At 65.3% G+C, this 57,671-nt stretch carries 48 protein-coding genes (1 of these 48 running past the window's edge); 18 read left to right on the top strand and 30 right to left on the bottom strand.

The genetic code is table 11. The features are described 5' to 3' along the window. Positions 1-179 precede the first annotated feature (179 nt). The 7 genes from IEG05_RS16335 to bioB all read right to left on the bottom strand — a co-directional run bounded on the left by IEG05_RS16335 (position 180) and on the right by bioB (position 7,267). Positions 180-1,985, bottom strand: a complete 1,806-nt coding sequence (locus tag IEG05_RS16335) for a phenylacyl-CoA dehydrogenase (protein WP_023445082.1) — start codon at positions 1,983-1,985, stop codon at positions 180-182. Between the two features lie 375 nt (positions 1,986-2,360). Then, positions 2,361-2,609 carry a hypothetical protein gene (locus IEG05_RS16340; RefSeq protein ID WP_014818868.1) on the bottom strand — a complete coding sequence of 83 codons (249 nt, stop codon included), beginning with the start codon at positions 2,607-2,609 and terminating at the stop codon, positions 2,361-2,363. An 87-nt stretch (positions 2,610-2,696) separates the two neighbouring features. Beyond that, positions 2,697-3,383: a dethiobiotin synthase gene (gene bioD / locus IEG05_RS16345; protein WP_042921894.1), complete on the bottom strand. Its 687-nt coding sequence runs from the start codon at positions 3,381-3,383 to the stop codon at positions 2,697-2,699. Then, positions 3,383-4,198: a malonyl-ACP O-methyltransferase BioC gene (gene bioC, locus IEG05_RS16350; RefSeq protein WP_014818866.1), complete on the bottom strand. Its 816-nt coding sequence runs from the start codon at positions 4,196-4,198 to the stop codon at positions 3,383-3,385. Before bioC ends, bioD begins: the two co-directional genes overlap by 1 nt. After that, the gene (locus IEG05_RS16355; RefSeq protein ID WP_191122372.1) at positions 4,191-4,916 is read right to left on the bottom strand and encodes an alpha/beta fold hydrolase; all 726 of its coding nucleotides are present in this window, start codon (positions 4,914-4,916) and stop codon (positions 4,191-4,193) included. Before IEG05_RS16355 ends, bioC begins: the two co-directional genes overlap by 8 nt. Next, on the bottom strand, positions 4,909-6,087 hold the full coding sequence (gene bioF, locus IEG05_RS16360; protein WP_191122373.1) for an 8-amino-7-oxononanoate synthase: 1,179 nt from the start codon (positions 6,085-6,087) through the stop codon (positions 4,909-4,911). Before bioF ends, IEG05_RS16355 begins: the two co-directional genes overlap by 8 nt. A gap of 121 nt (positions 6,088-6,208) precedes the next feature. After that, positions 6,209-7,267, bottom strand: coding sequence for a biotin synthase BioB (gene bioB, locus IEG05_RS16365; RefSeq protein ID WP_191122374.1), 1,059 nt, complete (start codon positions 7,265-7,267; stop codon positions 6,209-6,211). A gap of 93 nt (positions 7,268-7,360) precedes the next feature. On the opposite strand from bioB, the gene IEG05_RS16370 reads away from it, so the two are divergent. Then, a complete protein-coding gene (locus tag IEG05_RS16370; protein ID WP_191122375.1) occupies positions 7,361-8,065 on the top strand; it encodes a ComF family protein in 705 nt (234 codons plus the stop codon). Between the two features lie 71 nt (positions 8,066-8,136). After that, positions 8,137-9,111, top strand: coding sequence for a serine/threonine protein kinase (locus IEG05_RS16375; protein WP_102832227.1), 975 nt, complete (start codon positions 8,137-8,139; stop codon positions 9,109-9,111). Positions 9,112-9,247: 136 nt separating this feature from the next. On the opposite strand, the gene IEG05_RS16380 is transcribed toward IEG05_RS16375, so the two are convergent. After that, a complete protein-coding gene (locus tag IEG05_RS16380) occupies positions 9,248-10,087 on the bottom strand; it encodes a 23S rRNA (adenine(2030)-N(6))-methyltransferase RlmJ (RefSeq protein WP_191122376.1) in 840 nt (279 codons plus the stop codon). Positions 10,088-10,222: 135 nt separating this feature from the next. Here IEG05_RS16380 and IEG05_RS16385 point away from each other — a divergent pair, with 135 nt between their 5' ends. After that, positions 10,223-11,266, top strand: coding sequence for an NAD(P)H-dependent flavin oxidoreductase (locus IEG05_RS16385; RefSeq protein WP_191122377.1), 1,044 nt, complete (start codon positions 10,223-10,225; stop codon positions 11,264-11,266). 82 nt (positions 11,267-11,348) lie between these two features. Further along, positions 11,349-11,882 (top strand): sterol desaturase family protein, encoded by a 534-nt coding sequence (locus tag IEG05_RS16390; RefSeq protein ID WP_191122378.1) that lies wholly within the window; start codon positions 11,349-11,351, stop codon positions 11,880-11,882. Here the strand turns inward: IEG05_RS16390 and crtB are convergent. The 5 genes from crtB to fni are packed head-to-tail and all read right to left on the bottom strand — an operon-like array spanning position 11,842 to position 17,772. Continuing rightward, on the bottom strand, positions 11,842-12,768 hold the full coding sequence (crtB, locus tag IEG05_RS16395) for a 15-cis-phytoene synthase CrtB (protein WP_191122379.1): 927 nt from the start codon (positions 12,766-12,768) through the stop codon (positions 11,842-11,844). The two genes, IEG05_RS16390 and crtB, sit on opposite strands and share 41 nt — an antisense overlap. Beyond that, positions 12,765-14,270, bottom strand: a complete 1,506-nt coding sequence (locus IEG05_RS16400) for a phytoene desaturase (protein WP_191122380.1) — start codon at positions 14,268-14,270, stop codon at positions 12,765-12,767. The genes crtB and IEG05_RS16400 overlap by 4 nt, the downstream gene beginning before the upstream one ends. Beyond that, positions 14,267-15,436, bottom strand: a complete 1,170-nt coding sequence (crtY, locus tag IEG05_RS16405; RefSeq protein WP_191122381.1) for a lycopene beta-cyclase CrtY — start codon at positions 15,434-15,436, stop codon at positions 14,267-14,269. The genes IEG05_RS16400 and crtY overlap by 4 nt, the downstream gene beginning before the upstream one ends. Beyond that, positions 15,426-16,712 (bottom strand): glycosyltransferase, encoded by a 1,287-nt coding sequence (locus IEG05_RS16410; RefSeq protein WP_046617597.1) that lies wholly within the window; start codon positions 16,710-16,712, stop codon positions 15,426-15,428. Before IEG05_RS16410 ends, crtY begins: the two co-directional genes overlap by 11 nt. A 19-nt stretch (positions 16,713-16,731) precedes the next feature. Continuing rightward, the gene (gene fni / locus IEG05_RS16415) at positions 16,732-17,772 is read right to left on the bottom strand and encodes a type 2 isopentenyl-diphosphate Delta-isomerase (protein WP_191122382.1); all 1,041 of its coding nucleotides are present in this window, start codon (positions 17,770-17,772) and stop codon (positions 16,732-16,734) included. A gap of 158 nt (positions 17,773-17,930) precedes the next feature. On the opposite strand from fni, the gene IEG05_RS16420 reads away from it, so the two are divergent. The 5 genes from IEG05_RS16420 to selO all read left to right on the top strand — a co-directional run bounded on the left by IEG05_RS16420 (position 17,931) and on the right by selO (position 27,580). Beyond that, a complete protein-coding gene (locus IEG05_RS16420) occupies positions 17,931-18,821 on the top strand; it encodes a polyprenyl synthetase family protein (RefSeq protein ID WP_191122383.1) in 891 nt (296 codons plus the stop codon). Between the two features lie 102 nt (positions 18,822-18,923). Further along, a complete protein-coding gene (locus tag IEG05_RS16425; protein ID WP_191122384.1) occupies positions 18,924-20,726 on the top strand; it encodes an acyl-CoA dehydrogenase in 1,803 nt (600 codons plus the stop codon). A gap of 135 nt (positions 20,727-20,861) precedes the next feature. Then, positions 20,862-22,607 (top strand): potassium/proton antiporter, encoded by a 1,746-nt coding sequence (locus IEG05_RS16430; protein ID WP_191122385.1) that lies wholly within the window; start codon positions 20,862-20,864, stop codon positions 22,605-22,607. A gap of 128 nt (positions 22,608-22,735) precedes the next feature. Further along, entirely contained in the window at positions 22,736-26,029 is a 3,294-nt protein-coding gene (gene mscK, locus IEG05_RS16435; protein WP_191122386.1) for a mechanosensitive channel MscK, read from the top strand. Positions 26,030-26,119: 90 nt separating this feature from the next. Further along, complete coding sequence (gene selO / locus IEG05_RS16440; RefSeq protein WP_023445221.1) at positions 26,120-27,580, top strand: protein adenylyltransferase SelO; 1,461 nt, start codon at positions 26,120-26,122, stop codon at positions 27,578-27,580. A 103-nt stretch (positions 27,581-27,683) separates the two neighbouring features. Here selO and IEG05_RS16445 read toward each other — a convergent pair whose 3' ends face one another. The 5 genes from IEG05_RS16445 to IEG05_RS16465 form a co-directional block, all read right to left on the bottom strand. Further along, entirely contained in the window at positions 27,684-28,874 is a 1,191-nt protein-coding gene (locus IEG05_RS16445) for a hybrid sensor histidine kinase/response regulator (RefSeq protein WP_023445222.1), read from the bottom strand. Positions 28,875-28,876: 2 nt separating this feature from the next. After that, a complete protein-coding gene (locus IEG05_RS16450) occupies positions 28,877-29,479 on the bottom strand; it encodes a chemotaxis protein CheB (RefSeq protein ID WP_101275276.1) in 603 nt (200 codons plus the stop codon). After that, on the bottom strand, positions 29,476-30,294 hold the full coding sequence (locus IEG05_RS16455) for a CheR family methyltransferase (RefSeq protein ID WP_044313881.1): 819 nt from the start codon (positions 30,292-30,294) through the stop codon (positions 29,476-29,478). Before IEG05_RS16455 ends, IEG05_RS16450 begins: the two co-directional genes overlap by 4 nt. Before the next feature lies 1 nt (position 30,295). Next, entirely contained in the window at positions 30,296-33,817 is a 3,522-nt protein-coding gene (locus IEG05_RS16460; protein WP_191122387.1) for a response regulator, read from the bottom strand. Positions 33,818-34,003: 186 nt separating this feature from the next. Further along, complete coding sequence (locus tag IEG05_RS16465) at positions 34,004-34,162, bottom strand: YqaE/Pmp3 family membrane protein (RefSeq protein ID WP_003282625.1); 159 nt, start codon at positions 34,160-34,162, stop codon at positions 34,004-34,006. Positions 34,163-34,588: 426 nt separating this feature from the next. Between IEG05_RS16465 and IEG05_RS16470 the strand changes: the two genes are divergently transcribed. Beyond that, positions 34,589-35,581 carry an SDR family oxidoreductase gene (locus tag IEG05_RS16470; protein ID WP_014818843.1) on the top strand — a complete coding sequence of 331 codons (993 nt, stop codon included), beginning with the start codon at positions 34,589-34,591 and terminating at the stop codon, positions 35,579-35,581. Here the strand turns inward: IEG05_RS16470 and IEG05_RS16475 are convergent. After that, positions 35,578-35,775 (bottom strand): hypothetical protein, encoded by a 198-nt coding sequence (locus tag IEG05_RS16475; protein ID WP_023445226.1) that lies wholly within the window; start codon positions 35,773-35,775, stop codon positions 35,578-35,580. The genes IEG05_RS16470 and IEG05_RS16475 overlap by 4 nt on opposite strands. Before the next feature lie 249 nt (positions 35,776-36,024). On the opposite strand from IEG05_RS16475, the gene IEG05_RS16480 reads away from it, so the two are divergent. The 4 genes from IEG05_RS16480 to IEG05_RS16495 all read left to right on the top strand — a co-directional run bounded on the left by IEG05_RS16480 (position 36,025) and on the right by IEG05_RS16495 (position 40,221). Then, positions 36,025-37,404, top strand: coding sequence for an NfeD family protein (locus IEG05_RS16480; RefSeq protein ID WP_191122388.1), 1,380 nt, complete (start codon positions 36,025-36,027; stop codon positions 37,402-37,404). Beyond that, positions 37,394-38,152, top strand: coding sequence for a slipin family protein (locus IEG05_RS16485; protein WP_023445229.1), 759 nt, complete (start codon positions 37,394-37,396; stop codon positions 38,150-38,152). Before IEG05_RS16480 ends, IEG05_RS16485 begins: the two co-directional genes overlap by 11 nt. Beyond that, positions 38,153-38,656, top strand: coding sequence for an LEA/WHy family protein (locus IEG05_RS16490; protein WP_023445230.1), 504 nt, complete (start codon positions 38,153-38,155; stop codon positions 38,654-38,656). A gap of 302 nt (positions 38,657-38,958) precedes the next feature. Further along, positions 38,959-40,221 carry an OprD family porin gene (locus tag IEG05_RS16495; RefSeq protein WP_191122389.1) on the top strand — a complete coding sequence of 421 codons (1,263 nt, stop codon included), beginning with the start codon at positions 38,959-38,961 and terminating at the stop codon, positions 40,219-40,221. 84 nt (positions 40,222-40,305) lie between these two features. Here IEG05_RS16495 and IEG05_RS16500 read toward each other — a convergent pair whose 3' ends face one another. The 10 genes from IEG05_RS16500 to kdgD all read right to left on the bottom strand — a co-directional run bounded on the left by IEG05_RS16500 (position 40,306) and on the right by kdgD (position 52,281). Continuing rightward, positions 40,306-41,196 (bottom strand): aldose 1-epimerase, encoded by an 891-nt coding sequence (locus IEG05_RS16500; RefSeq protein WP_191122390.1) that lies wholly within the window; start codon positions 41,194-41,196, stop codon positions 40,306-40,308. 108 nt (positions 41,197-41,304) lie between these two features. Beyond that, positions 41,305-42,231, bottom strand: a complete 927-nt coding sequence (locus IEG05_RS16505) for a 2-hydroxyacid dehydrogenase (protein ID WP_191122391.1) — start codon at positions 42,229-42,231, stop codon at positions 41,305-41,307. A gap of 41 nt (positions 42,232-42,272) precedes the next feature. Next, entirely contained in the window at positions 42,273-42,596 is a 324-nt protein-coding gene (locus IEG05_RS16510; protein ID WP_014818835.1) for a DUF3325 family protein, read from the bottom strand. A 2-nt stretch (positions 42,597-42,598) separates the two neighbouring features. After that, positions 42,599-44,125, bottom strand: a complete 1,527-nt coding sequence (locus IEG05_RS16515; protein ID WP_191122392.1) for a PepSY-associated TM helix domain-containing protein — start codon at positions 44,123-44,125, stop codon at positions 42,599-42,601. After that, entirely contained in the window at positions 44,122-44,418 is a 297-nt protein-coding gene (locus tag IEG05_RS16520) for a DUF3649 domain-containing protein (protein ID WP_023445236.1), read from the bottom strand. The genes IEG05_RS16515 and IEG05_RS16520 overlap by 4 nt, the downstream gene beginning before the upstream one ends. Before the next feature lie 49 nt (positions 44,419-44,467). Continuing rightward, positions 44,468-46,591 (bottom strand): TonB-dependent siderophore receptor, encoded by a 2,124-nt coding sequence (locus tag IEG05_RS16525; RefSeq protein WP_191122393.1) that lies wholly within the window; start codon positions 46,589-46,591, stop codon positions 44,468-44,470. A gap of 138 nt (positions 46,592-46,729) precedes the next feature. Further along, positions 46,730-48,283, bottom strand: a complete 1,554-nt coding sequence (garD, locus tag IEG05_RS16530; protein WP_191122410.1) for a galactarate dehydratase — start codon at positions 48,281-48,283, stop codon at positions 46,730-46,732. 137 nt (positions 48,284-48,420) lie between these two features. After that, positions 48,421-49,761 (bottom strand): glucarate dehydratase, encoded by a 1,341-nt coding sequence (gene gudD, locus IEG05_RS16535; RefSeq protein ID WP_191122394.1) that lies wholly within the window; start codon positions 49,759-49,761, stop codon positions 48,421-48,423. Between the two features lie 95 nt (positions 49,762-49,856). Further along, entirely contained in the window at positions 49,857-51,299 is a 1,443-nt protein-coding gene (locus IEG05_RS16540) for an aldehyde dehydrogenase family protein (RefSeq protein ID WP_191122395.1), read from the bottom strand. A 70-nt stretch (positions 51,300-51,369) separates the two neighbouring features. Continuing rightward, on the bottom strand, positions 51,370-52,281 hold the full coding sequence (kdgD, locus tag IEG05_RS16545; protein ID WP_191122396.1) for a 5-dehydro-4-deoxyglucarate dehydratase: 912 nt from the start codon (positions 52,279-52,281) through the stop codon (positions 51,370-51,372). A gap of 452 nt (positions 52,282-52,733) precedes the next feature. On the opposite strand from kdgD, the gene IEG05_RS16550 reads away from it, so the two are divergent. The 4 genes from IEG05_RS16550 to IEG05_RS16565 all read left to right on the top strand — a co-directional run bounded on the left by IEG05_RS16550 (position 52,734) and on the right by IEG05_RS16565 (position 57,209). After that, positions 52,734-54,113, top strand: a complete 1,380-nt coding sequence (locus IEG05_RS16550; RefSeq protein ID WP_191122397.1) for an enolase C-terminal domain-like protein — start codon at positions 52,734-52,736, stop codon at positions 54,111-54,113. 28 nt (positions 54,114-54,141) lie between these two features. Continuing rightward, on the top strand, positions 54,142-55,122 hold the full coding sequence (locus tag IEG05_RS16555; protein ID WP_191122398.1) for a tripartite tricarboxylate transporter substrate binding protein: 981 nt from the start codon (positions 54,142-54,144) through the stop codon (positions 55,120-55,122). A gap of 64 nt (positions 55,123-55,186) precedes the next feature. Then, the gene (locus IEG05_RS16560) at positions 55,187-55,678 is read left to right on the top strand and encodes a tripartite tricarboxylate transporter TctB family protein (protein ID WP_191122399.1); all 492 of its coding nucleotides are present in this window, start codon (positions 55,187-55,189) and stop codon (positions 55,676-55,678) included. A 10-nt stretch (positions 55,679-55,688) separates the two neighbouring features. Further along, positions 55,689-57,209 (top strand): tripartite tricarboxylate transporter permease, encoded by a 1,521-nt coding sequence (locus tag IEG05_RS16565; protein WP_191122400.1) that lies wholly within the window; start codon positions 55,689-55,691, stop codon positions 57,207-57,209. Between the two features lie 37 nt (positions 57,210-57,246). Here IEG05_RS16565 and IEG05_RS16570 read toward each other — a convergent pair whose 3' ends face one another. Then, positions 57,247-57,671: the 3' portion of an L-talarate/galactarate dehydratase gene (locus tag IEG05_RS16570; RefSeq protein ID WP_191122401.1), read on the bottom strand. Its footprint extends 718 nt past the window's final position; the window shows 425 of its 1,143 coding nt (coding positions 719-1,143); its start codon lies beyond the right edge, outside the window; the stop codon is at positions 57,247-57,249.

The raw sequence follows: 57,671 nt of genomic DNA on the forward strand, positions 1-57,671 counted from the left end.
ACCCTTGCCTTCAGCTAACACTTCCCCTTGCCGGGTGTGTAGAGGACTTTCACCTCCAAGTCGCCAGGCTCACCACCACAGTGAACCCGACAGCGCCAGTCACGGCGCTACGCGCCATGCCTGGCGCGCCACAAAAAAGCCGCTGCAAAGCAGCGGCTTTCCTTTACAACCTCAACCCGTCAGTAACCGAGAGCGAAGTCTTCCTCAGCCATCTGCATCAGGTTGTCGGCACCGGACAGCATGGCGTCAACATGCATGCGGGTACGCGGCAGGATGCGCTGGAAGTAGAATCGCGCGGTCTGCAGCTTGGCCTTGTAGAACGCCTCCTCGGAGGTGCCCTCAGCCAGCTTCTCGGCAGCAACCCGAGCCATGTCAGCCCAGAAATAGGCGAGACAGGCGTAGCCGGAATACATGCAGTAGTCGACCGACGCCGCACCGACCATTTCACGATCCTTCATGGCGGCCATGCCGATCTTCATGGTCAGCTCGCCCCACTCCTTGTTCAGCTGATTCAGGGGGGTAACGAACTCCTTGATGGCTTCGTTGCCTTCCTGGTTCTGGCAGAACTTGTGCACGATCTTGGTGAAGGACTTCAGCGCCTCGCCCTGGGTCATCAGCACCTTGCGGCCCAACAGATCCAGCGCCTGGATACCGGTGGTGCCCTCGTACAGCATGGAGATACGCGCGTCACGCACGTTCTGCTCCATGCCCCACTCGGCGATGAAGCCGTGACCACCGTAGATCTGCACGCCGTGGTTGGCAGCTTCGAAGCCTACTTCGGTCATGAACGCCTTGGCGATCGGCGTGAGGAAGGCCAGCAGCGTGTCGGCCTGCTTCTTCTGCTCTTCATCCTGGCTGTTCTTGACGATGTCGACCTGCTTGGCGGTGAAGTAGACCATCGCGCGGTTGCCCTCGGCGAAGGCCTTCATGGTCAACAGCATGCGACGCACGTCCGGATGCACGATGATCGGGTCGGCTGGCTTTTCCGGCGCCTTGGGGCCGCTCAGCGCACGCATCTGCAGGCGCTCACGAGCGTACTTGATGCCGCCCTGGAAACCGATCTCGGCATGTGCCAGCCCCTGCAGCGCGGTACCCAGACGTGCGGTGTTCATAAAGGTGAACATCGCGTTCAGGCCCTTGTTCGGCGGACCGATCAGAAAGCCGGTGGCGCCGTCGAAGTTCATGACGCAGGTCGCGTTGCCGTGGATGCCCATCTTGTGTTCAAGCGATCCGCAGTTCACACCGTTGCGCTCGCCCTTCTCGCCTTCGGCGTTGGGCAGGAACTTGGGCACGATGAACAGGGAGATGCCCTTGGTGCCAGCCGGAGCATCGGGCAGGCGAGCCAGAACGATATGGACGATGTTCTCGGCCATGTCGTGTTCACCGGAGGAGATGAAGATCTTGGTCCCGTTCAGCTTGTAGCTGCCGTCGGCCTGGGGCTCCGCCTTGGTGCGCAACATGCCCAGATCGGTACCGCAGTGCGGTTCGGTCAGGCACATGGTGCCGGTCCACTGGCCGGACACAAGCTTGCTCAGATAGGTGTGCTTCTGATCGTCGGTACCGTGGGTAGCGATGGTGTTCATGCAGCCATGAGACAGGCCGGGGTACATGCCCCAGGACCAGTTGGCCTGACCGATCATTTCGCTGATAGCCAGACCGAGGGACTCGGGCAGACCCTGACCGCCGTGGTCGACGTCATGGGCCAGGCTCGGCCAGCCGCCTGCCACATACTGCTCATAAGCTTCCTTGAAACCGGTCGGCGTCTTCACGCCCGACTCGCTCCAGGTGCAGCCTTCGATGTCACCGACGCGATTCAGCGGAGCAAGTACCTGCTCACAGAACTTCGCGCCCTCATCGAGAATCGCGTTGACCATGTCCGGGGTGGCGTCTTCACATCCCGGAAGGCTCTGATAGTGCGCTTCGTAGCCGAGCAGCTCGTCACGTACGAAACGGATATCGCGCAAGGGGGCCTTGTAGTCGGGCATAGCGTAAACCTCAGCGGTGAGTTCTTGTAACAAGCTGACCGGGCGACCCAGCCATCTGAATTCGATTTCGACCGTCGGACTACCAGCCCGAAGGGTCAAACAGGCGTTTGAAACATACGTTTCGACCTGAGCGATGTCAAGCGCGGAACAGGGCACCACTTATCGGCTGAATCAGCCAAATTCAGGTCGAGCGAAAGCCACGCCTGGCGAAATTCGGGAATAGGAAATCTGATGTTGCAAAGACGCAGCAAGCCCGGCGCCTGCCGAGCTGACTGGCGGGAACGAAGATGCAGGAAGGAGAAAAGCGAAGCTGGCCGAGCGCATGAATGACGACTCGAATCAGCAAGGAGAATCGATGAGCGCCGGAGTACGCGATCAGGCCTGGGTATCGATCAGCGTGCCGAGAACTTCGTCAGCGCTTTGGATCATACGGGCGCCTGCCTTGGCACTGTGTTCACCGACCTTCAACTGGATCAGTTGCTCGGTGATTTCGGTGACCGCCTGGGAGTTGCCCAGCACTGGCGCGTTGGCGGAGGCGATGGACGAAGCGGCCTGCTCGACGCGCTGCTGACCGCCCTGGTAGGCACTGAGACCCGCGCCCAGAAGGTTATTGGTGATTTGCATGGTGACTCCACGCGCTATCAGGTTGCCAGCATTCAAGCAGATGCCGACACGTACCGCAAGGCGCGAGTCGCCGCAATGCGCGTCCGCTCACACCGGCTGCAACGCGGGCAACGTCAGGTAGCGCGCGACCTGACGCGCCGTTGGCGCAGCGAGGCGAGGCACCTGGCCAAGGCAGGGTGCCGGTAGCAGCTCAGCGAGCGTGGCGAGGTTGTCATCCAGCCGCGACGTGGCAGGGTCGATGATATTCGCCACCCAGCCAGCCAGCGCCAGCCCGTCGCGGGCGATCGCTTCGGCACTGAGCAGCGCATGGTTGATACAACCCAAGCGCACCCCTACTACGAGAATGACCGGTAAACCCAGCGCCGCGGGCAATGCCGACAGATGCTCACGCGCATTCAGCGGGACTCGCCAGCCTCCCGCGCCCTCGACCAGAGTGACGCCGGCCTGCCGGGCCATTACCGGTTGCACGGCCTCGATCAGACGAGCGGCGGTCAGTTCGACACCCGCTTCGCGGGCGGCTATGTGCGGGGCAATAGCCGGCTCGAACGCGAACGGGTTGACGGTCGCATAGTCCAGCGCAAGGCTGCACTCGGCCAGCAGGGCCAGCGCATCGCTGTTACGTAAGCCCTGCTCGGTCCTTTCGCAGCCTGAGGCGACCGGCTTCACCGCTGCGGTGGACAACCCCGCCAGGCGCGCTGCATGCAGCAGGCCCGCGGCGATAGTGGTCTTGCCAACATCGGTATCGGTGCCGGCAATGAAGAAAGCGCGATGCATCATGGCTCCTTGTGCAGAATGCCGTAGATCACCTGGTAGGTCGCTGGAAGCCCCTCGGGACGGCGGAACCCTTCGTAGGCCTCGACCAGCGCGCGGATGCGTGCACGCCCGGTCAGTCCATCCGGGCGACCCGGATTCAGGTTGTGCGCACCCAGCGCCTTGAGCTCATGGGTCAGCTGGCGCAGATCGGGGAAATGCAGCACTTCCGGGCGCACTTCGAGACTCGCCAATCCCAGACCGCAGCCCCTACACAGCGTCTGGTAGGCCTCCCGCGAGCGGAAGCGGTTGACGTGAGCGAAGCCGTCCACCGCCTGCCAGCTGTCCCGCAGCTCCTGCAGGGTACCGCTGCACAGACTGGTGAAGGCAAAGATGCCGCCCGGACGCAGCACCCGCCGCACTTCGCTCAGCACGCTGGCGAAATCCTCGCACCACTGCAGTGCCAGGCTCGAATAGATCAGGTCGACAGTGCCATCACGCAGCGGCAGCCGCTCGGCGTCACCGGTGACGAAATGCCGTGCGCCGCCCTGCGGCCGTGCATGGCGCAGCATGCCCTCGGCGATATCCAGTGCCAGGCCATCGGCCTCCGGAAAGGCCGCAGCCAGGACGCGGGAGAAGTAGCCGGTGCCGCTGCCGAGATCGAGCCAGCGGCCGGGTTGCCGAGTGGAGGGCAGTCGGGCCAGCAATTGATTGCCGACCTGTCGCTGCAGCGCGGCGACGCTGTCGTAACTGCCCGCAGCACGGGAAAACGATGCCGCGACCTGACGCTTATCAGGCAGCTGCGCGGGCGGACGCTCGCTGAGCGATGCTTCAGTCATCCTCGCCATCACCCATAAACACCAGCATTGCCGTCGCCACGTCGTCGGCACGCTCCAGCGGCAGGCCGTGGCTGGCATTGGCCAGCACATCGACTTCCACATCCGGCAGACAGGCCAGCAGCGCATCTGCCGCTGAAGACGGCACCAGCGCATCACCATCGGCGAACAGATGCAGCTGTGGCCCCACATAACCTTGCAGCGCCTCGCGGCCGTCCAGCTCGGCGAGCAGGCGCAGACCCGCGGCCGACACTGCCTGCGGCTGCTCGAGCAGGCTAACCTGCAGTTGCCGCGCCAGCGTGCGCGGATCGTAGGCACTGCGACTGCACAGCAGGCTGAAGCGCTTGAGCGTGTCATCCGGCCCGAGGAGGAAGGCCTCCTCGAAGGCATCGAACACTTCGGCAGGCATCGCCGTCGGCCAGTCGTCACGGCTGCGGAAGCAGGGGTTGCTACAGATGGTGATCAGGCCAGGGCAGTTGTCGCCACGGCGTGCTGCCAGCTGCGTGGCCAGCATGCCGCCCAGCGACCAACCGGCGAGCCAGCTGTCGACGGGCAGCCGCGCATCCAGCTCATCGAGCCAGGCCTCGGGGCGATCCAGCGTCGGCAGTGGGGCAATGTCGACCTGCAGCCGTGGCTCGCGGTCGCGCAATAGCTCGGCCAGGGGTTCAAGGGCGGCCGAGCTGAACGCCCAGCCCGGCAGAAGAATCAGTCGATCACGCATCCTCGTTCTCCTTGGGCAACAGGGCCCAGCACTCGGCCAGCGCTTCCAGCAGGCGGTCCAGCTGTGCCTCACTGTGGCTCGCCGTGAAGGTGATCCGCAGCCGTGCGCTGCCGGCCGGAACGGTTGGTGGGCGAATCGCGCCGACCAGGATGCCGCGCTCGCGCAGCAATGCCGACAGCCTCAACGCCCGTTCGCTGCTGCCGACCAGCACCGGCTGGATCGGTGTCGGGCTGGCCATCAGTGTCAGGCCGATCTGCACCGCGCCTTCGCGGAAACGCGCCACCAGCCGGTTCAGGTGCTCGCGGCGCCAGCCCTCGCTACGTAAAAGCTCCAGGCTTTTCAGTGTGGCACAGGCCACCGCAGGCGGCTGGCTGGTGGTGTAGATGTACGGTCGCGCGAACTGGATCAGAGTTTCGATCAGCTCCTCGCTACCGGCGACAAAGGCGCCTGCGGTGCCAAACGCCTTGCCCAGCGTACCGACCAGTACCGGAACGTCATCCATGCCCAGACCGAAATGCTCGACGATGCCGGCGCCCGTCGCGCCCAGCGGACCGAAGCCATGGGCATCGTCGACCATCACCCAGGCGCCACGCTGCTTCGCCGTGGCACAAATCGCCGGCAGTTCTGCGAGATCGCCGTCCATGCTGAATACGCCATCGGTCACCACCAGAGTATTGCCGCTGGCTTTCTCCAGGCGCTTGGCGAGGCTTTCGACATCGTTGTGCAGGTAGCGCGAGAAGCGCGCGCCGGAGAGCAAACCGGCGTCGAGCAGGGAGGCGTGATTGAGGCGATCCTGCAGCACCGTATCGCCCTGCCCGACCAGCGCCGTCACCGCAGCCAGATTCGCCATATAACCGGTGGAAAAAAGCAGCGCCCGTGGTCGGCCGGTGAATTCGGCAAGGGTTTCCTCGAGCTGGTGATGCGGCATGCTGTGGCCGATCACCAGATGCGAGGCGCCGCCGCCCACACCCCACTTTGCGGCGCCCTGCTGCATGGCTGCGATCACCTCGGGATGGCTGGCCAGTCCCAGGTAGTCGTTGGAGCAGAACGCCAGCAGCCGCTGCCCATCGACCATCACTTCCGGCTGCTGCGGCGTTTCCAGCAACGGGCGTTGACGATAGAGATGGGCCGCGCGGCGCTCGGCAAGACGGGCGGAGAGATCGAAAGTCATGGACTCGGATACCGGCGAATGGTGGATAACCGCAAGCGGGTTTATCCACCTTACGAAGAGTCGCGTTAAGTGTCGGGGGAATCGGGGCGCAGTTGGCGTCTCCGTCCACCGAAACGAATCATCAGGCTGAAGCGGCGTTGTAGAACAACTTGCTGTCGCGCTGTTCGATCAGCGCCTGCTCGATGGCCGCCTGGTGTACTTCGTCGGCATGCTCGTGGCGCTCTTCCGGCTTGATGCCCAGACGCGCGAACAGCTGCATGTCCTTGTCCGCCTGCGGATTGGCGGTGGTCAGCAGCTTCTCGCCGTAGAAGATCGAGTTGGCACCAGCGAAGAAGGCCAAGGCCTGCATCTGCTCGTTCATCTGCTCGCGTCCGGCGGACAGCCGCACATGGGATTTCGGCATCATGATCCGCGCCACGGCTAGCATGCGGATGAAGTCGAACGGATCGACGTCCTGTTCCTCGGCCAGCGGCGTGCCCTTGACCTTGACCAGCATGTTGATCGGCACAGATTCCGGGTGCTCAGGCAGGTTGGCCAGCTGGATCAGCAGGCCGGCGCGATCGTCCAGCGACTCGCCCATGCCGAGGATGCCGCCGGAACAGATCTTCATCCCCGCCTCGCGCACGTAGCTCAGCGTTTCCAGACGCTCGCCATAGGTGCGGGTGGTAATGATGTTGCCGTAGTACTCCGGCGAGGTGTCGAGGTTGTGGTTGTAGTAGTCCAGCCCCGCCGCCGCCAGCGCCTTGGTCTGCTCCTGATCGAGCTTGCCGAGGGTCATGCAGGTTTCCAGGCCCAGCGCCTTCACACCCTCGACCATCTTCAGCACGTAGGGCATGTCCTTGGCCGACGGATGCTTCCAGGCGGCACCCATGCAGAAACGTGTCGAGCCGATGGCCTTGGCTTCGGCCGCCGCCTCCAGCACCTTCTGCACTTCCATCAGCTTCTCTTTATCGAGGCCGGTGTTGTAGTGCCCGGATTGCGGACAGTACTTGCAGTCTTCCGGGCAGGCGCCGGTCTTGATCGACAGCAGCGTGGAGACCTGCACGCGGTTGGCATCGAAGTGCTGGCGGTGCACGGTCTGCGCCTGGAACAGCAGATCATTGAAGGGTTGCTCGAAGAGCGCCTTGACCTCGGCGAGGGTCCAATCGTGGCGGGTAACGGAAGCGGAGGTGGCGCTCATGGGCATTCCTTGTAATTAATAGCGGCTCGGCGGCCTGGCACGGATGCGGAATGGTTAGCCAAGCTCGATACGCTGTCAACCAGGAAAGGAATCATGGTTTACAACTGGTCAATTAATATACAGCACTGCCTGCTGTGCGATGAACCTTGCGACGGTCACCCACTGTGCGGCCCTTGCGAAGCCGAACTGCCCTGGCTCGATGGCCGGTGTGCAACCTGTGCCGTGCCAATGCCGACACGCGGGCTGGTCTGCGGCGAATGCCAGAAAAGGCCGCCAAGCTATGACCACGTCGAGGTGCCCTGGCGCTTCGCCTTTCCCGTGGATGCACTGATCACCCGCTTCAAGCACCAGGCGCGCTGGCCATTCGGCCGCCTGCTTGGCGAGCGCCTGGCGCTGCATCTGCAGCACGCCTTCACCGAGGGACTGCCGCAGCCTGATCTTCTGGTCCCGGTACCGCTGGCACGTCGACGCCTGCGCCAGCGCGGCTTCAATCAGGCGCAGATGCTCGCGCGGTGGCTGGGCGGAGCGCTGAAACTGCCGGTCGACGAGCATCTGCTGGAACGCGTCGTCGATACGCCACCGCAGCAGCAACTGGACGCCGCCACGCGACGACGCAATCTGCGCCAGGCGTTTTGCCTGGCGCCGGGTACCGACATCAAGGGCCGCCATCTGGCGCTGATCGACGACGTGCTGACCACCGGTGCGACCGCCGAGGCGCTGGCGCGACTGCTCAAGCGTGCGGGTGCGGTGCGAGTGGACGTCTACTGCCTGGCACGCACGCCCAAGCCAGGCGACTGATAGCGGCGGACGCGCGGTTGTTTAAAAGCCCCGGTGCAATACACTGATCGGTCTATTCTGCGGAGCCGGTCATGTCTCATCCCTTCGATACACTCACGCCGGACCTGGTCCTCGACGCTGTGGAAAGCATCGGTTATCTCAGCGATGCCCGCGTGCTGGCGCTCAACAGCTACGAGAACCGCGTCTATCAGGTGGGCATCGAAGATGAAACACCACTGATCGCCAAGTTCTACCGTCCCGGTCGCTGGAGCAACGAGGCGATTCTCGAGGAGCACCAGTTCAGCCTGGAACTGGTCGAGCACGAGGTGCCGGTGGTGGCGCCGCTGGAACGCAACGGCACGACGCTATTCGAGCACGCCGGCTTCCGCTTTGCGCTATTTCCACGTAGAGGAGGCCGCGCGCCGGAGCCGGGCAATCTCGACCAGCTCTATCGTCTCGGCCAGCTGCTGGGGCGGATGCATGCGATAGGTGCAAACCGGCCGTTCGAGCATCGCGAAACGCTGGGCGTACAGAATTTCGGCCACGATTCGCTGAATAGCTTGCTGGAAGGCGGCTTCGTGCCCAAAAGCCTGCTGCCTGCCTACGAGTCGGTGGCACGCGATCTGCTCAAACGGGTCGAAGACGTCTTCGCCAGCACCAACTTCACCCCGATCCGCCTGCATGGCGATTGCCACCCGGGCAACATCCTCGCCCGCGACGATGCCTTTCATCTGGTCGATCTCGATGATTGCCGCATGGGCCCATCGGTGCAGGACCTGTGGATGATGCTCGCCGGCGAGCGCCATGAACGTCTTGGTCAGCTGGCCGAACTGGTGGACGGCTACAACGAATTCCATGATTTCGCCCCCCGCGAGCTGCCGCTGATCGAGGCGCTGCGCGCCCTGCGGCTGATGCACTACAGCGCCTGGCTGGCTCGCCGCTGGGATGACCCGGCCTTTCCGATGAGCTTTCCTTGGTTTGGCAGCGAACGGTACTGGGGCGACCAGGTGCTGATCCTGCGCGAACAGATATCGGCGCTGCAGGAAGAGCCGCTCAGGTTGTTCTGAGGCATGGTGTGGCTGCGGACCCGTGACGGTGGATGTGAAAAGCGAAATCCACCCTACGAATCCCGGCGTCTGCGTAGGGTGGATCGCGCTCTATCGATCCACCGGGTGGCGGTCCACCGGGTGGCGATCCCGCGGCTCAAGCCTCTTCGATCAACCAGTCCAGGCGCCAGCTGCCCTGGCTCTGCGCCAGCTGCTCGGACAGCCATGGCAACAGCTCGCGCAGCTCTTCCTCCAGCCCCCACGGCGGGTTCACGATGGCCAAGCCCGAACCGCTCAGGCGGCTGGCGTCGTCGGCGGGGTGGACGAACAGCTCGGCACGCAGCAACTTGGGCGCCCCGCTGCGCGCCAGGTCCTGATAGAAGCGCTTGAGCTGGCGCTCGTCCTTGATCGGATACCAGATCACACCGATGGTCTGGCGCATACGGCCGAGCGCTTCCTTCAGCGCCGTCACACAACGGCTCAGTTCGTCGGCCTGTTCGAACGGTGGATCGATCAACAACACCACACGCTTTTCCTGCGTCGGCATCAAGGCCCGCGGTACATGCCAGCCCTCTCCTCGGTGCACGGCCACGCGGCGGTCGCCGGCCATGTTGTCCTTGAGCAGCGCGCCGTCCTCGGGATGCTTTTCGTTGAGCTGCAGGCGATCCTGCTCGCGGGTCAGTTGCCGCGCCAGCTCCGGCGAACCGGGGTAATAGCGCAGCGTGCCGTCCGGGTTGAGCTGGCGGATCACGCCGAGGTAGTCATCGAGCAGCGCCGGGTGCGCCTCGGCCTGCCAGATGCGGGCGATGCCTTGCAGCCACTCGCCGGTGCGGCTGGCCTGGTCGCCGGCCAGGTCGTAGAGGCCGACGCCGGCATGGCTGTCGAGGTAGGCGAAGGGCGCCTCCTTGCGCGACAGCAGGGCGAAGATCCGGCTCAACACCAGGTGTTTGAGCACATCGGCGTGGTTGCCGGCATGGAAGGCGTGGCGGTAGTTCATCTGATCCTCCTCGAGAGCCGCGCAGTTTACCCGTCCGCCTTGCGCCGCGCAGGTCCGGCATGACCAGCGTCGTTTTCCCCGGCCACCGACTAGGGCTACAGTGCCCACCCACGACGACTGAACGGAGCTGACCTCATGGACCTACGCGATCTCTTCGGCATCGAGCACCCGATCATCCAGGCGCCCATGGCCGGTGCACAGAATCACCTGCTGGCCGCGGCGGTCTGCGAGGCCGGCGGGCTGGGTTCGATCCCGGCCGGCATGCTCAATGCCGAGGCGCTGGACGCCGAACTGACCGCCATCGAGGCGCTGAGCGACCGGCCCTACAACGTCAACTTCTTCTGCCACCAGACGCCGGCTGCCGACCCGACGGCCTTCGACGCCTGGCACCGGATGCTCGCACCCATGTTCGCCGAATTCGCCATCAACCCGGCGAGCATTCCCACCGGCGCCACCCGCCAGCCGTTCGATGCGGCAATGGCCGCGGTGCTGGAGCGGCACAAGCCGGCGCTGATCAGCTTCCACTTCGGCCTGCCGGCGCCCGATCTGCTGCAACGCGCCCGCGCCACCGGGGCGAAGATCGCCTCCAGCGCGACTACGGTCGCCGAAGGCCTCTGGCTGCAGCAGCACGACGTCGACCTGGTGATTGCCCAGGGCCTGGAAGCCGGCGGCCACCGTGGCATCTTTCTCAGCGAGGACCTGACCACCCAACTCGGCACCTTTGCCCTGCTGCCGCAACTGGTCGCCGCGCTAAACGTGCCGGTGGTCGCCGCGGGCGGCATCGCCGATGCCGGGGGCGTGGCTGCAGCGCAGACGCTCGGTGCGGCTGGTGTGCAACTGGGCACGGCCTACCTGCTGTGCCCGGAGAGCCGCACCAATGCGCTGCATCGCGCCGCGCTGAAGAGCCCGCAAGCAGCGCATACGGCGCTGACCACCCTGTTCAGCGGGCGCCCGGCGCGCGGCATCGTCAACCGCATCATGCGCGAGCTGGGTCCGCTGCCCGAAGGCGTGCCGCCCTTCCCGCTGGCCGGCAACGCCATCGGCGCGCTGCGCGCCCAGACCGAGAAGCAGGGCCTGGATCACTGTACGCCGCTGTGGGCCGGGCAAAATGTCAGCGGCTGCCGGGAGATCCCGGCCGGCCAGCTGACTCGTGAACTCGCGGCCGGCTGGCGGGCCTGAGTCATTACGCAGTCCGTCGCGGCGAGCCCTGAGCCGCCGTGACGGCGCGTAGAATCGACCGCACGTCACACGGAATCCCGCCATGAGTCCACTGACCAATACGCTTGTCTTCCTGGCCACCCTGGCCGGCATGGAAGTCTTCGCCTGGTGGGCACACAAGTACGTGATGCACGGCTGGGGTTGGGGCTGGCACAAGTCGCACCACGAGCCACGCAGCGGCTGCTTCGAGAAGAACGACCTGTATGCGGTGGTGTTCGCTGGCGTGGCGATCCTGCTGATCGCCTTTGGCACCGCCGGTTATCACCCGCTGGAATGGATCGGCGCCGGGATGACGGCCTACGGCTTTCTCTATTTCGTCGCCCACGACGGCCTGGTCCATCACCGCTGGCCGCTGCGCTACGTGCCGCGCAACGGCTACCTCAAACGGCTGTATCAGGCGCACCGTATGCACCATGCCGTCGAAGGCAAGGAGCGCTGCGTGTCATTCGGCTTTCTCTACGCGCCGCCGCTGCCGGTGCTCAAGCGCCAGCTGCGCGAGCTGCACGACGGGCCGTTGCGCAAGCACCAGGGTGCATCTAGCGAGGACGTCTCCAGAGACCGTCAGGACGCGGCCTGACCTGCATCCGCCGCGAGGCCAGCGCCAGCACACCACCCCCCAGTAGGAACTGCAGCTTCTGCCCTTTGCTGGTCGACACCCGCGCATCCCAGGCCCCCGCGCCGCGCGCTTTCACCTCGACGCCGATCTGCCGGTAGACGCCATGCGCCGTGGCAATCGACCAGGCCGAGCGCAGCGGCAGATCGCGCAGGCCCTGCGACGCCGAGCGATAGTAGGGTTCGGCCAGATCCACCAGTCGCGCTGCCAGCGTGGCCAATGCCGCACGATGCTCAGGTAGCGCGATCTCATCTTCAGGGATGCCCACTTCGGCCAGCCACTCGGCCGGCAGGTAGACACGGCCGATCTGCGCATCCTCGACGATATCACGGGCAATGTTGGTGAGCTGAAAGGCCAAGCCCAGATCACAGGCGCGATCCAGCGTCGGCTCCGCTTCGGCGCCCATTACCCGCGCCATCATCAGCCCCACCACGCCGGCAACCCGGTAGCAGTACAGCAAGGTGTCGTCGAAGGTCCGGTACTGGTAATCCTGCACGTCCATGCGAAAGCCGGCCAGATGCTCCAGCGGGTACTCACGGGGGATCTGGTGCCGCTGAATTACCTGCTGGAACGCCGCAAAAGCCGGATCGCTCATCGGCTCGCCGGCATAGGCGCGTTCGGTCAGGTCAACCAGCTCGGCCAGCCGCGCCTCACCGCTGTTGCGATCGCCCTCGACCTGACCATGCCCCAGCGTCTGCCCGTCGATCACGTCATCACAGTGACGGCACCAGGCGTAGAGCATCACGGCGCTCTGGCGGGTGCGCTCGTCGAACAGCTTGGCCGCCGCCGCGAAGCTCTTGGAGCCGACGTTGATCGCCTGGGTCGAGTGATCGACGACCTTGTCGTTCATCCGGCCTGCTCCTTCAATAGAAAGTCCTCCAGCATCAGCCCGGCAGTGGCCTTGGCCGAACCGACGACCCCCGGCACGCCGGCACCGGGGTGAGTGCCGGCGCCGACGATATAGAGGTTGGGGATCACATCGTCGCGGTTGTGCGGGCGGAACCAGGCGCTCTGGGTAAGGATCGGCTCCAGCGAAAACGCCGAGCCCAGATGCGCGTTGAGCTCGTCGCGGAAATCGTGCGGTGTGAAGATCCGATGCGTGACCAGATCGCCGCGCAGACCGGGAATATAGTGCCGCTCCAGGTACTCGAAGATGCGGTCGCGGTATTTCGGCCCCTCCACCGCCCAATCGATATCTGCCGTGCCCAGGTGTGGCACCGGCGCCAGCACGTAGTGGCTGGCGCAGCCCTCCGGCGCCAGCGAGGGATCGGTGACGCAGGGCGCGTGCAGGTAGAGGGAAAAGTCGTCGGCCAGCGTCTCGCGCTTGAAGATTTCGTCGATCAGCTCGCGGTAGCGCGGGCCGAAACATACCGTGTGGTGCTGCAAGTGCTCGTGGCGGCGCTTGAGGCCGAAATGGATGACGAACAGCGACATCGAGAAACGCTTGCCGGAGAGCCGTTTGGCCTCGTCGCGACCACGTTGCTCATGCCCGAGCAGCTGCTTGTAGGTGTTGACCACATCGGCGTTGGAGGCGACCGCATCGGTGTCGAAGCGTCGACCGTCACCCGTGATCACGGCCTTCGCGCGTCCGCCCGTCAGCTCGATCCGCGCCACCCCGGCGTTCAGCTCAAGCTTGCCGCCTAGATCCTCGAACAGCCGGACCATGCCCTGCACCAGCGCCCCGGTGCCGCCGCGCGGAAACCAGACGCCGCCCTGACGCTCCAGCGCGTGGATCAGCGCATAGATGGACGAGGTTTCGAAGGGGTTGCCGCCAACTAGCAGCGAGTGAAAGGACAGCGCCTGGCGCAGCCGATCGTTCTCCACGAATTTGGCCACCATGCTGTACACGTTGCGCCAGGCGTGCAGCTTGGCCAGCTGCGGCGCGACGCCGATCATGCTGCGAAACGACAGGAAGGGCACAGTGCCGAGCTTGACGTAGCCCTCCTCGTACACCGCCCGCGAATAGGCGAGAAAGCGCTGATAACCGGCGACGTCACGGGGGTTGAGCGCATGGATCTGCCGATCCAGCTGGGCCTGGTCGTTGACGTAGTCGAATCTGTAACCGTCCTCCCAGCACAGCCGGTAGAAGGGGCTGACCGGCAGCAGCTCGACGTAGTCGGCCATGCGCTTGCCAGCGCCGCTGAAGAGTTCTTCCAGCGCTGGCGGATCGGTGATCACCGTCGGCCCGGCGTCGAAGGTGAAACCCTGGTCGTGATAGACGTAGGCGCGGCCACCCGGCTTGTCGCGCTTCTCCAGCAGCGTGGTCTGGATGCCGGCGCGCTGCAGGCGGATGGCCAACGCCAGCCCGCCGAAGCCGGCGCCGATCACCACCGCTCGTTTAGCTTGGTTCATCGGTAATCCTTGCGATGCAGATCATGGGCGGCAAGTGCGCGCAGCGCTTCGCCGAGCGGAACAGGAGGCTTGCCCGAGACGATGCGCAAGCGGTCGCGGGTGGTCAGCTTGGCCGCATAGAAACGCTGGATCAGCGGTTCGCGCAGGCGATAGAAACGTTGCATCACCGTCCAGCGGCGATCCGCCGGACCGGCCAAGAACAGCATGCGATTGAGCAGTCGGAAGAAGCCGCGCTGGCGCCACTGCGCCAGCGCGTAGTCGCGAATCGCCTCGAACAGGCCGGCGGCATCCCAGCGATCCAGCGCGATCAGGTGATCGGCCAGACGTACCGCATCGGGCAGCGAGTAGCCGGTGGTGGGATGGAACAACGCCGCGGACAGCCCGGTCTGCGGCACGCCGCGCGCCTCCTCCCAGAACGCCGGCAGATCACCGGAAAGCACGATGGGCAGCACGCCCTGCTCCTCGCGCAACACGTCAGCGATAGCCCAGCCGCGCGTACTGGCGTAGCTGGCGATGTTGTCGCGCAGCGAATCCGGGGCCACGGTAGCGCCGTCGGCGTAATAGGTGTCTTCGATCAGCAGGGTGTCCGCACTCAGCGGCAGCACGTAGACGAAGCGATAGCCGTCCTGCTGCGCGACGCTGGCGTCCATGATGATCGGCTCACGCAGGCCGTGCGGCTGTTGCAGGCGCAGTTCCTGGCCGAGAAACTTCTGAAAGCCGAGCGCCAGCTGACCGGTCCGCCGCACGCCGCGTCCATCGATCACCGCGCCGGCCTGCAGGATGTCCCCCGAGCCCAGACGCACTCTTTGTGGCTCCACGCTGGCAACGGTGGTGCGCAAACGCACGCCATCGCTCAGTTCAGGCATCAGGTACTGGTGAAAGCGCTCCGAGAAGATGCTCGCGTAACCGCTGCCCAGCCGGCGCTGCAGGTCGGGAAAGATCACTTCATAGCCGGACCAGCGCTTGCCCACCATAGGCTCCAGCCAACGGTGCTGAGCCTGCGTCAGATCGTGTTGGTGAAAGGACCAGGTGTGATTGCCGCCCAGGGTGTCACCCTGCTCCAGCACCAGCAGGCGCAGATCAGGCCGCTGCTGACGCAGGCGCAGGGCCAAGAGCCCGTTGGCCAGCCCGCCTCCAACCAGGATCAGGTCCGCATCAAGCGCCACTCGCCACCTCCGGTCGTAGTCCATCTGTCCCGAGCGCCGCCTCGATCAGCTCGGCGGCACGCACCGCACCGCCAGCCTCACGCACTTCCGCCCCGAGCCGCACCGCCCGCTGGCGAAACTCGCCTTCGTTCAACAGCCGCTGCAATGCGTGGCCGATCCGCGCCGGGCTCGCCAGTTGCGACTGCAAGCGCAGGCCGACGCCGGCATGTTCGATACGCGCTGCGACACCCGGCTGATCGAAGGCAATCGGCAGCGCCAGCATCGGCACACCGGCCTCCAGGGCATCGAGCACGGTATTCAGCCCGGCATGGGTGATGACCGCCGCAGCCCTGGCCAATGCTGCCCGCTGCGGTGCGAAGTCGGTGACCCAATGCGCGCCCTCATCCTGCAGCCGCGCCGCTTGCGCGGCATTCAACCCGCCGCAATGGGCGATCAACAGCTGTACGCCGAGCGGCTTGCAGGCGCGGGCGATATTGCGCAGCAAGGTATAGCGATGTCCCTGCAGGGTGCCCAGCGAGGCGAAGACGAACGGCCGCGTCGGATCGATTGGCAGGTTCAGCTCGGCTTCGTTTTCCAGCGGACGCCGCAACGGCCCGACAGCATGAAAATTCGCCGGGAGCTGGCGGCGCGGAAAGTCGAAGCCGGGCACCGTCTGGCTGATCTGCAGCAGCGGCGACAGGCATTCGCTCAGGGTTGAGCGCGGCGTCAGGCCGAACGCCTGGCAATAGTGCTGAATCACATTGGCATGGGGCCGCATCAGGCGGTCGTAGACACGGCTACTGTGCAGGTTGAGCTGCTCGCCCCAGTCGGTCGTCCGGTAGCGCCAGGGCATCACCGGCAAGGGCACCAGCGGCTCGCGGTTGAACGGCAAGGCACAGGCGATGGATACGAACGGCAGATCGAGATGTTCGGCCACCAGCGCCCCCGCCGGCTCCATCTGGTCGGCCAGCACGGCGTCGACCTTCAGCGAACGCAGCACGCCCGGCGCCTCGCGACAGAACAATGCGGTACTCGTCGCCATGTCGGCAATGACCCGGCGGATGCCGAACGGCCCCGGTTGCGCGGCGCGGCGGACCACCGCAGCCAGGCTGCCCGGCGGATGAGACTCGGCGCCGATGGTGGCAAATCCCGCCGAAGGCAACGTCAATAGCTCGCCGACATCGGCCTGCTGAACGAAAGTCACTCGGTGGCCTCGCTGCGTCAGCGCCCAGGCGACTGCTTCGAACGCGCGCAGGTGGCTGAGAAAGGGCGGCGCGATTGCCGCGAAATGAGTCATCTGGCGGCTCCGCCCGGCATCAGGCAGTGGGCACTTGCAGCAGCCGCGCCTGCCGCAGCTCGGCGAGCCCGGCCGAACCTGTACAGAAGCAGGCGATGCGCAGTTGCTCGATCAGCACTTCGAAGTGCTTGACCACCGCTTCACTGCTGAGCATCGCCGCCTGCAGTACCCCGGCCGCCTGCCCGACCAGATCGGCGCCCAGGCAGATCGCCTTCGCTGCTTCGACCCCGTCGCGAATGCCGCCGGAGGCGATCAGTGGTATGCCGGGGCAGGCCTCGCGCACGGCCTGCAGCGCCTGCGCGGTGGGAATGCCCCAATCGGCGAAGGCCTGGGCGATCGCGCGCTGACTGACATCGCTGGAGCGCTCGGCTTCCACCGCGGCCCAGCTGGTCCCGCCGGACCCCGCGACATCGATGGCGGAAACACCGGCGTCGACCAGCTGCCGTGCCACCGTCGCGGATATGCCGGCACCGACTTCCTTGATCACCACAGGCGCAGCCAGGCGGCTGGCAAGCGCTTCGATCGCCCGCAGCACGCCTCGCCAATCACGGTCGCCACCCGGCTGCACCGCTTCCTGCAGCGGGTTCAGGTGCACGATCAGCGCATCGCCATCGATCATCTCGACCGCGCGCCGCGCCTCGTCAACGCCGTAACCGCGTACCAGCTGCGCGGCACCGAAATTGGCCAGCAGGAGGATGTCCGGCGCGAGCTGGCGCAGCTGCGCGGTCAGGCCCTGATCGCCGGCGGTCTCCAGCGCGACCCGCTGCGACCCCACCGCCATGGCGATACCCAGCTGTTGCGCGGCTTGCGCCAGGTGCGCATTGATCGCGGCCGAACGCGCCGCGCCGCCGGTCATCGAGCTGATCAGCAGCGGCGCCCGCAGGCTGCGCCCGAACAGCGTGCTATGCAGGTCGATCTCGTCCAGGTGCAACTCGGGCAGGGCGCAGTGCTCGAAGCGGAATGCGCCGAAGCCGGTACCCGTCGCAGCGGCTGCCCGCGCCGGGTCCAGGACGATATCCAGATGATCGTTTTTGCGGCTGACCAACGATTGCTTGCTCATGGAAATCGGCTCCCGGGAAGACTTGTTTGGACGTGACGCCCTGAAAAAAGTGCTATGCGATCGCAACGAGTTGTACAGGTTTTTGTCATAACGTCCAATCGTTGTACAACATTGCACAACCCTGGTGCTCGAACTGGGGCGCCAGCGAGGGCACCGCCATGCAAACGCAGAATTCCACCCTCCCGCTTCCGCAATGCGACAGCCTGCTGCGCCTGCGGCGACAGGTCGACGAGCGCCTGGCCATGCGCCTGCCGCGACCCGAGTCGGAGCTGGACAAGGTCACCCTGGCGTTACGTGAAGGCACCCTCGCTCCCGGCAAACGAATCAGGCCACTGTTGTTGCTGCTGGCGCTGGGAGATCTCGGCGTCGACCCCGATATTGGCCTGGACCCGGCCTGTGCGCTGGAGATGATCCACGCCGCCTCGCTGTTTCTCGACGACATGCCATGCATGGACAACGCCAGCCTGCGGCGCGGCCAGCCGACCATTCATCTGCGTTTCGGCGAGGATGTCGCCGTGCTCGCCTCGGTCGCACTGCTCAGCCATGCCTATGGCATAACCGCCACCGCGCCCAGGCTCACCCCCAGGCAGCGCAACGACGCGGTGGCCACACTGGCGCGAGCGGTCGGTGCGCAGGGCCTGGTGCGTGGGCAATTTCGCGACCTGCATGGCGCACAAGAAGCACAGCAGCTCGATGCGGTGATTGCCACCAATCAGCTGAAAACCGGCTCGCTGTTCACCGCCGCATTGGAAGTTGCCGCCCTGCTCGCGGGGGCTGAGCGGACGCGGACACGCCATCTGCAAGGCTTTGCCACCGAACTGGGCCTGGCGTTTCAGCTGCTCGACGATATCGCCGATGGCCTGACGCCCGAACAGACCGGCAAGGACTGCCAGCAGGACCAGGCCAAGGCGACCGTGGTCTCGCTGCTTGGCCAGCAGGCGGCAGAGCAGCAGCTGGCAACCCATCGAGAGGCCGCCCTCAGCCATCTTGATGCCGCCGGCCTGGGCGATGGCGAACTGGCCGCGCTCATGCGCCAGCTGTTCGGCTGAATGGAGCGACCCCGTGTTGACGCTTCATCAGTGCAATGGATGAAGCTAGGCAATGGAAAACCGCGGTCCTTAGACTCGGGCCGATAAAAACGGAGGTTGACCATGACCGAGACCCTGCTCTGCCCGCGTAACCTGGCATTCGAACTCTACGAAGTGCTGGACGCCGAGGCCCTGACCCGCCGCGAGCACTTCGCCGATCACAGCCGCGAAACCTTCGACGCCGCCATCGGCACCGCGCGCACCATCGCCGAGAAATACTTCGCACCGCACAACCGCAAGTCCGACGAGCACGAGCCGCAGTACGTCAACGGCGAAGCGGTGCTGATTCCCGAGGTCAAGCCGGCCGTGGACGCCTTCATCGAGGCGGGCTTTCACAACGCGCAACGCAGCTTCGACGACGGCGGCATGCAGCTGCCGAATCTGCTGTCGCGGGCCTGCTTCGCGCATTTCCAGTCGGCCAACATCGCCACCAGCTCCTACCCAATGCTGAGCATGGGCGCCTCGCACCTGATCGAGGCCTTCGGCTCCGACGAGCAGAAGCAGCGCTTCCTGCAGCCGATGCTCGAGGGCCGCTTCTTCGGCACCATGGCACTCACCGAGCCGCATGCCGGCTCGTCGCTGTCGGACATCCGCACCCGCGCCGAACCGGCCGGTGACGGCAGCTATCGCCTCAAGGGCAACAAGATCTTCATTTCCGGCGGCGACCACCCGCTGTCGGAAAACATCGTGCACATGGTACTGGCCAAGCTGCCGGACGCGCCGCCCGGGGTGAAGGGCATCAGCCTGTTCATCGTGCCGAAGTTCCTGGTCAACGACGACGGCTCGCTGGGCGAGCGCAACGACGTGCTGCTGGCCGGCCTGTTCCACAAGATGGGTTGGCGCGGCACCACCAGCACGGCGCTGAACTTCGGCGACAACGGCAACTGCGTCGGCTATCTGGTAGGCGAGCCGCACAAGGGCCTGGCCTACATGTTCCAGATGATGAACGAGGCGCGCATCGGCGTCGGCATGGGCGCGATCATGCTCGGCTACGCCGGCTACCTCTACTCGCTGAACTACGCCCGCGAGCGTCCGCAGGGTCGCCTGCCGGACGGCAAGGACCCGGCCTCGACCCAGGTGCCGATCATCGAGCACACAGACGTCAAGCGCATGCTGCTGATGCAAAAGGCCTATGTCGAAGGCGCCTTCGATCTCGGCCTGTACTCGGCACGCCTGGTGGACGACGAACACACTGCCGAGAGCGACGAGGAGCGGCGCAACGCCGGCGAGCTGCTCGACCTGCTGACGCCGATCGTCAAATCCTGGCCGTCGGAGTACTGCCTGAAGGCCAACGAACTGGCCATCCAGATTCTCGGTGGGCATGGCTACACCCGCGAATACCCGGTGGAACAGTACTACCGCGACAACCGCCTCAATCCGATCCACGAAGGCACCCACGGCATCCAGTCGCTGGACCTGCTCGGCCGCAAGCTGATGCAGAACAAGGGTGCCGGCCTGCGCCAGCTGCTCGGGTTGATCCAGGCCAGCTGCGCACGCGCCGCCGAGTACGACTCGCTGACCGCACTGCGCCAGCCGCTGGAGCAGCACATCGCCCGCCTGACCAGCGTGACCCAGGCTCTGCTCGGCGATCTGGCAGCCGGCAAGGTCAACCAGGCGCTGGCCAACTCGGCCCTGTACCTGAAGGTGTTCGGCCATGCAGTGATCGGCTGGCGCTGGCTGGAGCAGGCACTGCGCGCCGAACGCGGGCTGGCCGAAGGCAATCCGGCGGATGCTGACTTCTACCGTGGCAAGCTGCAGGCCGCGCGCTACTTTCTAACCTGGGAAGTGCCGGCTTGCGCGCACGAGCTGGCCGTCCTCGAAGCACGCGACGACACCTGCCTGACGATGCAGGACGCCTGGTTCTAGAGCGTGCCGCACATGCTGTAACAGCGCCCCGCTCCTGCGGGGCGTTTTTTTGACAGACTGTCAAATCATCAGGTTAGAATCGCTGGCATATCCCGTGCATGGGCACGCGGCAGTTTTCTCTAGCGGAGACCTCATTTGGACGTCGGCAACCTCAACCACCTGTTCTTCATCGGTGCCTTGTTGGTGGCGGCGAGCATCCTCATGAGTTCGCTTTCCGCGCGTCTCGGCGTGCCGATCCTGGTGATATTCCTTGGCGTCGGCATGCTCGCCGGGGTCGATGGCGTCGGCGGCATCGTCTTCGAGGACTACCGCCTCGCCTTCGTCATCAGCAACCTGGCGCTGGCGATAATCCTGCTCGATGGCGGCATGCGCACCCGCACCGCAACCTTCCGCGTGGCCCTGAAACCGGCGTTCTCGCTGGCGACCCTGGGCGTGGCGATCACCTCCGGCTTTACCGGGCTGGCCGCAGCCTGGCTGTTCGATTTGCCGCTGCTGCAGGGTCTGCTGATCGGCGCGATCGTCGGCTCCACCGATGCCGCCGTGGTGTTCAACCTGCTCAACGGCAAGGGCCTGAACGAGCGGGTCGGTTCGACGCTGGAAATCGAGTCCGGCAGCAACGACCCGATGGCGATGTTCCTTACCGTCGCGCTGATCGACATGCTGCTCGCCGGGCAGACCACCTTCGGCTGGGACTTCCTGCTGACTCTGCTGCAGCAGTTCGGTATTGGCACCGTGCTCGGATTGGCTGGCGGCTGGCTGCTGCTGCAGCTGATCAACCGGCTGTCCGTAGCCGACGGTCTCTACCCGCTGCTGGCAGTGGCCGGTGGCCTGATGATCTTCGCCCTGTCCGGCGCCATCGGCGGCAGCGGCATCCTCGCCATCTACGTCTGCGGTCTGCTACTGGGCAACCGGCCGATCCGCAACCGCCACGGCATCCTGCACATGTTCGACGGCCTGGCCTGGCTTAGTCAGATCGGCATGTTCCTCGTGCTCGGCCTGCTGCTTACCCCCAGTGAACTGCTGCCCATCGCCCTGCCGGCACTGGCGCTGTCGCTGTGGATGATCCTGTTCGCCCGCCCGCTGGCGGTGTTCGTCAGCCTGTTGCCGTTCCGCAGCTTCCACCTGCGCGAGCGCCTGTTCATCTCCTGGATCGGCCTGCGTGGCGCGGTGCCGGTGATCCTCGCGGTGTTCCCGCTGATGGCGGGGCTGGAAAACGCCCAGCTGTTCTTCAATGTGGCGTTCTTCATCGTGCTGGTGTCGCTGCTGCTGCAGGGTTCGACGCTGGCCTGGGCGGCGAAGAAGGCCAAGGTCGAGGTACCGCCGTCGCCCATGCCGGTCTCGCGTACCGGCCTGCAGGTACACACCACCAGCCAGTGGGAAATGTTCGTCTACCGCCTGAGCGCCAGCAAATGGTGCGTCGGCGCCGCCCTGCGCGAACTGAAGATGCCGCCCGGCACGCGCATCGCCGCGCTGTTCCGCGGCAAGGAACTGCTGCATCCGTCCGGTAGCACGCGGCTGCAGGTGGACGACATCCTCTGCGTGATCGGGCATGACGAAGACCTTCCGGCGCTAGGCAAACTGTTCAGCCAGGCACCCAAGCGCGGCCAGGACCTGCGCTTCTTCGGCGACTTCATCCTCGAGGCCGACGCCCAGCTCAGCGCCATCACCGCGCTCTACGGCCTCAAGCTCGGCGATGTGGACGGCAATCAGACCATCGGCAACTTCATGGCCGAAGAGGTGGGTGGCCGGCCAGTGGTGGGCGACCAGATCGAATGGAACGGGCTGACCTGGACGGTAGCCGCCATGGAGGCCGGCGAAGTGCGCAAGGTCGGCCTGAAGTTTCCGGAAGGTGACAAGCCAGGCCCACAGCTGATGTTCTAAAGCCACCATGGCCGGCGGATGACGCGGCTTCACCGCTCATCACCCGACCGGTTGCGCGGTACTCGCGCTGGGCAGGCGCAGCCCGTAGACTTTCGCACTTTCCGGTCATCCGCTGCGTCACTGCCCCCATGTCCCTTCTGCGCGCCCTGTTGCTCTCGACGTTCTGCCTGTTTGTCGCCCCCCTGCATGCTCAGTCACTGGACAGCCTGACGGGCACCCCGCCCGCCAGCGAAGGCGAAACGAAATCCGCACAACCCTCGTTGGACGAACAGACCCGGCGCATGGGCGAGCAGGCCGCGACCAGCGAAACCCGCCTGGCCGAACTGAAAGCGCAGCTGGCGCAGGCGCCGAAGGAAATCGCCGAGGCTCAGCGCGAGCTGGCGAAACTCAAGGCCAGCCCGGACGAGGACCCCGCCAAGCGCTATGCCAGCCAGTCGGTGGAGGCACTCGAGCAGCGCCTGAGCGCGCGGGTCGAGGAGCTGTCCGAATGGCAGAAGCAGTTCAGTGCCGCCAACAGCATGATCATCAGCGCGCAGACCCGTCCCGAGCGCGCCCAGGCGCAGATCGGCACGGCGCAGACGCGCATCCAGGAAATCAACAACCTGCTCAAAGGTGGACGCGAATCCGGCAAGCCGCTGAGCGAGGAGCGTCGCGCACTGCTGGAAGCGGAGATCGCCTCGCTCGGCGCGCAGATCGAACTGCGCCGCCAGGAACTGGCCGGCAACAGCCTGCTGCAGGACCTGGGCAAGGCCCGCCGCGACCTGCTGGCCGAGCGCATCGCCCGTGCCGAGCAGGACACCCAGGCCCTGCAAGGGCTGATCAACGAGAAGCGCCGTGCCGAATCGGAGCAGACCGTCGCCGAGTTCTCCGCGCGGGTGCAGCAGGCCGGCTCGGACAAGCTGCTCGCCGCCGAAAGCGCCGAGAACCTCAAGCTGTCCGACTACCTGCTGCGGGCCACCGAGCGCCTCAACCGCCTCAACCAGCAGAACCTGCAGACCCGCCAGCAGCTCGATACCCTCAACCAGACCGACCAGGCGCTGGAAGAACAGATCGCCGTGCTCGAAGGCAGCCTGCTGCTGTCGCGCATCCTCTATCAGCAGAAACAGGCGCTGCCGAGCCTGCAGCTGGACAAGGACCTCGCCGACGAAATCGCCGATATCCGTCTCTATCAGTTCGAGCTCAACCAGCGCCGTGAAGCCGCGGGCAATGCCGCCGCCTATGTCGACCAGTTGCTGGCCGAGCAGAAAGAGGAGGAAGTGACCCCCGAACTGCGTCGGACCCTGCTCGACCTGGCCACCACCCGCAGCGAGCTGCTCGACCGCCTCAACCGTGAGCTGGACGCGCTGCTCAACGCCTCGATCACCCTGCAGCTCAACCAGAAGCAGCTGCAGGACACCGCCAGCGCGCTTAGCAATACCCTCGACGAGCAGATGTTCTGGATTCCCAGCAACAAGCCGCTTGATTTGGACTGGCTGCAGGGTTCGGTTCGCCGACTCAAGGCGCAGCTCGCGGCGATGCCCTGGCTGTCCGCGGTGCAAGAGTTGGGTGCTGGACTGAAGGAACGCCCGCTGTTCTTTCTGCCGCTGCTGCTGCTGATCGCCGCGCTGCTCTGGTGGCGCAAGAAGATCGACGCCAAACTCAGTTCGCTGAGCGAGGAAATCGGCCATTTCCGCAACGACAGTCAGTTGCACACCCCGCTGGCGCTGCTGCTCAACCTGCTGCTGGCGCTGCCCGGCGCGATGTTCCTGGCCCTTTGCGGCTACCTGCTGCAGATGGACGCGCGCGGGCAGAACTACGTCCTCGGCGCCGCCCTGTACGAAATGGCCCAGGCCTGGCTGGTGTTCTACAGCGCCTACCGCATGCTCTCGCCAGGGCGCGTGGCCGAGCTGCACTTCGGCTGGTCGCGGCCGCAGGTGGCCTTCCTGCGTGACGAGATTCGCCGGCTGGGGCTGATCGTCATGGCCCTGGTTGCCGTGGTCAGCGTCGCCGAACATCAGCCGGCGCGGCTGGCCGACGACGTGCTCGGCATTCTCGTGGTGCTGACCTGCTTCGCCCTGATGAGCTGGCGTCTCAACCGCCTGCTGCTCAAGGGCCCGTCGAGCCAGAACGCCCCGCCGCTGCGCCTGATGATCGGCCTGCTGTTCAGCGTGCTGCCGATCGCGCTGATCGTCGCGGTGGGCTTTGGCTACTACTACACAGCGCTGAAGCTGACCGACCGCCTGATCGACACACTCTACCTGCTGATGATCTGGATCGTCGTCGAAGCGGCGCTGGTCCGCGGCCTCACCGTCGCGGCGCGGCGGCTGGCCTACAAGCGCGCCCTGGCCAAGCGCCAGGCGCAGGGCGACGATGGCAGCGACACGGTGGAAACCCAGGGCGAACCGGGGCTGGACATCGAACAGGTCAACCAGCAGTCGCTGCGCCTGACCCGCCTGACCATGTTCGGCGTGTTCCTCGTGGCGCTGTACTGGGTCTGGTCCGACCTGATCTCGGTGGTGTCCTACCTGGACAACATCACCCTGTACGAATACACCACCGGCAGCGGCGATGCCCTGACCACCGCGGCGATCAGCCTGAACAACCTGCTCGGCGCACTGCTGATCATCGCCATCACCGTGGCCCTGGCGCGCAACCTGCCCGGCCTGCTGGAAGTCATGGTGCTGTCCAAGCTGCGTCTGGCCCAGGGCAGCGCCTACGCCACCACCACGCTGCTGTCCTATGCGCTGGCCGGCTTCGGCATCGTCACCACGCTGTCCACTCTCGGCGTCAGCTGGGACAAGCTGCAGTGGCTGGTAGCCGCGCTCTCGGTGGGCCTGGGTTTCGGCTTGCAGGAAATCTTCGCCAACTTCATCTCCGGCCTGATCATCCTCTTCGAACGCCCGGTACGAATCGGCGACGTGGTGACCATCGGCAACCTGTCGGGCACGGTCAGCCGGATTCGCATCCGCGCCACCACCATCACGGACTTCGACCGCAAGGACATCATCGTCCCGAACAAGACCTTCATCACCGGTCAGCTGATCAACTGGTCGCTGAGCGACACCGTGACCCGCGTGACGGTCAAGGTCGGCGTGGGCTACGGCTCGGACCTGGAGCAGGTGAAGGCGCTGCTCTACAAGGCCGCTCAAGCCAACCCGCGCGTACTCAAGGACCCGGAGCCGCAGGTGTTCTTCCTCAACTTCGGCGAGAGCACGCTGGACCACGAACTACGCATCCACGTGCGTGATCTGGGCGACCGCAACCCGGCCACCGATGAGATCAACCGCTTCATCGACCGTGAATTCACCAAGGCCGGCATCAACATCGCCTTCCGCCAGGTCGATGTGTTCCTGAAGAACTTCGCCGGCCAGCAGCTGCAGCTCAGTGCCACGCCGAAGCCCGCCGACGACACGCCGAAGCCGGCGACCGACGATCGCGGCTGAGGAACGTCCGGGCACCGCGCACTCTCCAACGTCCAGAACGCCCGGCTGCGGCCGGGCACTCCTCGTCCGCCTGCCGCCGCCGGAGACATCTTGAAAAGCCTGACCCAGCTGACCTTCGACAACCGCTTCGCCCGCCTCGGCGATACCTTCTCTACCGAGGTCTCGCCGCAGCCACTGAACGATCCACGCCTGGTGGTCGTCAGCGAGGCGGCCATGGCGCTGCTGGATCTGGACCCGGCCGAGGCCGAGCAGCCGCTGTTCGCCGAACTGTTCTCCGGGCACAAGATCTGGTCGACCGCCGAACCGCGGGCGATGGTCTATTCCGGCCACCAGTTCGGCAGCTACAACCCGCAGCTGGGCGATGGCCGTGGGCTGCTGCTTGGCGAAGTGGTCAACGAGGCCGGCGAGTACTGGGATTTGCACCTCAAGGGCGCCGGCAAGACGCCCTATTCACGCATGGGCGACGGCCGCGCGGTGCTGCGCTCGTCGATTCGCGAGTTCCTCGCCAGCGAACATCTGCATGCGCTGGGCATTCCCAGCTCGCGGGCGCTGTGCGTCACCGGTTCGGATTCGCTGGTCTACCGCGAGCGCCCGGAGCGCGGTGCCATGCTGCTGCGCCTGGCGCCCAGTCATGTGCGCTTCGGCCATTTCGAGTTCTTCTATTACACCCGCCAGCACGCCGAGCTGAAACAGCTGCTCGAACACGTCATCGAGGCGCACTTCAGCGAACTGCTGGAACACCCCGAGCCGTTCCACGCATTCTTCCGCGAGGTGCTCGAACGCACTGCCGCGCTGATCGCCCGTTGGCAGGCCTACGGCTTCTGCCATGGAGTGATGAACACCGACAACATGTCGATCCTCGGCATCACCTTCGATTTCGGCCCCTACGCCTTTCTCGACGACTTCGACGCGCGCTTCATCTGCAACCATTCCGATGACGCCGGACGCTACTCCTTCGAGAACCAGGTGCCCATCGCCCACTGGAACCTGGCGGCGCTGGCCCAGGCACTGACGCCTTTCGTCGAGGTCAAGGTGCTGCGCGAAACCATGGAGCTGTTCCTACCGCTGTACGAAGCGGAATGGTTGGACCTGATGCGCCGGCGTCTGGGTTTCGCCCAGGCCGAGGCGGATGACGAGGCGCTAGTGCGCCGCCTACTGCAACTGATGCAGGCCAGTGCCGTCGATTACACGAACTTCTTCCGTGAACTCAGCGAGAGCCCGGCCGAACAGGCGGTCCGCCGCCTGCGCGAGGACTTCGTCGATCTGCAAGGCTTCGATGCCTGGGCCGCGGACTATTGCGCGCGCACCGCACGTGAGGGCAGCGAGCCGGCCGAGCGACAGGCGCGCATGCAGGCGGTCAACCCGAAGTACATCCTGCGCAACTACCTGGCGCAGCAGGCAATCGAGGCGGCGGAAAAAGGTGATTACGCCCCCGTGCGCGAATTGCACGCCGTGCTCAGCCGTCCCTTCGAGGAACAGCCGGGCATGCAGCGCTACGCCGAGCGGCCGCCGGAATGGGGCAAGCACCTGGAGATCAGCTGCTCGTCCTGAGGCGGAAAATCAGTATCGCGCCGGGGCCGGCGCACTAGGCACCTTCTCCGCTCGGGCGGAGATACGCTCTTGCGGCGCTACAGGCCCGCGAGCATACCGGCAGCTACTCGCCCAGCGGCAGCAGCACGCGGAACAGCGAGCCCTGGCCTTCCTCGCTCTGCACCTGAATGCGGCCGTTGTGCGCACGGACGATCTGGTCGGCGATGAACAAACCCAGTCCCAGGCCGGCGCTGCTTTCGCTGCCTTCGGCACGTTCGAACTGGCAGAAGATGCGCTCCAGACTCTGCGGGCTGATGCCGATGCCGTGGTCGCGCACCTCGATGCAGGCGCCGTCTGCACACGACACGACACTGACGTGCACCGGCTTGCCAGCCCCGTAGCGCATGGCATTGGTCAGCAGATTGGCCAGCACCTGTTCGATACGGAAGGCGTCCCACACGCCGATAATCGGCTCGTTTCGCTCCAGCCGCAGTTCGCAGCCACAGGCTTCCATCTGCGCCGCAAAGCTCTCCACGACGTTGCCCACCAGCTGCGCGAGGTCGGTGCGGCTCGGGCGGATCGACAACTTGCCGGTACGGATGCGCGAGACATCGAGCATGTCGTCGATCAGGCGGATCAGGCTCTGAATCTGCCGCTCGTCCTTGTCCACCATGTTGCGCAGGCGCTCTTCGCTGAAGGCCTCGAGGTTGTTGCGACTGAGCTGCAGCTTGCGCAGCTGCACCTCGAGGATCAGGGTGTTGAGCGGCGTTTTCAGCTCGTGGGAGACGATCGACATGAAGTCATCGCGCATGCGCACGGCGCCCTCCAGCTCGGCCTGGGTGCTGCGCAGTTCGTCGAGCAGCACTTCCTGCTCACGACGGCTCCGTTCCAGGGCCTCCAGTTGGCGCGCCAGGCGCTTGCGCCCGCGATAAAGATCGACGAACACACTGACCTTGCTGCGCACCGCGTGGGCATCCAGCGGCTTCTGCATGAAATCCACCGCGCCGCTCTCGTAACCCTTGAAGGCATAGTTGAGCTCACGGCCGGCGGCGCTGACGAAGACGATGGGGATCTGCTTGGTGCGTTCGGTGCCGCGCATCAGCTCGGCCAGCTGGAAGCCATCCATGCCCGGCATCTGCACGTCGAGGATTGCCAGCGCGAACTCGTGCCGCAGCAACAGCTCCAGCGCCTGCTCGGCCGATTCGGCCTGATGAACCCGTATGCCGGGCGCCTGCAACAGCGCATCCAGAGCCAGCAGGTTCTCCGGCAGGTCATCGACGATCAGCAGATTCACCTCGTCGGTACGGTCGGGCATGGTCACTCCAGTTCTCGCAACAATCGGTGAATGTCGCGTAGGGGCAAGATGTAATCCGGCGCGAAGCGCCGCAGAGCGGCGCGAGGCATGGTTGGTACGGCCGCTTCGACGGGGTCCTGAATCACGGTCAACCCGCCGCCGCGGTGAATCGCCTCGAGGCCGGCGGCGCCATCCTCGTTGGCGCCGGTCAGCAGGAAACCCGCAACCTGCGGCCCCCAGACATCGGCCGCCGATTCGAACAGCACGTCGATCGACGGACGGGAAAAATGCACCGCATCGTCCTGGCTCAGGGACAGGCTGCGGTCGCTCTCGACCAGCAGGTGGTAGCCGGGTGCGGCAAAGTACAGCATTCCGCAGCGTAACTGGTCCTTGTCGTCGGCTTCCTTGACCAGCAGCCGGGTTCTGCGTCCGAATATCTCGGCCAGATGCGTCGGGCCATTGGCCGGCACGTGCTGGACCACCAGGATCGGCAAGCGAAAACCGCTCGGCAGGCCTTCGAGCACTATCCCCAGTGCTTCGAGTCCACCTGCCGAGGCGCCGATCACCACGGCCTCTATCGGCGGCTGGCGGCGGATCTGCAGAATCGCCTGCGCGGAGCTGCTCATGACTTGCGGAAGATCCTTTCCGATTTGTTGAACGGCTCGTAGTAACCGGCGTAGCCGGAGAACTCGACCGTTTCCTTGCTCCCCAGACCAAGAAATCCGCGGTGGCAGAGCGATTCGTGGAACAGACCGAAGGCGCGGTCCTGCAGCGGCTTGTTGAAATAGATCAGCACGTTGCGGCAGGAGATCAAATGCGTTTCGGAAAATACGCTATCGGTGGCCAGGCTATGGTCGGCAAACGTAACCGTTTCTTTCAGCGATTTGTCCATAATCGCCGAGTCGTACGCCGCGGTGTAGTAGTCGGAAAAACTGCGCGTGCCGCCGGCCTGCTGGTAGTTCGCCGTGTACTGGCGCAGGTGGTCGATGGCGAAGATGCCCTGGCGCGCCTGCTCCAGCGAACGCGGGTTGATATCGGTGGCGTAGATGATCGAACGCTCGAGCAGCCCCTCTTCCTTGAGCAGGATGGCCATCGAGTAGACCTCTTCGCCGGTGCTGCAGCCGGCGATCCAGATCTTCAGCGACGGATAGGTGCGCAGCACCGGCACCACCTGTTCCCGCAGCGCGCGGAAATAGCCGGGATCGCGGAACATCTCGCTGACCGGGATGGTGAGGTACTGCAGCAGATCCATGAAGGCCTGCGGGTCATAGAGGATCTTGCGCTGCAAGGCCGAGATGCTCTCGCACTGCAACTGCTTCAACGCCAGCAATACCCGGCGCTTGAGCGAAGCGCCGGAGTAGTCACGGAAGTCATAGCTGTACTTGAGGTAGATCGCCTCGATCAGCAGCTTGAGTTCGATCTCGACGTTACGGTCGCCCATTTCACAGCAGCTCCACTTTCGGCAGCCAGACGCGGATCAGCGAGAACAGCCGGTCGAGGTCGATGGGTTTGGCCAGGTAATCATTGGCGCCCGAACGCAGGCAGCGGTCCTGATCATCCTTCATCGCCTTGGCGGTCACCGCGATGATCGGCAGCTTGGCGAAGCGGGCATCCTTGCGGATTTCCTGCATGGCGGTGAAGCCATCCATCTCCGGCATCATGATGTCCATCAGCACCAGGTCGATGCCGGCATCGTGCTGCAGCTTGTCGATGGCCTCCAGGCCGTTGCGGGCGATCTCCACCAGCGCGCCCTTCTGCTCCAGCGCGCTGGTCAGGGCGAAGACGTTGCGCACGTCGTCGTCCACCACCAGGATCTTGCGGCCCTCGAAGGCCTTCTCGCGGCTGCGCGCGCTTTTCAGCATCTTCTGCCGCTCCGGCGGCATGTCCGACTCGACCTTGTGCAGGAACAGCGTCACCTCGTCGAGCAGACGCTCCGGCGAGCGCGCGCCTTTGATGATGATCGAGCGCGAGTACTTGAGCAGCGCCGCCTCCTCGTCGCGGGTCAGGTTGCGCCCGGTGTAGACGATCACCGGCGGGAAGGAGCAGATGTCCTCCTTGGCCATGCGCTCAAGCAGTTCGCTGCCGTCCATGTCCGGCAGCTTGAGGTCGATGATCATGCAATCGAACACCGTGTCGCGCAGCAGTTCGAGCGCCTGGGCACCGAACTCGACGGCGGTGATCTCGATGTCGACGTCCTCGATCAGCCGCGACATGCTCTCGCGCTGCAGCGCGTCGTCCTCGACCAGCAGGATGCGCTTGACCTTCTGCGCCAGCTTGGCCTCCAGCCGGCTGAAGACGTCCTTGAGTTCTTCGCGAGTGGTCGGCTTCATCGCGTAACCCACCGCGCCCATCTGCAGGGCAGCTTCCTTGCGATCCTCCACCGATACCACGTGCACCGGGATATGCCGGGTCGCGGGGTTTTCCTTGAGCCGTTCGAGCACCGTCAGACCGGAGTGATCCGGCAGGCGCATGTCGAGCAGGATCGCGTCCGGCTTGTACTGCACCGCGGTATCGAAGCCGTCGTCGGCGTTCTGCGCCAGCAGGCAGCTGTACTGCAGCTCATGCGCGAGATCGTGGAGGATGCGCGCGAACTGCGGCTCGTCCTCGATCACCAGCACGCAGCGCTCCTTGAACGGGAACCTGTCGCGGTCATCGGCCAGGCGCGCCTGCGGTACCGCGGCGGCACGATTCAGCAGCTCAAGCTCGTCGTGACGGATCGGCGCTTTGCTCGGCACAAGCGCCGGCTTGCTGCTCGGCTCCGGCTGGCGGCTCGGCTCCTGCACCACCGGCGCGGCGACGAGCGCTTCGCTGTAGTTCTGCGGCACGACCAGGGTAAAGGTGCTGCCGGCGCCCGGCTGGCTCTGCACTTCGATTTCTCCGCCGAGCAGATTGGCCAGCTCGCGGGAGATCGACAGGCCCAGGCCGGTGCCACCGTAACGGCGGTTGGTGGTGCCGTCGGCCTGGCGGAATGCCTCGAAGATCGCCGCCTGCTGCTCCTGGGCGATGCCGATGCCGGTGTCGCGCACGGCGAAGGCCAGCAGGTCGTCGTCGCGCGGTTCGACGCGCAGCGTCACCGAGCCTTTCTCGGTGAACTTGAAGGCATTGGCCAGCAGATTCTTGATGATCTGCTCCAGGCGCTGGCGATCGCTGAACAGGCTGGCCGGCAGGTCATCGGCAAGCTCCACGCTGAACTGCAGGGATTTCTCCATGGCCAGCGGCAGGAACAGATTCTTCATGCCGTCGACCAGGCGGGTGAGGATGGTCAACTCGGGATGCACCTCGAGCTTGCCGGCTTCCACCTTGGAGATGTCGAGGATGTCGTTGATCAGGGTGAGCAGATCGTTGCCCGCCGAATAGATGGAGCGGGCGAACTGCACCTGATCGTCGCTGAGGTTGCCCTCGGGGTTGTCGGCCAGCAGCTTGGCCAGGATCAGCGAGCTGTTCAGTGGCGTGCGCAGCTCGTGGGACATGTTGGCAAGGAATTCGGACTTGTAGCGGCTGGCGCGCTGCAATTCGTCAGCGCGCTGTTCGAGCATCAGCTGTACCTCGTTCAGGCGCTGATTCTTCTCGTCCATCTGGTCGCGCTGGCGGGCCAGCTCTTCGGTCTGCTCGGCCAACTGCTCGTTGGTCTGCTCCAGCTCGGCCTGCTGTTCTTCCATGTGCGCCTGGGACTCGCGCAGGGCGTTGGATTGTTCTTCCAGTTCCTCGTTGGCGGCGCGCAGTTCTTCCTGCTGCACCTGCAGCTCCTCGTTGAGCTGCTGGGTTTCGGCGAGCACCTTTTGCAAGCGCTGACGATAGCGCGCTGCCTCGATGGCCGAACCGATGCTGGGGACGATGCGCCGCAGCAGCTCGCTGTCCTGCTCGCGCAGCGGCCGCAGGAAGCCCAGCTCGACCACACCGTTGAGCATGCCGCTGTCTTCCACCGGCACGATGAGTACCGAGCGCGGCGCCGTGTTGCCCAGCCCCGAGGTCACCTTGAGGTAATCCGCCGGCAGGTCTTCGAGCGCCATTACCCGCCGCTCCAGCGCGGCCTGGCCGACCAGGCCGTTGCCGATGTCCAGCGTGCGCGCACTTTGCAGATGATCGGGGTCGTAGGCATATTCGGCGACGCGCTGCAGCTTGCCATCCTGCACCACGTAGAGCGCGCCGACCGCCGCATCGATATAGCGCGAAAGAAAATTCAGCACACCCTGGCCGAGCGCCGGCAGGGCCAGCTCGCCGATGATGGAGTCGCTGAGCTGGGTCTGCCCGGTGCGGTACCAGGCCTGCTGCTCAAGCGCCTCGGCATGCGCCTGCTGGCGCTGCAGCGACTGCGAGTAGCTCTCCGACAGCGAGGTCAGGTCACGACGACCGAGGTATACCAGCAGGCCGCTGAAGATCAGGCTGAACAGCAGGAAGCCGCCGATCAGCGCGGTAGTGATCACTTCCGAAACGTCGGTGCGCTCGCTGCGCAGCTGACGCTCGCGGGCGATGAAGTCGTTGAGCAGGCGGCGCTGGTCCTCCTTCAGCTCGAGTCCGCGCTTGCTCTGCACCTCTTCGATAATCGAAAGCCCCTGGCCGCGCTGGCCGATCAGATCCTCGGCAAAGACCAGCCATTGGCTGTGCAGCATGGCGATACGCTCGATGCGTTCGAGCTGCTCGGCGTCCTCGGCGGCGTACTTGCGCATCAGCTCCACCTGCTCTTCGAACAGCGGCAGCTCGCGCTCATAGGGCTCGAGAAAGCGCGCCTCGCCGGCAATCAGGTAGCCGCGCATCGAGGACTCGATGTCGTTGAGCATCTTCTGCGCCTCGTGGGCGTAGGCCACGCCCTGAACCGAACGCTCGACCCATTGGCTCACGCTCAGCAGGTAATACACGATGGCGCTGAAGAAGAAGGCGCTGAGAAAGCCGAACCCCAGTGGCACGGCCACGTTGCGGTTGAGTATTCGCCTGAAATTGCTCTGATCGATGAAGGACTCGCTCATTGGTTTCCTTTCCGTATACCTGGCGCGGGCGGCTGAGCGCAGGCGTCACCCACGGGCGATCGCGCTCGGTTAGCGGCGTTTTCTTGAGTGTTTCGCGCGTGATTGGTTCCGTAGCGCAGGAAGCGCGACTCTACACGGCCAGGGGAAGGAGTTCAAAAGCAGCCCGGCGAGCCGGGCCGCTGACGATCAACGGCGAGCGATGATCCAGACCGCGTGGATGATGCCGGGGATATAGCCGAGCAAGGTGAGCAGGATGTTGAGCCAGAACGCGCCGGCGAAGCCTACCTGGAGGAACACGCCAAGCGGTGGCAGCAGTATCGCGATAATGATGCGGATGAGGTCCATCATGGTCTCCGTCAGGTAAGTGTGGCCATATGCGGCTTACCTGAATCGACCGGAACAGCGCAGAGGGGTTCCTTCCACGCTGCTGGCGGAGCGCCGCTGCCGAGGGGCAGCGGGCTGAAGTCCGAGGGCGACCGGATAAGCCGCCGAGGGCATCGGTTAGATGCACGGAGGGGAGAGACGCAGCCCGTCTTTCACGTGGGCATCGTTGCGTCATGCCGCTTCGCCTTTTGAGCCAAGGGCGGCGCCGAGCGTATCGCTTAGCCTGCTAACAATCTCAGACGAAAGGCGTAGACGCCATTGGCCATTGGTCGATAGCCGCGCATTTCGCTCGGGCTCATCCGAACTCCCCCATGCCCGCACGGGTCGTCTAAGCAGACCGCGGGCCGCCGAGCGCGACCGCCAACTGCAACGATCAGAGGACTTCTCATGCCAGAACCAATCGCGGTGATCTGCGGCGCAACCGCTGGCGTCGGCCGCGCGACCGCCGAGGCCTTTGCCACTGCCGGCTACCGGGTGGCGCTGATCGCCCGGGGGGAACAGGGCCTGCGCGACACCCGCGATCAACTCGAAGCACTGGGCGCGACGGTACTGGCGATCTCCGCCGATGTCGCCGATGCCAAGGCGCTGGATGCCGCGGCCAGCCGCATCGAGTCGGAACTGGGGCCGATCGATGTCTGGGTCAACGCGGCGATGGCGACAGTGTTCGGCCCCTTCGCGTCCCTGACCGCCGAGGAAATCCGCCGCGTCACCGAGGTGACCTACCTCGGCAGCGTGCACGGCACGCTGGCTGCGCTGCGCCACATGCGCCCACGCAACAGCGGTACCATCGTCCAGGTCGGCTCGGCACTGGCCTACCGCGCCATCCCCTTGCAGTCGGCTTATTGCGGCGCCAAGTTCGCCATTCGCGGCTTTATCGATTCGCTGCGTTGCGAGCTGATCCACGACAACAGCGCCATTCGCCTGAGCATGGTTCAGCTGCCGGCGCACAACACCCCGCAGTTCGATTGGGCACGCAACAAGATCGGCTGGCGCGCGCAGCCGGTGCCGCCGATCCACACACCGGAAGTCGCAGCGCGGGCCATCCTTCGTGCGGCGCGTGAAGCACCCCGGGAGCTGTGGGTCGGCACGGCCAGCCTGAAGGCGATCATCGGCACGCTGTTCATGCCCGGCCTGCTCGATCGCATGCTCGCGCGGCAGGCCTGGGACGGACAGCTGGTGCCCGAGCGCGTGGCGGAAAACCGCCCGGACAACCTGTTCGAGCCAGTCGAAGGCCTGCACTCGACCGACGGCCGCTTCGGCGATCAGGCGCAGTCACATGCGCTGACCATCAGCGCGGCGAATGTAGGCAAGCTGGCCCTGGGCGCCGGCGCCCTGCTGGCACTGGGTGCGGGTTGGGCATTGGGCCGAGGCCGACGCTAGCGCTCAGGCGGCCGCGGCGAACGCTTGCGACGGATGTTGAGCCAGGACAGCACGGCCAGCGCCAGCATCGCACCGGTCATGTTGTAGTTGCCGATGGCGGCATAGCCGACGGCCGCCAGCGAGCAGGCGGCGAATCCGATCCAGCGCACGACGCCCATCATCTTCTCCACGGTCTTGCTGCGCGGTGCGGGCATCAGCGCAGCCCATCCTGCCGGCTTCTCGATACGGGCGCGGAGCGCTTGTCGGGGCAAGGAATCATCGGCATATCTCCTCGTTCTGCAGGCGACGGACAACCATCCCTCTGCACCTGTGAGGTGTTAACACCGAGCAGAGTTCAGCGATTGCGCCGCACCGCGACACACTCGCGCAGCAATCGGCGCGCGAGCAGCCGTCGTCTACGCTGAAATGACCGGCAGTATCCTGCACTGCCCGAGGAGAGCGCCATGCTCCGCTCCATGCGCCTGCTACGCTGGTCGCTGGCCTTGCTGCTGTTGCTGGCTGGCCCCGCACTGGCTGCGGCGCCGGTCACGCTGCTGCGGGTCGACGGCGCCATCGGCCCGGCCAGCGCCGACTACCTGCTGCGCGGCCTCGAACATGCCCGCGACGAGGGGGCACAGCTGGTAGTGCTGGAATTGGACACCCCCGGCGGGCTGGACACGTCGATGCGCGCGATCATCAAGGCGATCCTCGCCAGCCCGATCCCAGTCGCTACCTACGTCACCCCCAGTGGCGCCCGGGCGGCCAGCGCCGGCACCTACATGCTCTACGCCAGCCATGTCGCGGCGATGGCGCCGGGCACCAACCTTGGCTCGGCGACGCCGGTGCAGATCGGTGGCATGCCCGGCGCACCGCCCGAGCAGCCGCAAGGCGAGCGGGACGAGCCATCCAAGCCCCCCGGCGATGCCATGAGCCGCAAGCAGGTCAACGACGCCGCCGCCTATATCCGCGGCCTCGCCCAGTTGCGCGGACGCAATGCCGAGTGGGCCGAGCAGGCCGTGCGCGAGGCGGTCAGCCTGTCGGCGAGCGAAGCGCTGGAACCGAAGGTGATCGACTACCTGGCGCGCGACGTTGCCGACCTGCTGCGCCAGCTCGACGGCACAACCCTCGCCACCGTCGAGGGTGACGCCACGCTAAGCACCGCCGAAGCCCCACTCATCGAGCACGCACCCGACTGGCGGGTGCGCCTGCTGGCGGTGATCACCAACCCCAGCGTGGCGCTGATCCTGATGATGATCGGCATCTACGGGCTGATCCTCGAATTCTCCAACCCCGGCATCGGCGCCGGCGGCGTGCTCGGCGGCATCTGTCTGATCCTGGCGCTGTATTCGCTGCAGCTGCTGCCGGTGAACTACGCCGGCGTGGCGCTGATCCTGCTCGGCATCGCTTTCATGGTCGCCGAAGCGTTCCTGCCGAGCTTCGGCGTGCTCGGCATCGGAGGCGTGGCCGCGTTCGTCGCTGGCGCGGTGATCCTCATCGATACCGAGGTGCCGGGTTTCGGCATTCCGCTGAGCCTGATCGTGCCGCTGGGCATGGTCAGCGCACTGCTGGTGTTCGGCATCGTCGCCATGGCGCTGAAGGCGCGACGGCAGCGCCTGGTCGGCGGAGACAGCGAGCTGATCGGCAGCCTCGCGCAGATCACCTCGGTCTCGGTACAGGATTCCCACAGTGGCTGGCTGCACCTGCAGGGCGAGAACTGGCAGGTGCACAGCGCCTCGCCGCTGCAGGCCGGCCAGCAGGTACGGGTAATCGCCCGGCACGGGCTGCAACTGGAGGTCGCCGCACAGCCATCCACCCATCGAGAGGAGCTGAACCATGGGCTATGAAATGAGTTTTCTGGTGTTGCTTGTGCTGCTGTTCGGCCTGCTGGCGTCGACCTTTCGCATCCTGCGCGAATACGAGCGCGGCGTGGTGTTCATGCTCGGACGTTTCTGGAAGGTCAAGGGGCCGGGCTTGATCCTGGTGATTCCCGGCATCCAGCAGATGGTACGGGTCGATCTGCGCACGCTGGTGCTCGACGTGCCGACCCAGGACGTGATCTCCCGCGACAACGTCTCGGTGAAGGTCAACGCGGTGGTGTATTACCGCGTGCTGGACGCGCAGAAGGCGATCATCCAGGTCGAGGACTACCATTCGGCCACCAGCCAGCTGGCGCAAACCACGCTGCGTGCGGTGCTCGGCAAGCACGAACTGGACGACATGCTGGCCGAGCGCGAGCGGCTCAACAGCGACATCCAGCAGGTGCTCGATGCGCAGACCGATGCCTGGGGGATCAAGGTGGCCAACGTCGAGATCAAGCACGTCGACCTCGATGAATCAATGATCCGCGCCATCGCCCGGCAGGCCGAGGCGGAACGCGAGCGGCGGGCGAAGGTCATTCATGCGGAGGGCGAACTGCAGGCGTCGGAGAAACTCATGCAGGCCGCCGAGATGCTTGGCCGGCAATCGGGCGCCATGCAGCTGCGCTACATGCAGACACTGAGCAACATCGCCGGTGACAAGAGCTCTACCATCGTCTTCCCGCTGCCCATCGAGCTGCTGCAGGGGATCAAGAACCTCGACAGGAAACCCTGAGTGCACATATTCCCCACGTTTCACCGACCACTGCGGTTGCTGTTGATCGCCCTGCTTGCCTCGGCGCTGGGCGCCTGCACGGCATTTTCACCGCGCGACCCGCTCAACGTTCAGGTCGCCGGCATCCAGCCGCTGCAAGGCGAAGGCCTGGAGGTGCGCTTCCTAGTCAAGCTGCGCCTGCAGAACCCCAACGATGGCGCCATCGACTACAACGGCGTCGCGCTGGACCTGGAGGTCAACGGTCGCCGGCTGGCCAGTGGCGTCAGCGACCAGCGCGGCACGGTGCCGCGTTTCGGCGAGAGCGTGCTCAGCGTGCCGGTGACCATTTCCGCCTTCTCGGCCGCGCGCCAGGCACTGGGACTGGCGGAACACATCGGGCTCGACGAAGTGCCCTACGTGTTGCGTGGCAAGCTTGCCGGCGGCCTGTTCGGCACCCAGCGCTTCGTCGAGAAGGGCACATTCGACTTGTCGCCGGTAACAGGTTCTCCCTACCAGCGCCCCTGAGTCATACGATCACCACCAAAAACCATAAGGATTCCCTAGGCGCTGTACGAGCGGCGCCTGTGCTTCCTCGACGCGCTAAAAATCTCCTCCTATCGCCTCTAATTCTGCTTATATCCTGAAATAGCGGTGTGTGCATGCGGGCCCCCTTCGACTTTCAGCGACATTGACAACGACGTGCTCATCGTCATAATCCCTGCAGTCATATGACAACTGACGTCATTAGACTTGCCGATCAGGCATAGACCACCGCCCCCACGGTGGCCACACCGGGGCGGCCCATCAAGCAAGGGAGCACAACAATAATGACCCCACGCACACCCTCGTCCGTCGCACTGTTCGCGGGCGGCTGCATGACCCTCGCATCGCTCGGCTTCACTGCCGGCGCCCAAGCCGAAGGCTTTGTCGAAGATGCGAACTTTTCGTTGAACCTGCGCAACTTCTACATCAACCGCAATTTCGTCGACTCCGACTACCCACAGAGCAAGGGCGAAGAGTGGACGCAGAGCTTCATCCTCAATTTCCAATCCGGCTACACGCCCGGCCCGGTGGGCTTCGGCGTCGACGCGCTGGGCCTGCTGGCGGTCAAGCTGGATGGCGGTGGCGGTACCTATGGCACTGGCCTGCTGCCGGTGCATGGCGCACCCGGCGATCGGCATCCGCCGGATGACTTCGCGCGCCTAGCAGTCGCGGTGAAGGCCAAGTTCTCCGAAACCGAGGTGCGCGTCGGTGAATGGATGGTGGTACTGCCGATCCTGCGTTCGGACGACGGTCGCTCGCTGCCGCAGACCTTCCAGGGCGGCATGATCACCTCCAAGGAAATCAAGGGTCTGTCGCTCTACGGCGGGCAGATGCGGCAGAACAGCCCGCGCGACGACGGCAGCATGGACGACATGTTCTACGGCGGCGCGAGTTCCGACCGCTTCAACTTCGTCGGTGGCGAATACGAGTTGGGCGCGAAGACCAAGGTCGGCGCCTGGCATGCGCGTCTGGAAGATATCTACCAGCAGAACTACTTCCAGCTGCTGCACACCCAGCCGCTCGGCGAAGGCGTGGCGCTGACCGCCAACCTCGGCTACTTCACCGGCAAGGAAGAAGGCAGCGCGCTGGCCGGCGATCTGGACAACAAGACCTACTCCGGCCTGTTCGGCCTGCAGGTCGGTGGCAACACCTTCTACGTCGGCCTGCAGAAGGTCAGCGGCGACAACGGCTGGATGCGCGTCAACGGCACCAGCGGCGGCACCCTCGCCAACGACTCGTTCAACTCCGCGTACGACAACGCCAACGAGCGCTCCTGGCAGCTGCGCCATGACTACAACTTCGCCGGCATGGGCGTTCCGGGCCTGACCATCATGAACCGCTACATCAGCGGCGATCAGATCGAAGCCGGTGGCGTGGACGATGGCAAGGAATGGGGTCGCGAGTCCGAGCTGGCCTACACGGTGCAGAGCGGTCCGCTCAAGAGCCTCAACATCAAGTGGCGCAACTCCAGCATCCGTCGCGACTACAGCGCGACCGAATTCGACGAAAACCGCCTGATCTTCAACTACCCGTTGTCTCTGCTGTAAGCGGTAGCGCAGTACGCAACCCTCCTCGCTCCGGTTGCGATAAATCTTTGGCCCGTCGAATGACGGGCCTTTTTTCGTCCGCCTTCAGCAACGCGTGACACGCAGGCAGCAGCGGCGCTCCAGTCGCTCGCCCGGCTGCAGATACAAAACGCCATGCTTGGCCGGGTCCGGCGCATTCAGCGCGTTGTTGCGATGGGACACCGGCTCCACGGCGAAGAAGCCCTGCGCGGCCGGCGGCGTATAGACCACCAGATGCGTCATCGACGGGTCCGCCTCGAGCTCGAGCCGGAAGCGTGCCGTCGGCCACTGCAAGGTTGCCGTGGCATCCCAACCGGCGAAGCAGTGATCCAGCTCGGGCTCGCCCAGCTCCCGCATCTGACGGAAGTCCCAGCGTGACGGTACATCCACCGCCTCGCTCGGCAACTGCTGATCGTCACTCAGCCAGACCTGCTCGGCAGCGAAACGCAGCGTCACGCCTGCATGGCGCGGGAAGTACGGGTGCCAGCCGAGCCCGGCCGGCATCAGCCGCTCGCTGCGGTTGATCAGCGCCAGCCGCAGACAGGCGCCCTGCTCGTCGAGCCCGAGCTCATGCTCCAGCTCGAAGGAGAACGGCCAGTCCTGCCGGCCATCGCCTTCGGCCCGATGCAGCAGTGTCAGCAGCAGTCGGTCGGCCTCCTGCGCAGCCAGTGTCCACGGGCGCTTCCAGCCCACGCCGTGAATCGGCAAGGCATGTTCCGCGGAATTCAGCCGCAAGCGGTGCGACTCGCCGTCCGCCTGGAACATGCCGCCGCCAACCCGGTTGGAGTACGGCGCCAGCACGAAACAACTGGTACGACGCACCTGCTCGCTGCCATCCCAGGGACGTAGCAGGTCGAAATCATCCAGGGCGAAGCGGGTAATTGCGCCGCCCAACGCCGGGCAGACCGAAAGCCGGAAACCGGCGTGGGCGAGGTGCACTTCATCGAGGGAAGCCATGCGCGCTCCTGATGGTGGCCGCTCAGAGATGGAGCGACGTTGCTTGCGAATGAGGCTGCGATTTCTCGCGTAGACAAAACGCCGCCACCCAGCGGCGCAGTGCCGTAGTCAGACCGGCGTCAGCAGCCGTCCCTCGCGAAGAAAGCTGTCGAGATTGTCCAGCAGCAGATCCTCCATGGCGCCGCGGGTTTCATGGGTGGCGCTGCCAATGTGCGGCAGCAGCACGACATTGGGCAGCTCGCAGAGAGCCGCCGGCACCCTCGGTTCGTCGGCGAAGACGTCCAGTCCGGCACCGCCGAGCCGGCCCTCCCGCAGTGCCGCGACCAGTGCCGGCTCATCCACCACCGAACCGCGTGCGACGTTGATCAGGATGCCTTTGCGACCCAGCGCGTCGAGCACTGCGCGGTCGATGAGGTTCTGCGTCTGCGGCCCGCCGGGACAGCTGAGCACGAGAAAGTCCGCCCAGCGCGCGAGTTCCAGCAGGTTCGCTTCGTACCCGTACGGGCTGCCGGCCACTGGCCGACGATTGTGATAACGCACCGCCATGTCGAAGCCCGCCGAGCGCTTGGCCACCGCCTCGCCGATGCGGCCCAGCCCGACGATGCCCAGCCGCTTGCCGCTGACGCGACGGCCGAGTGGGAGGTTAGCCTCGGCCCAGCGCCCCTCGCGAACGAAGCGGTCGCCCAGGGCGAGCTGTCGCGCGCTGTCGATGATCAGGCCGAAGGCCAGATCGGCCACGCATTCGTTGAGCACATCCGGCGTATTGCTCACCGGAATGCCGCGCGCCCTGGCGGCTTCTACGGCGATGGCGTCATGGCCGACGCCAAAACTGCAGATCGCCTTCAACCGGGGCAGCCGTTCGATCAACGAGGCCGGGCAGCCGAAGCGCGCAGAGGTAAGCATGATCTCGATGCGCCCGGCATGCTCGGCGAGCAGCGTTTCGGCGTCGCTCTGCCAGTAGGCCAGCACCTCATGCCCGCTCAGGCGTTGCTGGACTCGCTCGGACAAGGGGCCCATCTGGAGAATGCAGCTCATCGATTTTCCTCTGCGTTGGCGGGCCGCGGCCCATGGGTTGTTTACAGCACGGTCTGCACCACCCCGCATGCCGCCAGCAGCGGTACCGCTGGCAGTACCCAGCGCGAACGCCAGGCCAGCAGCAGCACCAGCAGCAAGCCGGAGAGCATGACCAGGCACAGCCAGATGACCGTGCCAATCTCGCCGCCCTGGCTGTTGACGCCGAGCCACAGCGCGAAGCCAAAGCAGCCAACGGCCAGCGAACGGATGATCGCCGGGCCCGGCAGGCGCGTATCGGCGCGCAGCAGCGCACCACGGTGGCGGTTCATGGTCAGGCAGAGCAGCGTCATGCCCAGGTAGGCCAGCGCGAATGCCAATAGCAGCATGATCAGGCCTCCTGCACACGGGTTGAGCGACCGCGCACCGCAGCGGCAGCCGGCGTTGCGTTCAGGCGCCAGGCGCAGGCCGCACAGACCAGCCCCGCGACGATCATGAACAGATCGACCGATGCCAGGGCCCAGTCGCCACGTCCGAGGCTGGCGATCAGGTGGCCATCGGTGGTCAGCGCATTGATGATCGGCAAGCCGAGCGCGAGCACGGCGCCGAGCAGCAGCTGCTCGCGCAGCAGGCGGCGGCTCTGATGGCGGCGCAGGAAGGCCCAGAGCACAGCTAGCAACCAGACACCGACGAACACCCAGCCTTCGGCCAAGGCGCGTTCGGCGAATGTTGCCGGAAGCAGACGATTGCCCCACAGCAGCGCCAGGCTGGCCAGCGGCAGGCCGGCGAACACCGAGGCGTTCAGCGCGCGCACCCAGGTCACGCTGCGGTCGCCGCGCTGTTCGCGCTTGGCCAGCCAGACCTGCAGCCCGCCGACCAGCATGGCGCAACCGGCAAGGCCCATCAGCAAATAGAGCAGGCGCACCAGCGTGCCGCCGAACTGCGCCATGTGCAGCCCCGCCAGCCAGAGGTAGGCGCGGTAGCCGATGGATGCGTCCTGGCGATTGAGCAGCTCGCCGGTGCCGGCGTCATAGCTGAGGGTGTCCTGCGGCGAGCCGATCCGCGAACGGTCCCGACGACGGACGTCGACCACCGCCGAGGCATCATCGGGATGATGCACGCTGACCCAGCCCGCCTCGCCACCGCCCCACTGCTGGCGCGATTCGGCGATCAGCGCATCGAGGGACACCGGAGCCGGCGGCGGCTGGCCCACCTCTTCGCGCTCGAAGCTGCCCATCACCTCGCCGAAGTACTGCATGACGTTGCCGGAATAGCTCACCTGCGCGGCGGCCGGCATGTAGGACGCGACGAAGATCGCCACGCCGGTGTAGGCCAGCACCAGATGGAACGGAAAACCGACCACGCCGAACAGGTTGTGCGCATCGAGCCAGGCACGCTGGCCGTTGGCCTTGGGCCGCAGGGTGAAGAAATCCTTGAAGATGCGCCGGTGGATGATCACCCCCGACACCAGCGCGACGAGCATGAACATGCCGGCCAGGCCGACGATGTACATGCCGATGTCACCCGCGTGCAGGTTGTAGTGCAACTTGAAGAAGAACTCGCCACCCAGCGTTTCCGGCATTGGCTCGGCCTGCGCGCTACGCGGGTCGAAGGCGATGTTGTGGATCGTCTTGGTGGCGTCTACTTCCCAACCGAGTCGCCAGTAAGGCTCGCGCTCGGTCGGGCCGTGCATCCAGAAGGCATGCAACTCGTCGCTGACGTTCTGCTGCAACCAGCCACGCACATCGTCCGCACCGAGGCTGGATACCACGCCGTCATGCAGCGCCGGACGCATCCAGCGGCTGAGTTCCTTGTCGAAGCAGGCGACAGTGCCGGCAAAGATGATCACGAACAGCAGCCAGCTCGGCAGCAGGCCGCCCCAGGTGTGCAAACCGGCCATGCTTTGGCGCAGTTTCATGGACGAACCCTCCAGTCGCCGGAAAAGAACGCGGCCAGACACAGCACCGCGGTCACACCGACGATCAACAGCCATACCCGCGTGGCACTGCGGGCGGCGAACACGTAGATCACCACGGCGGTCCACACGGCGAAGCTCGCCAGGCTGGAAAACACCACACGATCAGGCCGCGCCAGCGGCAGGTAGACCGCCAGAAAGGCGGTCACCGCGTAGGCGACCGCATAGCCGCCGACCAGCGCCGCAAGCACACGCGACGCGATGTTCCAGCGATTGATGGATGCGTTGCGACTCACCTCGAATCCTCCCTTGCAGGCCGGCAAGCGGCGCGTGGCTCAGCGACGTTCAAAAGCTGTAGCTCGCGGTTGCCACCACGGTGCGGCGGTTGCCGGTGAAGCAGTCGCCACGCGACAGGCAGGTGGTGTAGTAGGTCTCGTCTTCCAGGTTGGTGGCGTTGAGGGTGAACGCCCAGTCCTGGTAGGCGTAGCCGAGCATGGCGTCGAACAGCGTCGTCGACGGCGTCTTCAGGCTGTCGGTGCCATCCCAGCTGGCACCGACGTAACGCACGCCAGCGCCGGCGCTGAAGCCGGGGATGCCGGCGATGCTGAAGCGGTGCTGCGACCATAGCGAGGCCATGTTTTCGGGCACACTGGCGATGCGCTTGCCCTGCTGGGCGACCGGTCCCTTGACCACTTCGCTGTCGAGGTAGGTGTAGGTGCTGATCAGATCCCAGTTCGAGTTCATCTCCACCAGCCCTTCCAGCTCCAGTCCCTTGACCCGCGCTTCGCCTGCCTGAATGGTGCTGAGCGGGTTCGCCGGGTTCGGCATCTGGCGATTCTTCTCGCGCAGATCGAACACCGCGGCCGTGAGCAGCGTGTTGCTGCCTGCCGGCTGGTACTTCACACCGAGCTCCCACTGCTCGCCCTCGAGCGGCTTGTAGGACTGCTGAGTGAAGTTGTCCAGCCCGATAATCGGCGTAAAGGACTCGCTGTAGCTGATGTAGGGCGCCACCCCATTGTCGAACAGATAGGTCAGGCCCACCCGGCCGGTCACAGCATCGTCCTTCTGCCGGGTGCCCTGCTCGACGCGGGTGTCGGCCCAGTCCTTGCGCAGGCCCAGAGTTGCCAGCCACTTGTCGAGACGGATCTGGTCCTGAACATAGAGGCCCTGCTGCGCAACGCGCTGCTGCGGGACATCGGAAAGCGTAATGCCGGATGGATCGAAGGTGCCGTACACCGGATCGTAGAGATCCAGCGGGGTGGCGGTTCCGCGGGCGGTCTTGCTATCGGTGACGGCGTGCCGGTAGTCGATACCGACCAGCGCGGTGTGCTGCAGCGGGCCGGTATCGAAGCGCGATTCGGCCTGATGGTCGGCGCTCCAGATGGTCACCTCCGGCTTGGAAATGGACCAGACACGATTGACCGTGCGGTCGTCGGCACCGAGCACCGGCGGCCAGCCATACATGGTCTGGTAGCTGACCTTGCTCTTCTGCCAGCGCAGGTTCTGCCGCAGCGTCCAGGTGTCGTCGACACGCCAGGCCATCTGCGAGGTCAGTGCTTTCTGCTCGGTGTCATATTCGTCGAAGCCGGGTTCGCTGACGAAGCGCTCGCTGCCAATCTCGCCGTAGGGTGCGCTGAGTACCGTGCCGCGGTGCGGCAGGAAGGAGCTGGTTGTGCCGCTATCGTCTTTCTGCACGTTGGCCATCAGCGTCCATTCGAACTGCTCGTTCGGGCGCCAGGTCAATGACGGCATGAACACCAGACGGTTGTCCTTGGTGTGATCAACCTGGGTCTGGCTGTCACGCTGGATCGCCACCACGCGATAGAGCAACGTGCCGTCTTCATCCAGCGGACCGGTGCTGTCGAAGGCGATCTGCTTGCGGTCGAAGCTGCCGTACTGCAGCTGCAGCTCGCTCTTCTGTTCCGCCTGCGGACGCTTGCTGACGAAGTTGAGCAAGCCGCCAACCGAACTCTGCCCATAGAGCATGGACGATGGCCCCTTGATCACTTCGACGCGCTCCAGGGTGAAGGGGTCGGTGCGCGTGTTGTTGTAGTAGCCAACGCTCTGCTGCAGGCCATCGAGGAAGATGGTCGGGGCAACGCCGCGGATCAGCGCGAAGTCGCCGCGACTGTCCAGGCCATAAGCCTCGCCACGCATGCCGGCGACGTAGCGCAGCGAGTCCTGGATGGTCAGCGAGCCCTGGTCGCGGATGCGGTCGGCGGTGATCACGCTGATCGACTGCGGCGTTTCGATGATCGGTGTGTCGGTCTTGGTGGCGCCAATGCTGCGCTTGGCGACGTACCCTTCGACCGGGCCATTGCCCTGCTCGACTGCACGTGGCGCAGTGATCTGTTGTGCCTCCAGCTCGACCGCTTCCTCAGCGTCGACAGCAAAGCAGGCGACCAGCACCGGCAGGCCCAACACCAGCGGGCGCAACGAAAACGGGGGCGAAGCGACTACGCGACTCATGAGTGCTACCTTGTTCTTTGATGAGAACGCGCATGATATTGATAAATGTTCCCATTTATAAGATAGAAGTTGCCAATCTCCTACGATTGCAGGGCAGTAGCACTCGCTGCGAGATCGACGCAGCGGGAACGCTCCAGCTCAGGTGATGGGCGCCGGGTTGAACAGCACGATGTCATTGTGCAAGCGATAGCGCTCGGCCCAGGTCTGCTTGCGGCCGCTGGCGACGTCCAGGTAACAGTGGAACAGTTCCCAGCCGAGTTCCTCGATGCTCGCGCGGCCACTGGCGATGCGCCCGGCGTCGACATCGATCAGGTCCGGCCAGCGCTCGGCCAGCTCGGTGCGCGTGGCAACCTTGACCACTGGCGCCATGGCCAGGCCGTACGGCGTGCCGCGACCGGTCGTGAACACGTGCAGGTTCATCCCGGCTGCGAGCTGTAGCGTGCCGCAGACGAAATCGGATGCGGGGGTGGCGCAGAAGATCAGGCCCTTTCGCGCGACCCGCTCACCCGGTCCGACCACGCCGTTGATGGCGCCGCTACCTGACTTGACGATCGAACCAAGGGATTTCTCGACGATATTCGACAGCCCGCCCTTCTTGTTGCCCGGCGTGGTGTTGGCGCTGCGGTCGGCGGCGCCGCGCTCCAGGTAGCGGTCGTACCAGTCCATCTCGGCGATCAGCGCATCGGCCACTTCCGGCGTTTCGGCGCGGGCGGTGAGCATATACACCGCATCGCGCACCTCGGTGTTCTCGCTGAACATCACCGTGGCACCGGCGCGCACCAGCAGATCCGCCGCATAGCCCAGCGCCGGGTTGGCGGTGATGCCGGAGAAGGCGTCGCTGCCGCCGCACTGCATGCCGAGGATCAGCTCGCTGGCCGGCACCGTTTCGCGTCGGCGCTGATTTAGCTTTTTCAGCCGCGTTTCGGCCAGCGCCATGATCTGCTCGATCATCTCGCCGAAACCGGTGTTCGATTCCTGCAGGCGGTACAGCCAGGGATCGCGCAGGTCCACCGAGGGATCGCCCTCGTGCATCACCTGCTCGGCCTGCAGCTTCTCGCAGCCGAGGCTGATGACCAGCGCCTCACCGCCCAGATTGGGGTTGCGCGCCAGGTTGCGCACGGTGCGGATGGGGATGTAGGCATCGCGGGCGTTGATCGCCACGCCGCAGCCGTAGCTGTGGGTCAGCGCGACCACATCGTCGACGTTCGGGTATTTCGGCAGCAGCTCGTCGCGGATGCGCTTGACCGCGTGTTCCAGCACGCCGGTGACGCACTGCACCGTGGTGCTGATGCCGAGGATGTTGCGCGTGCCGACGGTGCCGTCGGCGTTGCGGTAGCCCTCGAAGGTGTAGCCGTCGAGCGGCGCGAGCTTGTCCGGCACGGCGGTGGCACGCGGCAGGCTGTCCAGCCGCGGCGCGCTGGGCATCTTCAACTGGGTTTCCCTGACCCAGCTGCCACGGCGCAGGGGTTCGAGGGCATAACCGATGATCTGTCCGTAACGGCGCACCGGCTCGCCTATGCCGATGTCGACGAGCGCGACCTTGTGGCTCTGCGGCACGGCCTCGACCGTGACCAGCCCGCCCTCGAACTGCGCACCGACCGGCACGCCGCCATCGTTGACCACCACGGCGACGTTGTCCGCCCCGTGCAGGCGGATGCAGCGCGGGGAGTCCTGGTGGGGTATCAGTTGCACGGTTTCGCTCATGTCTGCTCCGGTTAGGGTCCGGTTGTTGTTCTGTTCGGTGATCGCCGGGGGGTGCCATACACGTGGCTCGCCTCGTAGGGTGGACGGCCGAAGCCGTCCACCGGAGCCGGCCCGGCAAGCGTGCCTCAGCGCACCATGCAGGGGTTCTTGTTGTTGAAGGTCCAGTCGGGGATCAGGTACTGCATGGCGATGGAGTCGTCGCGCGCGCCCAGGCCTTTTTCCTTGTACATCGCATGTGCCTTGCCCAGCGCATCCCAATCCAGCTCGACGCCCAGGCCCGGCTTCTGCGGCACCGCGACCTTGCCGCCAACGATCTTCAGCGGCTCGCGGGTCAGGTGCTGGCCGTCCTGCCAGATCCAGTGGGTGTCGATGGCGGTGACGCGACCCGGCGCGGCGGCCGCCACGTGGGTGAACATCGCCAGGGAGATGTCGAAGTGGTTGTTCGAGTGCGAGCCCCAGGTCAGGCCGAAGTCGGCGCACATCTGCGCTACGCGCACCGAGCCGGCCATGGTCCAGAAGTGCGGGTCGGCCAGCGGGATGTCCACCGAGTGCAGGCACACCGCGTGGCTCATCTGCCGCCAGTCGGTGGCGATCATGTTCGTCGCGGTGGGCAGGCCGGTGGCGCGGCGGAATTCGGCCATCACTTCGCGGCCGGAATAGCCGTTCTCGGCACCGCAGGGGTCTTCGGCGTAGGCCAGCACGCCATGCAGGTCGCGGCACAGGCCGATGGCTTCGTCCAGCGACCAGGCACCGTTGGGGTCCAGCGTCACGCGGGCGTCGGGGAAGCGTGCGGCCAGGGCGCGGATCGCCTCAACTTCTTCCTCACCGCGCAGCACGCCGCCCTTGAGCTTGAAGTCCTTGAAGCCGTAGCGCTCGTAGGCCGCCTCGGCCTGGCGGACGATGCTCTCCGGGGTCATGGCCTCCTCGTTGCGCAGGCGGAACCAGGCGTCGTCGGCGCCGGATTCGTCGCGGTAGCCGAGGTCGGTCTTATTGCGATCACCGATGAAGAACAGGTAGCCGAGCATTTCCACTTCATCGCGCTGCTGGCCGTCGCCGAGCAGTGCAGCGACCGGCACGTCCAGATGCTGGCCGAGCAGGTCGAGCAGCGCCGATTCCAGCGCGGTAACGGCGTGAATGGCGATGCGCAGGTCGAAGGTCTGCAGGCCGCGGCCGCCGGAATCGCGGTCGGCGAAAGCGCGGCGCGCACGGTTGAGCAGGGCGTTGTATTGGCCGATGGGCTCGCCGACCATCATGCCGCGGGCGTCTTCCAGCGTCTGGCGGATGGCTTTGCCGCCCGGCACTTCGCCGACGCCGACATGCCCGGCGCTGTCCTTGAGGATGAGGATGTTGCGGGTGAACCAGGGCCCGTGAGCGCCGCTGAGGTTCATCAGCATGCTGTCCTGCCCGGCGACGGGCACGACGGTGAGTTCGGTAATGCGGGGTGTGCCCGTTGCGGCAATGGTCATGGGTGTCCCTCTGTGTTGTTCTTGTCGGGGATGCGGCGCCCGCGCGGGGCGCCGTTACGCAGTTTCGCAGCGTGGCCTTTCGACCGGCTTTCACCTCAGCCGATGTAGGTGGTCTTCACCGTGGTGTAGAACTCCTGGGCGTAGCGGCCCTGCTCGCGCGGGCCGTAGGACGAGCCTTTGCGGCCGCCGAACGGCACGTGGTAATCCACCCCGGCGGTGGGCAGGTTGATCATCACCATGCCGGCCTGGGCGTGACGCTTGAAGTGGTTGGCGTGCTTCAGCGAGGTGGTGCAGATGCCGGCGGACAGGCCGAACTCGGTGTCGTTGGCCATCGCCAGCGCCTCGTCGTAATCCTTGACCTTCACCACGTTGGCCACCGGGCCGAAGATTTCCTCGCGGCTGATGCGCATGCTCGGGTTGCTGTCGACGAACAGCGTCGGCGCCAGGAAGTAGCCCTCGGTGCCGCACTTGACCCGCTCGCCGCCACAGGCCAGGCGCGCGCCTTCCTGCTTGCCGATCTCGATGTAACGCAGGTCCTGCTCAAGCTGCGCCTCGGACACCACCGGACCGACGTCGACGCCCTGTTCCAGCGCCGACCCGACCTTGATCTTCTTGATGCGCTCGATCATCGCTTCGACGAAACGGTCGTAGATGCCTTCGGTGACGATGATGCGGCTCGACGCGGTGCAGCGCTGGCCGGTGGAGTAGAAGGCGCTCTGGGTGCACAGCTCGACCGCGACCTTGAGGTCGGCGTCGTCCAGCACGATCTGCGGGTTCTTGCCGCCCATCTCCAGCTGCACCTTGGCGCCACGCGCCACGCAGGTCTGGGCGATACCGCGACCGACGCCGACCGAACCGGTGAAGCTCACGGCATCGACCTCCCTGGCGTTGACGATGGCCTCGCCGACCTCACGGCCGCGGCCCATCACCAGGTTGAACACGCCGGCCGGGAAGCCCGCCCGGGAGATGATCTCGGCGATGGCCCAGGCGCAGCCCGGCACCAGGTCGGCCGGCTTGATCACCACGCAGTTGCCGAAGGCCAGCGCCGGGGCGATCTTCCAGGCGGGGATGGCGATGGGGAAGTTCCAGGGGGTGATCAGGCCGACCACGCCCAGCGGCTCGCGGGTGACCTCGACGCCGACCCCGGGGCGCACCGACTGCAGCATCTCGCCGGCCTGGCGCAGGCATTCGCCGGCGAAGTACTTGAAGATGTTGCCGGCGCGGGCGACTTCGCCGATGGCTTCGGGAAGAGTCTTGCCTTCTTCCCGCGCCAGCAGCGTGCCGAGCTCTTCGCGGCGGGCGAGGATTTCCAGGCCGACCTTTTCCAGCGCATCGGCACGCGCCTGGATGCCGAAGGTGGCCCACGCCGGGAAGGCGCGACGGGCGGCGGCGATGGCCTGCTCGACCTGCGCGGCATCGGCCTGGGCGTATTCGCCGATCACGTCAGAGAGGTCGGACGGGTTGGTGTTGGCCTGGTAGCGATCCGAGCCGACCCACTGGCCGTCGATGTAGTTGTCGTAGCGTTGTACGTCAGCCATGCAAAGTGTCCTCTGATGATGCCCGGCGCGGCCGTTCGGCAGCGCGGCGCCGGGGCGATTCCGGAAAGGCTTACTGGGCGCCCTGCTTCTCGATCAGCACCGCCAGGCGCTCGTATTCGTCGGGCTTCAGCTCGGTCAGCGGCGCGCGCACCGGGCCGGCGTCGTAGCCGGAAATGCGTGCGCCGGCCTTGACGATGCTGACTGCATAGCCCTTGCAGCGATTGCGAATGTCCAGGTACGGCAGGAAGAAATCGTCGATCAGCTTGCCGACAGTTTCGTGATCTTCGCGGGCGATGGCCTTGTAGAAGTCCATCGCGGTCTTCGGAATGAAGTTGAACACCGCCGAGGAATACACCGGCACGCCTAGCGCCTTGTAGGCCGCGGCATAGACTTCCGCGGTCGGCAGGCCACCGAGGTAGCTGAAACGCTCGCCGAGGCGGCGGCGGATCGACACCATCAGCTCGATATCGCCGAGGCCATCCTTGTAGCCGATGAGGTTCGGGCAGCGATCAGCCAACTGCTCCAGATGCGTCGCGGTCAGGCGGCAGACGTTGCGGTTGTAGACCACCACACCGATGTTCACCGATTTGCAGACCTGCTCGACATGCAGCGCCACGCCTTCCTGGCTCGCCTCGGTGAGGTAGTGCGGCAGCAGCAGCAGGCCCTTGGCCCCCAGGCGCTCGGCCTCCTGTGCCATCTGGATGGCGAGGCGGGTCGGGCCACCGACGCCGGCGAGAATCGGCACGGTGCCCGCGCAGGTATCCACGGCAGTCTTGATGATCTCGCTGTACTCGCGCGGCTCCAGCGAGAAGAACTCGCCGGTACCGCCGGCAGCGAACAGCGCCGAGGCACCGTAGGGGCCGAGCCATTCCAGGCGCTTGACGTAGCCGGCGCGATTGAAGTCGCCCTGCGCGTCGAAGTCGGTGACCGGGAATGACAGCAGGCCGGAAGAGAGGATGGCCTTCAATTCTTGTGGGTTCATTATTCGAGCATCCTGAATGCATGTGGAGGAGGTACAAGGGCATCAGCCTTGAGATACGTTATCGTACAACTAAAAATACTCCAACCGTTTTTTCTGCGCATTTTCTTCAGCGCTGAAAGCTGAATGAAAGCTTTCTGCTTTTCACTCGCCCGGCCAGGTCAATCACCATGAGGGCGGCAGCTTAAAAGGCATAAGCAGCTGCAGATGACCCAGCCAAATGCACTGATGATTTCGTTTGACAGGCGACGTAGCGAACTGTAAAAAATCCTCCATAGTCGTACGACGACCTATGACCACAATAACAATAGCGAGGCCCCGGACATGTTCCGCAATTGCCCGTCCCCTGCGCAGCCGCTGGCTGCCGATAACGCCATCCGCCGCGCTGCCTCAGCAGATGTGTGCACAGCGCCCGCCCCGGTCGCTCGCCTCGCCTGCAGCGGAGGCCGCGCACAATGAGTCAGCCGTTCAGTGCAACGCCCCGCGTACAGAGCATGCAGGTCATACCCGTGGCCGGCTACGACAGCATGCTGCTCAATCTCTGCGGCGCCCACGCCCCCTACTTCACCCGCAACCTGGTCCTGCTCACCGACAATGCCGGCAACACCGGTATCGGCGAAGTACCCGGTGGCGAGGGTATCCGTCAGGCATTGGAGCGTAGCTGCCCGCTGGTCATCGGCCAGCCAATCGGCGCCTACAACCGGGTGCTCAACCACCTGCGCGCGATGCTTGCCGGCAATGGCCGCGACACCCGCCACGAGGTGACCTCCGCAGCCGAGGCGGCGGTGCTCAAGCAGCCCCACGAAATCAACCTGCGCCTGGACAACGTGATAACCGCAGTCGAGGCCGCCCTGCTCGACCTGCTCGGCCAGCACCTGGACGTGCCGGTAGCCGAGCTGCTCGGCAGCGGCCAGCAGCGCGATGCCGTGCCGATGCTCGCCTACCTCTTCTATATAGGTGATCGCCAGCGCACCGACCTGCCCTATCTGGCCAGCACTGGCGAGGGCTGGTACCACCTGCGCCACCAGCAGGCGCTGACCCCAGACGCCATCGCCCGCCTGGCCGAGGCCGCGCATGCGCGCTATGGCTTCGCCGACTTCAAGCTCAAGGGCGGGGTGATGCGCGGCGAGGAGGAGATACAGGCCATCGCCGCGATCAAGGCGCGCTTCCCGGATGCCCGCGTGACGCTGGACCCCAACGGCGCCTGGTCGCTGGACGAGGCCATCGCTCTGTGCAAGGGCCAGGGTCACCTGCTGGCCTACGCCGAAGACCCCTGCGGCCCGGAAAATGGCTATTCCGGCCGCGAGATCATGGCCGAGTTCAAGCGCGCCACCGGCATTCCCACTGCGACCAACATGGTTGCCACCGACTGGCGGCAGATGGGCCACTCGCTGCGCCTGGAGGCAGTCGACATCCCGCTGGCCGACCCGCACTTCTGGACCATGCAGGGCTCGGTGCGCCTGGCGCAGATGTGCGAGCAGTTCGGCCTGACCTGGGGCTCGCATTCGAACAACCACTTCGACGTCTCGCTGGCCATGTTCACCCATGCCGCGGCCGCTGCACCGGGGCGCATCACCGCCATCGACACCCACTGGATCTGGCAGGAAGGCCAGGAGCGCCTGACCCGCGAGCCGCTGCAGATCGTCGCCGGCCAGGTTCGCGTACCCGAGCGCCCGGGCCTGGGCATCGAGCCGGACATGGACCGGATCATGGCGGCTCACGAGCTTTACAAGAAGGTCGCCAGTGGTGCGCGTGACGACGCCATGGCGATGCGTTACCTGGTGCCTGGCTGGATCTACGACCCGAAGAAACCCAGCCTCGGCCGCAATACCTGAACCCGCAGCCCAAACCCGGAGAACTCCAATGAAAACAATATTCCGCGCCTCCCTGCTTTCCGCCCTCGTCGGCATCGCCGGTCTCGCTGCCGCCTCCACCACGATGGCCGCCGATGTGAAATGGCCGACCCGCCCCGTACAGGTGGTGGTGATCGCCAACCCTGGCGGCGACACCGATTTCAACGCCCGCACCATGGCCAAGTACTTCAATCAGATCACCGGCAAGAGCATGGTGGTGACCAACATCGCCGGCGGCGGCGGCACCCTGGCCGCCGAGCAGGTCAAGGGCGCGGCCGCCGATGGCAACACCATTCTCTTCACCCACCCGGGGCAGCTGATCGTCAACGAGGTCGCCGGCCTGACCGAGGACAGCTACGAGACCTTCGATGTGGCGTGCATCGCCGGGGTCGACAAGAGCACCGTGTTCGTCGCCTCCAAGCAGTCCGGCGTGACCAGCATGCAGGACCTGATCGCCAAGTCGAAGGCCGAGCCGGGCAGCATCACCTACGGCACCGAGATGGGCAGCTTCTCCCACGTACAGGGGCTGATGCTGGAGAAGCTGACCGACACCAAGCTGAAGATGGTCGACGGCGGCACGGTTTCCGACCGCGTGGTGGGCATGCTCGGCGGACGCCTGGACCTCGGCGCGATCACCTACGGCTCGGTGCAGGACTACGTCAGCGGTGGGCAGATGGTCGCCCTCGGCCAGCCCAACGAGGAGCGCAACCCACTGCTCGGCGAGGTGCCGACACTCAAGGAGCAGGGCCTCGACATCACCATGGACAAGCCCTACGTGGTCGCTTTCCCGAAGGGCACCGACCCGGCGATCGTGAAGAAGATGGCCGACGTGATGAAGCAGATCACCGAGATCCCCGAGTACGCCGAGGAACTGAAGAAGTTCAAGCAGCCGGTGGCCTACTACGGCACCGAAGAGGCCAAGGCGATCCTGGCCAAGACTCGCGAGGACTTCATGCAGTTCAAGGACGAACTGCGTCAGGCCAAGAACTGATCCCTGACGTGTCGCCAGCCGGCCACGCCGGCTGGCTGTCTCTCCTCGCGCACGGAGGTTTGCCATGACCACTGCAAACAAGAAAGAACTGACCATCGGCGTGGCCATGCTCGGCGCCAGCATCGCCTATCTGGTGATGGCCTACCGCGTACCCGGCCACGACGGCATCGATGCCGCCACCGTCCCCACCCTGCTGGCCATCCTGCTATGCCTGCTGGGCCTGCTGCAGACCCTGAGCGCTTTTACCCGCCACGCGCAGGCTGCAGAGAGCAGCAGCGATACGCCGGACCAGCCCAAGCCAACCGTTACCGAGCCGCTGACCGTGCTCAAGACCCTTGGCCTGATCCTGCTTTACGTCGTACTGCTGGGCCCGGTGGGTTTTCCCATCATGACTGCGATCTACCTGTACCTGCAGTTCATCGTCCTGACGCCCGCTGACCACAAGGTCAGCCACCTGCTCTACGCAGCCATCGCGGTGGTCACGTCGGCCGTCATCTACCTGCTGTTCCGCGAGGCCTTCGATCTGTTGCTGCCCGCTGGCCTGCTGAATTTCTGAGGAATCGACCATGCTCGAATTACTGCAGCAAGGCTTCGGTGCCGTATTCTCGCTCAACATCCTGCTGCTGATGCTCGGCGGCGTTGCGGTTGGCATCGTCTTCGGCGCCGTGCCCGGCCTGTCGGCGACCATGGCGGTGGCGCTGTGCCTGCCACTGACCTTTACCATGGGGCCGCAAGCTGGCCTGTCGCTGCTGGTCGCGCTGTTCATCGGCGCTACGTCCGGCGGCCTGATCTCGGCGATCCTGCTGAAGATTCCGGGTACACCGTCGTCCATCGCCACGGTGTTCGACGGCGGCCCATTGATGGAGCAGGGCCTGGGCGTGAAGGCGCTCGGGGTCGGCATCGTGTTTTCCTTTCTCGGCACCATCTTCAGCATCATCGCGCTGATGTTCATCGCCCCGCAGCTGGCCAAGGTCGCGCTGAGCTTCGGCCCGCATCAATACTTCGCCATCGCGGTGTTCTCGCTGACGCTGATCGCCACCCTGTCGGCCGGCTCAATGGTCAAGGGGCTGTTCGCCGGCACGCTGGGCATCGCCGTATCCACCGTCGGCATCGCGCCGGTCGAGGCAGTACGCCGCTTCACCTTCGGCGTCAGCGAGCTGAACGGCGGCTTTTCCATGCTGACGGTGATGATCGGCATGTTCGCCGTGGCCGAGGTCATCAAGCTCGCCGAAACCGGCCGGCATGCCGTGCGCAGCAAGGCCGGCTCGGTGAGCATGAAAGACATCAAGGGCTTCGGCTTCTCGCTCAAGGAGTTCCGCCAGGAGCTGCCCAATGCCAGTCGTTCGGGCCTGATCGGCCTGGCAGTGGGCATCCTGCCGGGCATCGGTGCCGGCACCTCCAACCTGCTCTCCTACATCGTCGCCAAGAAGCGCGCCAAGCAGCCGGAAACCTATGGCAAGGGCAACATCGGCGGCGTGGTCGCCAGCGAGACGGCGAACAACGCCGGCATCGGCGGCGCCATGATGCCGCTGATGACGCTGGGCATTCCCGGCGACACCACCACCGCGATCCTGCTCGGCGGCTTTCTGATTCACGGCATCCAGCCCGGACCGCTGCTGTTCGTCAGCCAGGGTCCGCTGGTCTACACCATCTTCGCCGCGCTGCTGGTGGCCTCGGTGATGATGCTGTTCATGGAGTTCTACGGCCTGCGCCTGTTCATCAAGCTGCTCGACGTACCCAAGCACATCCTGCTGCCGATCATCCTGGTGCTCTGTGTGGTCGGTGCGTTCGGCCTCTCCAGCCGGCTGTTCGATGTCTGGTCGATCCTGCTGTTCGGTGTGCTTGGCTATGCCTTCGTCAAGGCGGGTATGCCGGTCGCGCCCTTCATCATCGGCTTCATCCTCGGGCCAATGGCGGAGACCAACCTGCGCCGCGGCCTGATGCTCTCCGACGGCAACTTCGCCTCGTTCTTCACCAACCCCATCGCCGCGACCTTCCTCGGCCTGGCCCTGGCCTTCGTGCTCTGGCAGCTGTACAGCGCGGTGCGGCCACGGGGCGGCGTGCTCGGTCAGGCGCTACGCACCTGAACCTGCGCCCCTCTTCCCGCCGGAGGAGCGGCTTGGCTCAGCCGCGCTGACCGAACGCATCGCTTGCCAGGGTCCAGCCCGCCACCTGCTCGCTGAGGCTCAGCCCCAGCCCGGGCCGGGTCGGCACCTGCATGCAGCCATCGCGGATCTCGAGTCGCTCCCGGAACAGCGGCTCGAGCCATTCGAAATGCTCGACCCAGGCGGCATGTTCGTAGGCCGCAGCGAGGTGGATATGCAGCTCCATGACGAAGTGCGGCGCCATGACGATTCCACGCCGCCGCGCCGCCTCGGCCACCTGCAGGAACGGCGTGAAACCACCGATGCGCGGCGCGTCATGCATGATCACATCCACCGCCCCGCGCTCGACAAAGGCACAGGCTTCGGCCGCGCTGCCGAGCATCTCGCCAGTGCCGACCGGGGTGATGAGCTGAGCGGCCAGGGCGGCGTGACCTTCCAGATCGT

Origin of the sequence: Stutzerimonas kunmingensis (genome assembly GCF_014764705.1) — a bacterium.
Taxonomy (GTDB): Bacteria; Pseudomonadota; Gammaproteobacteria; order Pseudomonadales; family Pseudomonadaceae; genus Stutzerimonas.

Bases quoted from the DNA above. Each gene is read 5' to 3' on its own strand.
- IEG05_RS16335 (WP_023445082.1), bottom strand. From the start codon at position 1,985: ATGCCCGACTACAAGGCCCCCTTGCGCGATATCCGTTTCGTACGTGAC.
- IEG05_RS16340 (WP_014818868.1), bottom strand. From the start codon at position 2,609: ATGCAAATCACCAATAACCTTCTGGGCGCGGGTCTCAGTGCCTACCAG.
- bioD (WP_042921894.1), bottom strand. From the start codon at position 3,383: ATGCATCGCGCTTTCTTCATTGCCGGCACCGATACCGATGTTGGCAAG.
- bioC (WP_014818866.1), bottom strand. From the start codon at position 4,198: ATGACTGAAGCATCGCTCAGCGAGCGTCCGCCCGCGCAGCTGCCTGAT.
- IEG05_RS16355 (WP_191122372.1), bottom strand. From the start codon at position 4,916: ATGCGTGATCGACTGATTCTTCTGCCGGGCTGGGCGTTCAGCTCGGCC.
- bioF (WP_191122373.1), bottom strand. From the start codon at position 6,087: ATGACTTTCGATCTCTCCGCCCGTCTTGCCGAGCGCCGCGCGGCCCAT.
- bioB (WP_191122374.1), bottom strand. From the start codon at position 7,267: ATGAGCGCCACCTCCGCTTCCGTTACCCGCCACGATTGGACCCTCGCC.
- IEG05_RS16370 (WP_191122375.1), top strand. From the start codon at position 7,361: ATGGTTTACAACTGGTCAATTAATATACAGCACTGCCTGCTGTGCGAT.
- IEG05_RS16375 (WP_102832227.1), top strand. From the start codon at position 8,137: ATGTCTCATCCCTTCGATACACTCACGCCGGACCTGGTCCTCGACGCT.
- IEG05_RS16380 (WP_191122376.1), bottom strand. From the start codon at position 10,087: ATGAACTACCGCCACGCCTTCCATGCCGGCAACCACGCCGATGTGCTC.
- IEG05_RS16385 (WP_191122377.1), top strand. From the start codon at position 10,223: ATGGACCTACGCGATCTCTTCGGCATCGAGCACCCGATCATCCAGGCG.
- IEG05_RS16390 (WP_191122378.1), top strand. From the start codon at position 11,349: ATGAGTCCACTGACCAATACGCTTGTCTTCCTGGCCACCCTGGCCGGC.
- crtB (WP_191122379.1), bottom strand. From the start codon at position 12,768: ATGAACGACAAGGTCGTCGATCACTCGACCCAGGCGATCAACGTCGGC.
- IEG05_RS16400 (WP_191122380.1), bottom strand. From the start codon at position 14,270: ATGAACCAAGCTAAACGAGCGGTGGTGATCGGCGCCGGCTTCGGCGGG.
- IEG05_RS16410 (WP_046617597.1), bottom strand. From the start codon at position 16,712: ATGACTCATTTCGCGGCAATCGCGCCGCCCTTTCTCAGCCACCTGCGC.
- fni (WP_191122382.1), bottom strand. From the start codon at position 17,772: ATGAGCAAGCAATCGTTGGTCAGCCGCAAAAACGATCATCTGGATATC.
- IEG05_RS16420 (WP_191122383.1), top strand. From the start codon at position 17,931: ATGCAAACGCAGAATTCCACCCTCCCGCTTCCGCAATGCGACAGCCTG.
- IEG05_RS16425 (WP_191122384.1), top strand. From the start codon at position 18,924: ATGACCGAGACCCTGCTCTGCCCGCGTAACCTGGCATTCGAACTCTAC.
- mscK (WP_191122386.1), top strand. From the start codon at position 22,736: ATGTCCCTTCTGCGCGCCCTGTTGCTCTCGACGTTCTGCCTGTTTGTC.
- IEG05_RS16445 (WP_023445222.1), bottom strand. From the start codon at position 28,874: ATGCCCGACCGTACCGACGAGGTGAATCTGCTGATCGTCGATGACCTG.
- IEG05_RS16450 (WP_101275276.1), bottom strand. From the start codon at position 29,479: ATGAGCAGCTCCGCGCAGGCGATTCTGCAGATCCGCCGCCAGCCGCCG.
- IEG05_RS16455 (WP_044313881.1), bottom strand. From the start codon at position 30,294: ATGGGCGACCGTAACGTCGAGATCGAACTCAAGCTGCTGATCGAGGCG.
- IEG05_RS16460 (WP_191122387.1), bottom strand. From the start codon at position 33,817: ATGAGCGAGTCCTTCATCGATCAGAGCAATTTCAGGCGAATACTCAAC.
- IEG05_RS16465 (WP_003282625.1), bottom strand. From the start codon at position 34,162: ATGGACCTCATCCGCATCATTATCGCGATACTGCTGCCACCGCTTGGC.
- IEG05_RS16470 (WP_014818843.1), top strand. From the start codon at position 34,589: ATGCCAGAACCAATCGCGGTGATCTGCGGCGCAACCGCTGGCGTCGGC.
- IEG05_RS16475 (WP_023445226.1), bottom strand. From the start codon at position 35,775: ATGCCCGCACCGCGCAGCAAGACCGTGGAGAAGATGATGGGCGTCGTG.
- IEG05_RS16480 (WP_191122388.1), top strand. From the start codon at position 36,025: ATGCTCCGCTCCATGCGCCTGCTACGCTGGTCGCTGGCCTTGCTGCTG.
- IEG05_RS16485 (WP_023445229.1), top strand. From the start codon at position 37,394: ATGGGCTATGAAATGAGTTTTCTGGTGTTGCTTGTGCTGCTGTTCGGC.
- IEG05_RS16495 (WP_191122389.1), top strand. From the start codon at position 38,959: ATGACCCCACGCACACCCTCGTCCGTCGCACTGTTCGCGGGCGGCTGC.
- IEG05_RS16500 (WP_191122390.1), bottom strand. From the start codon at position 41,196: ATGGCTTCCCTCGATGAAGTGCACCTCGCCCACGCCGGTTTCCGGCTT.
- IEG05_RS16505 (WP_191122391.1), bottom strand. From the start codon at position 42,231: ATGAGCTGCATTCTCCAGATGGGCCCCTTGTCCGAGCGAGTCCAGCAA.
- IEG05_RS16510 (WP_014818835.1), bottom strand. From the start codon at position 42,596: ATGCTGCTATTGGCATTCGCGCTGGCCTACCTGGGCATGACGCTGCTC.
- IEG05_RS16515 (WP_191122392.1), bottom strand. From the start codon at position 44,125: ATGAAACTGCGCCAAAGCATGGCCGGTTTGCACACCTGGGGCGGCCTG.
- IEG05_RS16525 (WP_191122393.1), bottom strand. From the start codon at position 46,591: ATGAGTCGCGTAGTCGCTTCGCCCCCGTTTTCGTTGCGCCCGCTGGTG.
- gudD (WP_191122394.1), bottom strand. From the start codon at position 49,761: ATGACCATTGCCGCAACGGGCACACCCCGCATTACCGAACTCACCGTC.
- IEG05_RS16540 (WP_191122395.1), bottom strand. From the start codon at position 51,299: ATGGCTGACGTACAACGCTACGACAACTACATCGACGGCCAGTGGGTC.
- kdgD (WP_191122396.1), bottom strand. From the start codon at position 52,281: ATGAACCCACAAGAATTGAAGGCCATCCTCTCTTCCGGCCTGCTGTCA.
- IEG05_RS16550 (WP_191122397.1), top strand. From the start codon at position 52,734: ATGAGTCAGCCGTTCAGTGCAACGCCCCGCGTACAGAGCATGCAGGTC.
- IEG05_RS16555 (WP_191122398.1), top strand. From the start codon at position 54,142: ATGAAAACAATATTCCGCGCCTCCCTGCTTTCCGCCCTCGTCGGCATC.
- IEG05_RS16560 (WP_191122399.1), top strand. From the start codon at position 55,187: ATGACCACTGCAAACAAGAAAGAACTGACCATCGGCGTGGCCATGCTC.
- IEG05_RS16565 (WP_191122400.1), top strand. From the start codon at position 55,689: ATGCTCGAATTACTGCAGCAAGGCTTCGGTGCCGTATTCTCGCTCAAC.